Annotated in this window: 47 protein-coding genes and 1 other RNA gene (1 of these 48 running past the window's edge); 24 read left to right on the forward strand and 24 right to left on the reverse strand. The window is 34.3% G+C overall.

Annotation, left to right across the window (positions count from 1 at the left end):
* Positions 1-135: 135 nt before the first annotated feature.
* Positions 136-954, reverse strand: a complete 819-nt coding sequence (murI, locus tag ACGH80_RS05185) for a glutamate racemase (protein ID WP_174799361.1) — start codon at positions 952-954, stop codon at positions 136-138.
* A gap of 213 nt (positions 955-1,167) precedes the next feature.
* On the opposite strand from murI, the gene metK reads away from it, so the two are divergent.
* From metK to ACGH80_RS05205, 4 genes are read left to right on the forward strand one after another with little or no spacing between them, the layout of a single operon-like run.
* Positions 1,168-2,319 (forward strand): methionine adenosyltransferase, encoded by a 1,152-nt coding sequence (gene metK / locus ACGH80_RS05190; RefSeq protein WP_065590413.1) that lies wholly within the window; start codon positions 1,168-1,170, stop codon positions 2,317-2,319.
* Positions 2,303-2,806: a SprT family zinc-dependent metalloprotease gene (locus tag ACGH80_RS05195; RefSeq protein WP_034913345.1), complete on the forward strand. Its 504-nt coding sequence runs from the start codon at positions 2,303-2,305 to the stop codon at positions 2,804-2,806. The genes metK and ACGH80_RS05195 overlap by 17 nt, the downstream gene beginning before the upstream one ends.
* A 14-nt stretch (positions 2,807-2,820) precedes the next feature.
* A complete protein-coding gene (locus ACGH80_RS05200; RefSeq protein WP_174799360.1) occupies positions 2,821-3,438 on the forward strand; it encodes a hypothetical protein in 618 nt (205 codons plus the stop codon).
* Positions 3,432-4,286, forward strand: coding sequence for a 23S rRNA (adenine(2030)-N(6))-methyltransferase RlmJ (locus ACGH80_RS05205; RefSeq protein ID WP_174799359.1), 855 nt, complete (start codon positions 3,432-3,434; stop codon positions 4,284-4,286). The genes ACGH80_RS05200 and ACGH80_RS05205 overlap by 7 nt, the downstream gene beginning before the upstream one ends.
* 68 nt (positions 4,287-4,354) lie before the next feature.
* Here the strand turns inward: ACGH80_RS05205 and ACGH80_RS05210 are convergent, their stop codons facing one another.
* The 6 genes from ACGH80_RS05210 to parE all read right to left on the reverse strand — a co-directional run bounded on the left by ACGH80_RS05210 (position 4,355) and on the right by parE (position 14,031).
* Positions 4,355-5,665 (reverse strand): NCS2 family permease, encoded by a 1,311-nt coding sequence (locus tag ACGH80_RS05210; RefSeq protein ID WP_297225981.1) that lies wholly within the window; start codon positions 5,663-5,665, stop codon positions 4,355-4,357.
* A gap of 199 nt (positions 5,666-5,864) precedes the next feature.
* Positions 5,865-7,439 carry a TerC family protein gene (locus ACGH80_RS05215; RefSeq protein WP_034913350.1) on the reverse strand — a complete coding sequence of 525 codons (1,575 nt, stop codon included), beginning with the start codon at positions 7,437-7,439 and terminating at the stop codon, positions 5,865-5,867.
* Between the two features lie 142 nt (positions 7,440-7,581).
* Positions 7,582-9,024, reverse strand: coding sequence for a TrkH family potassium uptake protein (locus tag ACGH80_RS05220; RefSeq protein WP_065561201.1), 1,443 nt, complete (start codon positions 9,022-9,024; stop codon positions 7,582-7,584).
* 14 nt (positions 9,025-9,038) lie between these two features.
* Positions 9,039-9,884, reverse strand: coding sequence for a co-chaperone DjlA (gene djlA / locus ACGH80_RS05225; protein ID WP_297225984.1), 846 nt, complete (start codon positions 9,882-9,884; stop codon positions 9,039-9,041).
* Position 9,885: 1 nt separating this feature from the next.
* Positions 9,886-12,114, reverse strand: a complete 2,229-nt coding sequence (gene parC / locus ACGH80_RS05230; RefSeq protein WP_411630641.1) for a DNA topoisomerase IV subunit A — start codon at positions 12,112-12,114, stop codon at positions 9,886-9,888.
* Between the two features lie 27 nt (positions 12,115-12,141).
* Positions 12,142-14,031: a DNA topoisomerase 4 subunit B gene (parE, locus tag ACGH80_RS05235; protein ID WP_411630642.1), complete on the reverse strand. Its 1,890-nt coding sequence runs from the start codon at positions 14,029-14,031 to the stop codon at positions 12,142-12,144.
* Positions 14,032-14,572: 541 nt separating this feature from the next.
* Here parE and ACGH80_RS05240 point away from each other — a divergent pair.
* From ACGH80_RS05240 to ACGH80_RS05280, 9 genes are all read left to right on the forward strand, one after another.
* Positions 14,573-16,123, forward strand: coding sequence for a hypothetical protein (locus tag ACGH80_RS05240; protein WP_411630643.1), 1,551 nt, complete (start codon positions 14,573-14,575; stop codon positions 16,121-16,123).
* A 230-nt stretch (positions 16,124-16,353) separates the two neighbouring features.
* Positions 16,354-18,807, forward strand: coding sequence for a DMSO/selenate family reductase complex A subunit (locus tag ACGH80_RS05245; protein WP_411630644.1), 2,454 nt, complete (start codon positions 16,354-16,356; stop codon positions 18,805-18,807).
* A gap of 21 nt (positions 18,808-18,828) precedes the next feature.
* On the forward strand, positions 18,829-19,443 hold the full coding sequence (locus tag ACGH80_RS05250) for a DMSO/selenate family reductase complex B subunit (RefSeq protein WP_411630645.1): 615 nt from the start codon (positions 18,829-18,831) through the stop codon (positions 19,441-19,443).
* Positions 19,440-20,285, forward strand: a complete 846-nt coding sequence (locus ACGH80_RS05255) for a dimethyl sulfoxide reductase anchor subunit family protein (RefSeq protein WP_174799354.1) — start codon at positions 19,440-19,442, stop codon at positions 20,283-20,285. Before ACGH80_RS05250 ends, ACGH80_RS05255 begins: the two co-directional genes overlap by 4 nt.
* A gap of 301 nt (positions 20,286-20,586) precedes the next feature.
* On the forward strand, positions 20,587-20,961 hold the full coding sequence (gene rpsL, locus ACGH80_RS05260) for a 30S ribosomal protein S12 (protein ID WP_034883792.1): 375 nt from the start codon (positions 20,587-20,589) through the stop codon (positions 20,959-20,961).
* A 99-nt stretch (positions 20,962-21,060) separates the two neighbouring features.
* Positions 21,061-21,531 (forward strand): 30S ribosomal protein S7, encoded by a 471-nt coding sequence (gene rpsG / locus ACGH80_RS05265; protein WP_034915550.1) that lies wholly within the window; start codon positions 21,061-21,063, stop codon positions 21,529-21,531.
* A gap of 113 nt (positions 21,532-21,644) precedes the next feature.
* Entirely contained in the window at positions 21,645-23,747 is a 2,103-nt protein-coding gene (gene fusA, locus ACGH80_RS05270; protein ID WP_065590403.1) for an elongation factor G, read from the forward strand.
* Positions 23,748-23,815: 68 nt separating this feature from the next.
* Complete coding sequence (tuf, locus tag ACGH80_RS05275) at positions 23,816-25,000, forward strand: elongation factor Tu (protein ID WP_411630646.1); 1,185 nt, start codon at positions 23,816-23,818, stop codon at positions 24,998-25,000.
* A gap of 460 nt (positions 25,001-25,460) precedes the next feature.
* Entirely contained in the window at positions 25,461-26,423 is a 963-nt protein-coding gene (locus ACGH80_RS05280) for an aldo/keto reductase (RefSeq protein ID WP_411630647.1), read from the forward strand.
* Positions 26,424-27,369: 946 nt separating this feature from the next.
* On the opposite strand, the gene ACGH80_RS05285 is transcribed toward ACGH80_RS05280, so the two are convergent.
* The 9 genes from ACGH80_RS05285 to ACGH80_RS05325 all read right to left on the reverse strand — a co-directional run bounded on the left by ACGH80_RS05285 (position 27,370) and on the right by ACGH80_RS05325 (position 34,694).
* Positions 27,370-28,965: a hypothetical protein gene (locus ACGH80_RS05285; RefSeq protein ID WP_411630648.1), complete on the reverse strand. Its 1,596-nt coding sequence runs from the start codon at positions 28,963-28,965 to the stop codon at positions 27,370-27,372.
* Entirely contained in the window at positions 28,958-29,179 is a 222-nt protein-coding gene (locus ACGH80_RS05290; RefSeq protein ID WP_411630649.1) for an ABC-three component system middle component 7, read from the reverse strand. Before ACGH80_RS05290 ends, ACGH80_RS05285 begins: the two co-directional genes overlap by 8 nt.
* The gene (locus ACGH80_RS05295) at positions 29,179-29,952 is read right to left on the reverse strand and encodes an ABC-three component system protein (RefSeq protein ID WP_411630650.1); all 774 of its coding nucleotides are present in this window, start codon (positions 29,950-29,952) and stop codon (positions 29,179-29,181) included. Before ACGH80_RS05295 ends, ACGH80_RS05290 begins: the two co-directional genes overlap by 1 nt.
* 209 nt (positions 29,953-30,161) lie before the next feature.
* Positions 30,162-31,808 carry a DUF927 domain-containing protein gene (locus tag ACGH80_RS05300; protein WP_411630651.1) on the reverse strand — a complete coding sequence of 549 codons (1,647 nt, stop codon included), beginning with the start codon at positions 31,806-31,808 and terminating at the stop codon, positions 30,162-30,164.
* Positions 31,809-31,989: 181 nt separating this feature from the next.
* Positions 31,990-32,391, reverse strand: coding sequence for a hypothetical protein (locus tag ACGH80_RS05305; RefSeq protein ID WP_411630652.1), 402 nt, complete (start codon positions 32,389-32,391; stop codon positions 31,990-31,992).
* A 507-nt stretch (positions 32,392-32,898) separates the two neighbouring features.
* Positions 32,899-33,099 carry a helix-turn-helix transcriptional regulator gene (locus tag ACGH80_RS05310; RefSeq protein WP_086320814.1) on the reverse strand — a complete coding sequence of 67 codons (201 nt, stop codon included), beginning with the start codon at positions 33,097-33,099 and terminating at the stop codon, positions 32,899-32,901.
* On the reverse strand, positions 33,092-33,403 hold the full coding sequence (locus tag ACGH80_RS05315) for a hypothetical protein (RefSeq protein ID WP_086320813.1): 312 nt from the start codon (positions 33,401-33,403) through the stop codon (positions 33,092-33,094). Before ACGH80_RS05315 ends, ACGH80_RS05310 begins: the two co-directional genes overlap by 8 nt.
* Before the next feature lie 311 nt (positions 33,404-33,714).
* On the reverse strand, positions 33,715-34,173 hold the full coding sequence (locus ACGH80_RS05320) for a RadC family protein (RefSeq protein ID WP_306244850.1): 459 nt from the start codon (positions 34,171-34,173) through the stop codon (positions 33,715-33,717).
* The gene (locus ACGH80_RS05325; protein ID WP_411630653.1) at positions 34,170-34,694 is read right to left on the reverse strand and encodes a hypothetical protein; all 525 of its coding nucleotides are present in this window, start codon (positions 34,692-34,694) and stop codon (positions 34,170-34,172) included. Before ACGH80_RS05325 ends, ACGH80_RS05320 begins: the two co-directional genes overlap by 4 nt.
* Before the next feature lie 250 nt (positions 34,695-34,944).
* Between ACGH80_RS05325 and ACGH80_RS05330 the strand changes: the two genes are divergently transcribed.
* Entirely contained in the window at positions 34,945-35,340 is a 396-nt protein-coding gene (locus tag ACGH80_RS05330; RefSeq protein ID WP_086320810.1) for a hypothetical protein, read from the forward strand.
* A gap of 14 nt (positions 35,341-35,354) precedes the next feature.
* Here ACGH80_RS05330 and ACGH80_RS05335 read toward each other — a convergent pair whose 3' ends face one another.
* A complete protein-coding gene (locus tag ACGH80_RS05335; RefSeq protein ID WP_034915655.1) occupies positions 35,355-35,738 on the reverse strand; it encodes a helix-turn-helix domain-containing protein in 384 nt (127 codons plus the stop codon).
* Between the two features lie 173 nt (positions 35,739-35,911).
* Here ACGH80_RS05335 and ACGH80_RS05340 point away from each other — a divergent pair, with 173 nt between their 5' ends.
* The 5 genes from ACGH80_RS05340 (at position 35,912) to ACGH80_RS05360 (ending at position 38,949) form a co-directional block, all read left to right on the forward strand.
* Positions 35,912-36,634: an outer membrane protein gene (locus tag ACGH80_RS05340; protein ID WP_411630654.1), complete on the forward strand. Its 723-nt coding sequence runs from the start codon at positions 35,912-35,914 to the stop codon at positions 36,632-36,634.
* Between the two features lie 184 nt (positions 36,635-36,818).
* A complete protein-coding gene (locus ACGH80_RS05345) occupies positions 36,819-37,175 on the forward strand; it encodes a hypothetical protein (RefSeq protein ID WP_411630655.1) in 357 nt (118 codons plus the stop codon).
* A gap of 24 nt (positions 37,176-37,199) precedes the next feature.
* Positions 37,200-37,520: a hypothetical protein gene (locus tag ACGH80_RS05350; protein WP_411630656.1), complete on the forward strand. Its 321-nt coding sequence runs from the start codon at positions 37,200-37,202 to the stop codon at positions 37,518-37,520.
* Positions 37,521-37,593: 73 nt separating this feature from the next.
* Positions 37,594-38,262: a hypothetical protein gene (locus ACGH80_RS05355; RefSeq protein WP_065581680.1), complete on the forward strand. Its 669-nt coding sequence runs from the start codon at positions 37,594-37,596 to the stop codon at positions 38,260-38,262.
* 426 nt (positions 38,263-38,688) lie between these two features.
* Positions 38,689-38,949, forward strand: a complete 261-nt coding sequence (locus tag ACGH80_RS05360) for a hypothetical protein (RefSeq protein ID WP_411630657.1) — start codon at positions 38,689-38,691, stop codon at positions 38,947-38,949.
* Between the two features lie 101 nt (positions 38,950-39,050).
* On the opposite strand, the gene ACGH80_RS05365 is transcribed toward ACGH80_RS05360, so the two are convergent.
* The 3 genes from ACGH80_RS05365 to ACGH80_RS05375 all read right to left on the reverse strand — a co-directional run bounded on the left by ACGH80_RS05365 (position 39,051) and on the right by ACGH80_RS05375 (position 41,284).
* The gene (locus tag ACGH80_RS05365) at positions 39,051-40,280 is read right to left on the reverse strand and encodes an integrase domain-containing protein (protein ID WP_411630658.1); all 1,230 of its coding nucleotides are present in this window, start codon (positions 40,278-40,280) and stop codon (positions 39,051-39,053) included.
* Positions 40,281-40,455: 175 nt separating this feature from the next.
* Positions 40,456-40,820: a transfer-messenger RNA gene (gene ssrA, locus ACGH80_RS05370) on the reverse strand.
* A 287-nt stretch (positions 40,821-41,107) separates the two neighbouring features.
* The gene (locus ACGH80_RS05375) at positions 41,108-41,284 is read right to left on the reverse strand and encodes an NAD(P)-dependent oxidoreductase (RefSeq protein ID WP_411630675.1); all 177 of its coding nucleotides are present in this window, start codon (positions 41,282-41,284) and stop codon (positions 41,108-41,110) included.
* A gap of 396 nt (positions 41,285-41,680) precedes the next feature.
* Here ACGH80_RS05375 and ACGH80_RS05380 point away from each other — a divergent pair, with 396 nt between their 5' ends.
* Positions 41,681-42,766 (forward strand): 3-deoxy-7-phosphoheptulonate synthase, encoded by a 1,086-nt coding sequence (locus tag ACGH80_RS05380; RefSeq protein WP_296318186.1) that lies wholly within the window; start codon positions 41,681-41,683, stop codon positions 42,764-42,766.
* Positions 42,767-42,821: 55 nt separating this feature from the next.
* Here ACGH80_RS05380 and purL read toward each other — a convergent pair whose 3' ends face one another.
* Positions 42,822-46,724 (reverse strand): phosphoribosylformylglycinamidine synthase, encoded by a 3,903-nt coding sequence (gene purL / locus ACGH80_RS05385; RefSeq protein ID WP_411630659.1) that lies wholly within the window; start codon positions 46,722-46,724, stop codon positions 42,822-42,824.
* Between the two features lie 624 nt (positions 46,725-47,348).
* Between purL and ACGH80_RS05390 the strand changes: the two genes are divergently transcribed.
* The gene (locus ACGH80_RS05390) at positions 47,349-50,345 is read left to right on the forward strand and encodes a DUF2339 domain-containing protein (RefSeq protein WP_411630660.1); all 2,997 of its coding nucleotides are present in this window, start codon (positions 47,349-47,351) and stop codon (positions 50,343-50,345) included.
* Positions 50,346-50,474: 129 nt separating this feature from the next.
* Positions 50,475-51,845: a DUF3999 family protein gene (locus ACGH80_RS05395; protein ID WP_174799349.1), complete on the forward strand. Its 1,371-nt coding sequence runs from the start codon at positions 50,475-50,477 to the stop codon at positions 51,843-51,845.
* Positions 51,846-52,044: 199 nt separating this feature from the next.
* On the opposite strand, the gene glnS is transcribed toward ACGH80_RS05395, so the two are convergent.
* From glnS to ACGH80_RS05410, 3 genes are all read right to left on the reverse strand, one after another.
* Entirely contained in the window at positions 52,045-53,721 is a 1,677-nt protein-coding gene (gene glnS / locus ACGH80_RS05400) for a glutamine--tRNA ligase (protein ID WP_296318183.1), read from the reverse strand.
* 262 nt (positions 53,722-53,983) lie between these two features.
* Positions 53,984-55,327 carry an ATP-binding protein gene (locus ACGH80_RS05405; RefSeq protein WP_174799347.1) on the reverse strand — a complete coding sequence of 448 codons (1,344 nt, stop codon included), beginning with the start codon at positions 55,325-55,327 and terminating at the stop codon, positions 53,984-53,986.
* Positions 55,324-56,052 (reverse strand): winged helix-turn-helix domain-containing protein, encoded by a 729-nt coding sequence (locus ACGH80_RS05410; RefSeq protein ID WP_034914270.1) that lies wholly within the window; start codon positions 56,050-56,052, stop codon positions 55,324-55,326. Before ACGH80_RS05410 ends, ACGH80_RS05405 begins: the two co-directional genes overlap by 4 nt.
* A gap of 110 nt (positions 56,053-56,162) precedes the next feature.
* Between ACGH80_RS05410 and ACGH80_RS05415 the strand changes: the two genes are divergently transcribed.
* Together ACGH80_RS05415 and ACGH80_RS05420 are read left to right on the forward strand one after the other, a co-directional pair.
* The gene (locus ACGH80_RS05415; protein WP_202983973.1) at positions 56,163-56,939 is read left to right on the forward strand and encodes an MtnX-like HAD-IB family phosphatase; all 777 of its coding nucleotides are present in this window, start codon (positions 56,163-56,165) and stop codon (positions 56,937-56,939) included.
* Positions 56,940-56,949: 10 nt separating this feature from the next.
* Positions 56,950-57,671 carry the 5' portion of an alpha/beta hydrolase gene (locus ACGH80_RS05420; RefSeq protein WP_034914274.1) on the forward strand. Its footprint extends 112 nt past the window's final position, so the window shows 722 of its 834 coding nt (coding positions 1-722); it begins with the start codon at positions 56,950-56,952; its stop codon lies beyond the right edge, outside the window.

Consider the following 57,671-nt stretch of genomic DNA (forward strand, 5'->3'; position numbering starts at 1 on the left):
TTTGATCTCACTTAATCACTAACTTTCCGTCTGCTTGTCGCTGACTGCGTGTCAGTGGGTGCGCATTATAGGGGCTTCTTTTTTTTTAGCAAGCAAAAAAGATAAAATAGCCATCTGGTCGCGCAAGTTTTAATCTCACTTAACTTTAATGTTTTGATATTTATTAAGATTGTAATCAGATAATTTTTTAATCAAATTTTCTACAGGCTGAGTATAAACTGTGCTTAATACAATATTTTCGGACGCAGAAGAAATTATTTGATCCAGATTATATTTATCATTTAGTAAATTACAGACTCTTGTCGCAATCGCATAACCTGAATCTATTAGGCTCGCCTGAGGAAAAAGCGTCTGTAATTCTGTCTTAATAAAAGGATAATGCGTACAACCTAGTATTATTGTATCAGGGATTGTTTGTAACCCAAGCCAAGGTTGCATTAGTTCTTTTAACTGTTTCATATCTACATTAATGCCTTGTAATTTATTTTCGGCTATAAGTGCTAATTCCGATAAACCTAACATTTTAACAGTACAATGCGAAGCAAATTGCTGTATTAAATCGGTTATATAAGTTCTTTCAACTGTTGCCTTTGTTGCTAATAATCCTATACATTTATTTTTAGTAAGTAAGCTAGCTGGTTTAATCGCTGGTACAACACCAATAATAGGGAAAGAAAATTTAGCGCGCAAACTAGGTAAACAGATAGTACTAGCTGTATTACAAGCAATAACTGCTAAATCAATTGGATAAAATTTAGTAACAGCCTCAATGACAGAGTTCACTCTATTAATTAAAAACTCTGATGATTTATCACCATAAGGGAACATCTCATTATCGAATACATAGATATAGTGTGCATTAGGTATTTTATTGTAAATTTCATTATAAACAGATAAACCACCAATACCTGAATCAAATATTAACACTGAAGGAGATTGTTTTACGATATTCATTTTAGCTATAGGATATTAAATAATAAATTAGAAACGCATCATATCGTAAATTGATTAAAAATTAATGCAAGTATTTTACCCAAGCTAATGTTGCATTTAGTTCCATAAATTATAAACTAGACGTCTAGACGGTAAAACTGCTAAAATAAATACTTACTAAAGCTAAATATTATATTTCGAATATTGTGCAAGAATAAGTTAAGGGGGTATTCTATGTCAGAGTTTCTATTTACTTCAGAATCTGTTTCAGAAGGTCATCCAGATAAAATTGCCGATCAGATATCTGATGCTGTACTTGATGCAATTTTAAAACAAGATCCGAAAGCGCGTGTTGCTTGCGAAACATATGTAAAAACCGGTATGGCCTTAGTTGGTGGTGAAATCACTACTTCAGCTTGGGTAGACATCGAAGAATTAACTCGAAAAACAATTAATGATATTGGATATACCAGTTCAGAAATGGGATTTGACGCAAATTCATGTGCTGTGCTTAATGCTATTGGTAAACAATCTCCGGATATCAATCAAGGAGTTGATCGAAACGATCCTCTAGAGCAAGGTGCTGGTGACCAAGGTATTATGTTTGGTTATGCTACAAATGAAATGCCAAATCTAATGCCTGCTGCTATAAGCTACGCTCATGACTTAATGCGCCGCCAAGCAGAAGTTAGAAAAAATGGTACACTTCCTTGGTTAAGACCTGATGCAAAAAGCCAAGTAACATTAATTTACCAAGACGGTCAGATAAAAGGTGTTGATACAATCGTTCTATCAACTCAGCATTCAGAAGGTATTGAGCAAAAAGCATTACATGAAGCCGTCATGGAAGAAATCATTAAACCAACATTGCCAGCCGAATGGTTAACACCTAGAACAAAATACTTTATTAATCCAACTGGACGTTTTGTTATTGGTGGCCCTATGGGAGACTGTGGATTAACTGGACGCAAAATCATTGTCGATACGTACGGTGGAGCAGCTCATCATGGTGGAGGTGCCTTTTCTGGAAAAGATCCTTCAAAAGTTGACCGCTCAGCAGCTTATGCCGCACGCTATGTTGCAAAGAATATTGTTGCTGCAGGACTTGCTGACAGATGTGAATTACAAATATCTTATGCAATTGGTATTGCCAATCCTACATCAATCTATGTCAATACTTTCGGCACAGAAAAAATCCATCACGATAAAATTGTATCGCTTATTAAAGAATTCTTTGATTTAAGACCTTATGGATTGATCCAAATGCTTGAGCTAATTCAACCGATCTATCAACAAACTGCAAGTTACGGTCATTTTGGTCGAGATATATTCCCTTGGGAAAAAACTGATAAAGCGGCACTACTACGTGATGCAGCAGGACTATAAACGCATACCAATTTATTTACATAATCAAACTATGGCTTGTTTAAGAACTCACTTAATGCAAGCCAATCAACGTCTACATTCCCAATATAAAGAGCCTAAGATCATTTATAAACCCAAAGGCAGTATTGCTGGTAGTGCCTTTTTAACACGTTGGGAAATTCAACTTAATTCGATTATGTTGCTAGATAATGGTACTCAATTTATTGAGGAAGTTGTGCCTCACGAATTAGCACATCTCATTGTCTTTAAAGAGTTTGGCAAAGTAAAACCACATGGTAAAGAATGGCAATATATTATGTCAGAAATATTAGGAAAAATCCCTGCAACAACTCACCGTTTTCCTATTCAACGCAATACTTATTTATACTACTGCAGTTGTCAACAACATCAATTAACCTCAATAAGACACAACAAAATTCAAAATAATAAAACTAGTTATTTATGTCGTAAATGCGGTACTATACTCAAACTTAAAAGTGCCATTTAGTACTAAGATATTATATGTGTAAGTTAGATTTTCATTTTTACAAAAGTTCGTTATTAATTATCACTCTTGGCATTATCCTTTATATTACGGGAAATTGGTTTATACCTTTATGCAATGGAATGACGGTTGTAGTGATTGAACATATTCAATCTCTCTTCTTATTATTTATGTGCTGTTATACCTATTATTATGCAAAACGAGTATCTGAACATTCTGAGCTTTATAGATTTTGGATTTGGACAATTTTCTGGTGGTTTATGATTTTTGGTCGAGGAATTAGTTGGGGAAGAGACTTTTTCCCTGAGGTACCTCGTTTCTATTATAAAATCATTGCGAGTATATTAATAGCGCTCCCAATACTAAGTATATTTTTACTCACGATTCGCCGAGAAATTGCTCGTCGCTACAAATACGAAAAAATACCATTTTGGCATATATTCTTTGCTTTTTTATTCTTAGGTATAGCTGATATTGCAGAACATCGCCGTATTGGACATGAATTTCTAGTTATAACAAAAGAGCGAAAAGATCTCATTGAAGAATTAATGGAAATTCCTTGTCTTCTTTGTTTATCCTTAATAACCTTTTATATGCAAAAAAATGAAAAAAAGAGAGTAGATTCCCTATGCTAAGCTACCGCCACAGTTACCATGCAGGAAATCATGCAGATGTATTAAAACATATTGTTTTAACGTTATGTATTGAATCATTAAAGGAAAAAGAAAAGCCTTTTTTATATTTAGATACACACTCGGGGGCAGGACGATATCTATTAAGAAGTGAGCATGCAGAAAAAACGGGTGAATATTTATCAGGAATTAATTTACTATGGCAACAATCTAATATTCCTGAATTGCTTAATACATACATATCGGTACTAAGACGCTATAATCCTTTTGAGGAAATAAAATATTATCCTGGTTCACCATTAATTGCGAAGCAATTATTACGTGAACAAGACAAGCTCAACCTTACAGAGTTACACCCAACTGATTACCCTTTATTAAAACAAGAATTTAGTAAAGATAAACGAACAAAAGTTTTACGTGAAGATGGATTTTCCCAATTAAAATCAAAGTTACCTCCACTATCTCGTCGTGGAATAATATTGATTGATCCTTCTTATGAAATTAAAGACGATTATCAAAAAATCCCTACAGCATTATTTGAAGCATATAAACGTTTTGCAACAGGTGTTTACTTAATTTGGTATCCTGTGGTATCTCGTACACAAACTCAAAAAATGATTGATAATATTGTTAACTTAGGCATAAAACGAATTTCACAATTTGAGCTGGCAATAAAGCCTGATAATAACCAAAAAGGCATGACAGCATCAGGGATGATAGTAATTAACCCACCATGGAAATTACACGAACAAATGCATACAATTTTGCCATGGCTAAAAACAACACTAGACGTTGGAAAAACAGGAAATTTCATCATTAGAGAGCTAAATGGAGTTGATCCTTTATATTAACCATAAGTATCCAATGCGTTAATTTCTTGAAAAATTTCCCCATCGTAAGTAACGATGGGGAGTCATTTTTAATGATGATCAATAAAAATAAATTTTAAAGCAAATAGTAAAGCAAAAATTATTACACAAAGATTTAATTGTTTAAATTTGCCAGTAAAGGTTTTTAACACTACATAAGAGATAAAACCTAGTGCAACCCCTTCAGTAATTGCAAAGGCAAATGGCATCATAATTGCTGTAATAAAAGCTGGTGTTGCCTCTGTTAAGTCAGACCAGTTAACTTTAACTAAGCTTGAAACCATTAAGATCCCAACAAAGATAAGTGCGCCTGATGTTGCATAGGTAGGTACTAAATGTGCCAGTGGCGAGAAAAAGGCTACCAATAAGAATAATAGTCCAACTACTACTGCGGTTAATCCTGTTCGACCACCCACAGAGATACCTGCGGAACTTTCAATATAGGTTAACACTGATGATGTACCAAATAATCCACCTAAAGAGGAGCTAAAACTATCAATTAACAGCGCTTGACGCATTTTGGGGAATCGACCTTTTTCGTCACTAATGCCTGCTTTATCTGTTAGTGCTAAAATAGTGCCTGATGAGTCGAATAAGCTGACAATCATTATTGAAAATATTACACCCATAATACCAATATTTAGCGAACCTGCCAGATCAACATGGCCAACAACACTAGTTACACTAGGTGGCATAGACACAATGCCTTGGTAACTGATATTTGGATCAAGCCATAGTGCAAGTAGTGTTACTACTAAAATCGAAATTAATACAGCAGCATGAAAGTTGCGTGCCGCTAAAATAACAATAATGAAAAAACCTAGTGATCCTAATAGGACTTTAAGCGATAAGATATTCCCCATAGTTAATAGTGTGGAAGGAGAAGCGACTACAATGCCCATATTTTGAAATCCCATAAAAGCAATAAATAGTCCAATACCTGCACTAATACCTACACGCAGACATTGTGGAATATGTTCAATTAACCAGTGACGAACTTTAAATAGTGATAACGCAAAAAAGATTAAAGAACCCCAAAATATCGCTCCCATACCAATTTGCCAAGAATAGCCCATTGCCCCACATATGCCATAGGCAAAAAAGACGTTAAGCCCCATGGCAGGTGCTAATGCAATTGGTAAATTGGCAAATAGCCCCATTAAAATGGTAGCAAAGGCTGTTACGATACAAGTTAGAACAAAAACAGCAGAAGTATCCATACCTGTTGCTGATAAGATGGAAGGATTCACGAAGATGATATAAACCATTGTTAAAAAGGTAGTACAACCAGCGATAATTTCAGTACCGATAGTTGTTTTTTTCTCTTTCAATTGAAAGGTTTTTTCGAATATTGACTTCATAAGTTTAGGCCTAATTTAGATTGATAAGTAAGAGTAAAAGTTTATAAACAGTTTTACCTATTTTTTACTAAAGGGGAAAAATAAAAAAGATGAGGAGTATTTACTCCGCACCTTCAAATAAACAAAAATTTTTCAGCGTCAATTATTGCTAGTTATTTATTTTGGTCAAGCGTTATTCTAGTTATTTCTCTTTGCTGTATTATAATGCTACAGAATCAGGTTTATTTAACGTGATTTTTACTTTAAGAATTCTATGACTTTCTATTTCAGCTACTTCAAATAAATAATCGCCAATTTGCAAGGTTTCACCAACATTGAGTAAATGTTGAGCTTTTTCCATTAATAGCCCCGCTAGGGTATGATATTCACGTTTATCATCGATCGGTATTGGTACAAAACGGACTAGCTCTTCAACTGGAATATAACCATTAGCAATCCAGCTATTATCATCTAGACATTGAATATCATGTTTAGCATCAATTTCCTCTTCTTCTGTTGGAAAATCACCAGCAATGGTTTCGATAATATCTGTTACCGAGACAACCCCTTGCATTGAACCAAATTCATCAACCACAAAAGCAAAATGAGTTTTGGCCTTTTTAAATTGTTCTAATGCAACCAGTAACGATACGGTTTCTGGAAAGATTAAAGGTTGTTTGATTAGTGAGTGTATATCAATCGGTGCTTTGCTTTGTAGTACATCTTTTAAAAGGTCATTAACTTGGATAATGCCTAAAGGCTCATCAATTGAGTCATTATCAGTGACAACTAAACGAGAATGAGGATTATCAAAGATTTCTTTTATTATAACATCACGATCGTCATTAATATTGACCATATCAACATCAAGTCGAGATGTCATAATGCTACTGACCGAACGCTGTGCAAGTCCAAGTACTCGTTCAACCATGCTGAGTTCTTGATGATTAAACACTGATACTTTTTTATTAGCATCAGATACGATATCAATATTATGAGTATCGGGATCTTCCTCAGCATCACCTTTTAGTAGATGTAAAATAGCTTCGGCAGTACGTTCTCGTAGCGGTTTTTTATTTAATGCTTTACGGCGATTTAGTATGGCTAATTGATTAAAAAATTCAATCATGATTGAGAAACCGATCGCCGCATATAAGTAACCTTTTGGAATAATAAAATCAAAACCTTCGGCAACAAGACTAAATCCTATCATTAATAAGAAGCTCAAGCATAGGATCACAATGGTTGGATGGGCATTGACAAAATTAGCCAATGGTTTGCTTGCAACCATCATAATGCCTATTGCTATACAAACGGCAATAATCATCACTGGGATATGTTCAACCATTCCAACAGCTGTAATAACTGAATCAAGCGAGAACACTGCATCAAGTACAACTATTTGAGCAACGACAGTCCAGAAGTGGGATGTCTTTTTAGGTTTACCATCCTCATTTGATGTGCCTTCAAGGCGTTCATTGAGCTCCATGGTAGCTTTAAATAGCAAGAATATACCACCAATTAGCATAATTAGTTGTCGGGCATTAAAACTGATCTCGGATATCGAAAATAGCGGTGTAGTGAGTGTGACTAACCAACCCGTAAACATTAATAATAAAATTCGAGTGATTAATGCAAAAGCAAGACCGGTAACGCGGGCTTTATCTCGTTGTTGGGGTGGAAGTTTCTCGGCAAGAATGGCTATAAAAACAATGTTATCAATACCAAGGACGATTTCAAGTACAACCAGAGTGGATAAGCCAATCCAGATTGTAGGATCCATGATCCATTCCATATGTCAGGTGATTACCTCTAATAAATACAGCACATGCTGCGTTGTAATTCTGTCTGTAATTGAGCAAATAATCAATAAAATATTTATAAAAATTGCATATCCTGTTAAAAACTTTCAGGTAACTATGTGTTTCAGTATAAATTTAGCTTTTCCAAAATGTTGGTGTGAATAAAACTAGTAAGGTAAATATTTCTAATCGCCCAAATAACATGTCAACCACCATTACCCATTTTACTATATCACTGACACTAGCAAAATTATCACTTACACTACCAAGACCAACCCCTAAATTGTTAAGTGATGATGCTACTATGTAAAAAGAGTCAGTGGCATCAATGCCTGTTGCCATAATAATAAATAAGCTAACTAAAAAGACCAACGTATATGCAGAAAAGAATCCCCAAATTGCTTCGATTATGCGTTCAGAAACCACGCGATTATTTAATTTTAAAGTATAAATAGCGTTAGGATGAATAAGGCGCTTTAGTTCACGTGAGCCTTGCATAAACAAAATTAACACACGAACCACTTTTAAACCGCCACCCGTTGATCCCGCACAACCACCAATAAATGAAGCGCACAATAAAAAGATTGGTAATGATGATGGCCATGTGTTGATATCATCGACACTAAAGCCTGCTGTTGATGATATGGATACCACTTGTAAGATAATTTTATCAATGCTCAGGCGGTGTGGTTTATAGAAATAAATAACAATTGTGCAGATAGCAACTAGTATCAGTAGAATAAATATAAATGTTCTGAACTCTTGATCACGCCAGTACTCTTTAATCGAAAAGCCACTTAGTGCGGCAAAATGGAGCGCAAAATTACAACCAGATAAAATCAAAAAGAGGGTGACGATGTAATTGATTACTGGACTGTTAAAATAGGCTAAATTATCATCATGGGTTGAAAACCCTCCCATTGATATCGTGGAAAAACTATGTGACACAGCATCAAATACATTCATACCAGCCAGCCAGAGACAAATAGCACAAAGCGTTGTTAGCAAAATATAAATTGACCAAAGTGTTTTAGCTGTTTCAGCAATACGTGGACGCATTTTACTGTCTTTTTGCGGACCTGGAATTTCGGCACGATAAAGTTGCATTCCCCCTACCCCCAGTAATGGTAAGATAGCAACAGCTAGCACGATAATCCCCATCCCTCCAAGCCATTGCAATAATTGGCGATAGAAAAGTAAAGCTTTAGGTAGATGATCTAACTTAACAATTGTGGTGGCACCTGTTGTGGTTAAGCTTGAAAATGATTCAAAAAATGCAGTATTTAAATTTAAATTAATATGTGTATCAAAAATAAAAGGAAAAGCGCCAATTGATCCTAGAACAACCCAAAATAGTACGACGATAAAAAAGCCTTCACGTGTGCTCAGCTCGTGGCGATGATTACGATTAGGAAACCATAGTGCAATTCCTAAAATTAAGGCAACAAAAAAAGAGCGAACAAAAATTGCACCAGCCCCATCGCGATAGATTAATGCAACAAGTGCTGGTAATAACATGAATATCGATAATAGGGATACTAATAAACCGATAATTCGTAAAATTGATCGCCAATGCATCATGATGATAGTCTCTACTTAAATCCACGTGATGCTTTGATAAGATCATAGGCCGCTTGAATCTCTTGTGCACGTTTTTTGGCGGCTTCAAGCATCTCTTTCGGTAAGCCTTTCGATACTAACTTATCAGGATGATGCTCATTCATTAATTTACGATAAGCTCTTTTTATTTCTGAGATTTCAGCTGTAGCTGCAACACCTAAAATTTTGTAAGCATTTTGTAGGTCGGATTGTGGTGAGCGACCTTGATAATTTCCATAATTATTACTGCGTTGGTATTGGTCTCGTTGTCCGTGTTGGTTACTATAGCCATTTTGACGGAAGTGATAACTTCCCATCATCATTTGGATATATATTGCCATTTGTTGACGTGGAATATTAAATTCTTCAGCCACAATAAATAAAATTTGTTGTTCTTTTTCGTCTAAAACGCCATCAACTAATGCAGCTTGGATCAATTGCTCACAAAAAATATTTAACACATTACGTCGAAAACGATATTGTGCGTATAGCTCAGCCAAACGAGATCTTAGTGGGTAGTTACTTGCTTTACCATTATTAAATGAATCTTGTGCTAGTTTTCGGCCGTTTCGGTCAAGTTGTAATCTATCCATAAATTGACTGGCAAGATTAATATCATCTTGTGTGACGACCCCTTTAGCTTTACTTAAGTGACCTAGAACTTCAAAAACAACGGTTAAATAAAGTGTTGGATTTGCTTGTGTTCTTTGTTCGGTCAATTTATTACAAAACGTACGGTAAAGCATTGGCCCAACAAAAAGCCCAAGAATAAATCCCCATCCTGTTTTTAATACAGTGCTCAAAACAAAGCCTGCAATTATTGCCCAGATAAAAGACATATTATTCGTTCACCTCTATTTTATCTATCTTTTGTAAACCTCTCGGTAATGGTGTACCTTTTCGTGCTCGCTCTGCCTTAAATTTTTGTAAATCAGCAGGATATAATGTAAGTTTGCGTTTACCAACATATAACGTTATTGAAGTGTCTTGTGTAATTAATAGAGTATAAGCAAGGCAGTCATCAGCACCTGAAAGTGATACAATTTTATTTCCTTTACCTTTAGCAAGTTCAGGTAAATCTTTTACAGGAAATATGAGCATTCGTCCTGCTTTGGTAATTGATAGTAGTAAACTATCTTCAGATGTGATTTCAATTGGTGGCAATATTTTAGATTCTTTAGGCAAATTAATAATTGCTTTACCATTACGATTGCGAGCAACCAAATCACTAAATTGACCAATAAATCCATAACCAGCACTTGAAGCAAATAATAATTTTTGGTTATCATTTTGAGACATGAGCACATGTTCAACTGTTGCACCAGCGGGTAGTGCTAATTTACCAGTTAATGGTTCGCCTTGACTTCGTGCTGATGGTAACGTGTTTGGTTCTATAGCATAACTACGTCCCGTTGAATCGATGAAAATAACAGGTTGATTACTTTTGCCTTTGGCGGCAGCTTTAAAACTATCACCAGATTTATAACTTAAACCAGCAGGATCAATGTCATGACCTTTTGCTGTTCTTACCCAACCCATTTCAGATAAAACGACAGTAACAGGTTCAGATGGTGTTAACTCTTGTTCACTAATAGCTTTAGCTTCACTACGTTCAACAATTGGAGAACGACGGTCATCGCCATATTTTTCAGCATCCTCTTTTAGCTCTTTTTTAATTAAATTACTCAATTTTTTAGGCGAAGCTAACAAAGCTTGCAGATGATCACGCTCTTTTGTAAGCTCACTTTGTTCGCCTTTAATGCGCATCTCTTCAAGTTTGGCTAAGTGGCGAAGTTTTAACTCTAAAATCGCTTCGGCTTGAATTTCAGTTAAGGCAAAACGATTAATTAATTCTTGTTTAGGTTCATCTTCGTGACGAATAATTTCGATAACTTCATCAATATTTAAAAAAGCAATTAATAAGCCATCGAGAATATGGAGTCGTTTTAATATTTTATCTAAACGGTAATTTAAACGTCGAGTGACGGTATTTTTTCGATACTCTAACCATTCAGTAAGAATTTCAACTAAGCCTTTTACTGATGGGCGATTATCAAGCCCAATCATATTCATATTAACCCGATAACTTTTTTCGAGATCGGTTGTGGCAAATAGATGATTCATCACTTGCTCTAAATCTACTCGATTTGAACGTGGCACAATGACCAGACGAGTTGGATTTTCGTGATCAGACTCATCACGTAAATCTTCAATTAAAGGTAGTTTTTTGGCTCGCATCTGAGAGGCTATTTGTTCTAAGATTTTAGCACCCGAAACTTGATGAGGCAGATCTGTAATTACAATATCACATTCTTCTTTCTTCCAGACAGCACGCATACGGATTGAACCACGACCCGTTTTATAGATTTTCGCTATGTCTTCTGGTGAAGTAATAATTTCAGCTTCTGTTGGGAAATCGGGGCCTTGTATGTGAACCATTACTTCGTTGAGCGTCGCATTGGGGTTATCAGCAAGCATAATTGCCGCATTCGCCACTTCACGAAGGTTATGAGGCGGTATATCAGTTGCCATGCCAACCGCGATACCTGTTGTACCATTTAATAAAATGTTGGGTAATCTAGCCGGTAACATTTTAGGTTCTTGTAAAGTACCATCAAAGTTAGGCGTATAATCAACCGTTCCTTGTCCTAGTTCACTTAATAGTAGTTCGGCATATTTTGACAAACGTGATTCTGTGTAGCGCATAGCAGCGAATGATTTAGGATCATCAGGTGCCCCCCAGTTACCTTGCCCATCAACTAATGGATAGCGATATGAAAATGGTTGTGCCATGAGCACCATCGCTTCATAACAGGCACTATCACCATGAGGATGATATTTACCAAGCACATCCCCGACGGTACGTGCAGATTTTTTAAATTTGGCTTGTGCGTTAAGTCCTAATTCAGACATAGCATAAACAATGCGTCGTTGCACTGGTTTTAAGCCATCTCCAATAAATGGCAATGCACGATCCATAATGACGTACATTGAGTAGTTTAAATAGGCGCTTTCGGTAAAAGTGCGTAACGACTGGATTTCTACTCCGTCATGAGTTATCTCACTCATTATTGTTCCTCTAAATCATTCAGTTTATTAGACATCAAGTTCAACTTGATCGCCTTTTTCTTGTAACCATTCGCGACGATCTTCTGAGCGTTTTTTAGCAAGTAGCATATCCATTAATGCCATCGTTTGCTCAGCATCATCAAGCGAAAGCTGTACTAAACGACGCGTATTGGGATCCATTGTTGTTTCGCGTAGTTGTAGTGGATTCATTTCACCTAGACCTTTAAAGCGTTGCACATTGGGTTTGCCTTTTTTACGTTTAAGCTGTTCTAAAATGCCTTCTTTTTCTTCTTCATCTAGGGCGTAATGAACTTCTTTTCCTAAATCGATACGATAAAGCGGCGGCATAGCAACAAAGACATGCCCATGTTCAACCATGGTACGAAAGTGCCGAACAAATAAAGCACAAAGTAATGTTGCAATATGTAGTCCATCTGAGTCGGCATCGGCTAAAATACAGATTTTACCATAACGTAATTGGCTTAAATCATCGCTATCTGGATCGATACCGATAGCAACAGAAATATCATGGATTTCTTGTGAGCCGAGTACTTCATCGGACGAGACTTCCCATGTATTTAAGATTTTGCCTTTAAGAGGCATAATGGCCTGATATTCACGATCTCGCGCTTGTTTAGCCGAACCTCCCGCAGAATCGCCTTCCACTAAAAACAGTTCAGTACGACTTAAGTCTTGTGATGAGCAATCGGCCAATTTGCCTGGTAATGCTGGACCACTGGTTAATTTCTTTCGAATGACTTTTTTGGACGCTTTTAAGCGTTTTTGTGCACTTGAAATTACCATTTCAGCTAGTAATTCGGCTATTTGTACATTTTGATTCAACCAAAGACTAAACGCATCTTTCACAATAACCGAAACAAATGCCGCACTTTGGCGCGATGATAAACGTTCTTTAGTTTGACCCGCAAACTGAGGCTCTTGCATTTTGACTGAAATAACATAGGCACAGCGTTCCCATATATCATCGGCGGTTAATTTTAGTCCTCGTGGTAACAAATTGCGAAACTCACAAAACTCACGCATTGCGTCTAATAATCCTTGACGTAAACCATTAACATGGGTACCGCCTTGTACGGTTGGGATTAAGTTAACGTAACTTTCAGTTAATAGTTCTCCGCCTTCGGGCATCCAAAGCAGTGCCCATTCTACGGCTTCTGTTTCGCCAGTATGATTACCTGTAAAAGGCGTTTCAGGTAAAAGAGAGTAACCGCTGACAGATTCCATTAGATAATCTTTTAGGCCATCTTCATAACACCAACGTTGTTCGGTATTATTGATGTCATCTTTAAAAATAATTTCAAGACCAGGACAAAGCACCGCTTTAGCTTTTAGTAGATGTGATAAGCGTGGGACAGAAAATCTAGGCGAATCAAAATATTTTTCGTCAGGCCAAAAATGAACTTTGGTACCTGTATTACGACGACCACAAGTGCCCGTAATATGCAGATCTTCAACTTTATTACCGTTTTCAAAAGCTATTTCGTACACTTGTCCATCACGATGAACTGTAACTTCAACACGTTTTGATAATGCATTGACTACCGAAATACCTACACCGTGTAAACCACCTGAAAATTGGTAATTTTTGTTCGAGAACTTTCCGCCAGCATGTAAACGACAAAGCAATAATTCAATCGCGGGTACACCTTCTTCAGGGTGAATATCAACCGGCATTCCTCGCCCATCGTCGATAACTTCTAGTGAATTATCTTGAAAAAGAGTAACCTTAACTTTACGAGCATGACCTGCGATAGCTTCATCAACACTGTTATCAATGACTTCTTGCCCTAAATGGTTTGGTCGGCTTGTGTCAGTGTACATTCCAGGTCGATGACGAACTGGATCAAGGCCTTTTAATACTTCAATATCAACGGCATTATAAGTAGATTGTGACATAGTTTTTCTATTTATTCGAATAAATGACTGCTATTATACCAATCTTTGTTTAATAAGACCAAGGCCAATGGTGAAGGCGTTTGATTTGCAATGCTAAACTATATTTATCATAATAAATTAATCATAATGATTAAGGTGGACAACTTATTGAGAGTGAATCATTGGCGCTGTCCTTTAATTGAATTTTATACCTAAATCTCTATGTACAAATAAATTCATAATGTATTGTTGATCGTAAATTACGGTTGATAATTTAATACCTAGAACAAGTGTTGTATTTATTTTTCGTTTTATATTGTCAATATAGTTTATAACAAAATCAACACCTTTAACAAATCTTAACGAATCTTAACAAAAGTTAATATTTTTTATCTTTAAATGACACTATTTCTTGTTTAAAATTAAACCAATATCCTCTTAATGGGTGATATTTTGTGCATTAATACTACAGAAACACCATTAATTAATGGTCAATAATAACTCAAATATTTAATTCTTTAAAATAATCGTAAATTCACAAAATAGAATAGGTAATGGTATAATGTCATTTAATCATACTTTTCAACAACCAAAAAATTTGATTTCTCTGAGATCGTTACTTTTTAATTGTAAGGTACAGCTATTTTATACTCCATGTAAACACCTTCTTTCACTTATAAAATTTTTCTCTTCACGTTTAACTCTATTTACTTGTATTTATCTTCTTTTACCTGCAAATAGTGCAATCGCTTTATCAGCAACGACCAATAAAGTAATACAGGGTAGTGCACCATATTTAACGTTTGATGGTGGAGCAACCAAGGTAAAAAGCGTTGAAGGGTTGTTAGGCATAAAACTGCCGAATAGTAGCTATATACCACCAGGTATAAATAGCGCTCTTTACCCAAATGCAACGGTAGATACCTCAAATGCAAATAACCCAATAGAAATGCCAAATATAACCAACACTTTCGCCGATATTCAAACCATAGTGCCTATTTCAAATTATCCTAAAGTTTCGTTAACTAATTTGGTTAATGCTTATGGTCGAGATGATGACGGGGATGGTAGCATCAGTGCATCAGGTCAATTAACGATTAAATGGCAAGACAAAAATGGTAAAGACATTACTAATGAGGTTAAAAAACAACCAAATAAGCCATTAAATATTTGTAATGCACCTTATAAACTAACATTAACCGCAACTGATACTAGGTTACAGACAACGTATGGTATACCAGGAGAAAGTGAATTCTCTGGGGCTAGCCACTCATATTACATCAAACCCAATATCAATAAACCTTTGGTGTGTTATGCTCAACCTAATTTAAACTATGGTACGAACCAATACGCTGGTCCAGAGGAACAATGGGATCAAAATTATGGATTTAAAGTACAAGACCTTGGCAATGCATCAAAGAATTTCCCTACAACTGGAGCAAATAATTTATATTTTAAATTAATGCTTGAAGGTATGACAGCAAGACAAATGATTGCTATTAATGGTAATAAAGTAAATCCAGTATCAGGTAGGGGGATAACGCTATCATTGTCAGCTGAAAATAATGCATTAGAGGGTAATATTGTTCGGATAACTTTAAAAGGACCAACACAGAATTCGATGAATAAGACATTTCACCCAGCAAGATTTGAACTTTATAGTGATACAGCAAAAAAAAACTTGATATATCAATTTAAAATAGAGCGTTGGTTTATCGTAAAATCAGGGGATACAGGTCAAAATTACAATAATGCGCTTTCGTTTTGTAAAAATCTTTCTTCACCACAAACGTATTTTGTCCCTGAAGTACAAGATTATACAAACGCAAATGGTTTTGGTTGGAACTTTGGGGTACCAGGACAAGGCAATACGTATCAACGCAGAATTAGTTATTGGAATTCTTCTAATAAATGGGTTGGAGGATTGTTTAATGAATGGGGAATTATTTATGATTATCGTGATGCAGGTTGGGATTTTGGCGACTATTGGGTAATTAATGAATCTCAGGGTAAAAGATATAATGTTTTCGCTACATTTGGTGATGTAGATTTTCAATTCAATCGCCCTTCTAGTGACAGGGTTGCTTGTTTTACTTGGATGAGTGACTTTTAGAAAACACTGGATTATTTACACTTTATGGTTAGAATAACCCGTTAAAAAACTCATAAAGCGTTTTCCCCGAAATCGCTTTATGGGGTTTAATCTTATATAATTCTAACAGCTATCTATTTAATCATCGCTTCATTCGATTCTTATTAATTTAAACAGTTTTCGTTTTTAGTTTGTTTATTTCTTTTTTAGTATTATTATCAACAAATCCCATATTTATATCAGGGAATAATGTGAGTAAACTACAGAATAAAATAACCCGACGTAATTTTTTACAAAAATCATTAACTATAGCAGGTGTATCTGTACTAACGAATAATATACAATTGCCTTTTGTCTATGCAGAGCCAAACACCAATGCTAGAAGTAAGATAATCCCTACTAATTCCACAGATGAAGAAAAGATTGTTTACAGTGCTTGTTTAGTAAACTGTGGTAGCCGTTGTCCTTTACAAGTTCATGTCAAAAACGATATTATTACTAAAATATCATCAGAAGATGGGATTAATGATTCCGTTTTTGGCTTGCATCAAATTCGCCCTTGTCTTCGTGGTAGATCTGTTCGTTGGCGAACTTATGATCCTGAACGTTTAAAGTATCCTATGCTGCGCATTGGTAAACGTGGTGAGGGTAAATTTAAACGTATTTCATGGGATCAAGCCATTAGTCTACTAGCCAATAAACTTAAATATACCATTAATCAGTATGGCAATGAGGCAATTTATTACCAATATGGTTCAGGTACAACAGGAGCTAATCTTTCTGGGCGTAATGCATGTAAGCGTTTTTTAAGTACAATTGGTGGTTTTTTAAATTATCATGGCGATTATTCGAGTGGGCAGATTTCAGCTATTCGCCCTTATATTTTTGGTAATGCTAAGGATTCTTTACTTGATCAGATAAAGCATTCTGATTTAGTTGTGATGTTTGGACATAACATTGCCGAGACCCGAATGTCGGGTGGAGGGCAAGTTACAGAGCTTTTTCATGCATTAGAACAAAGTAATGCCCGGGTGATTATAATTGATCCCCGTCGCAGCGAAAGTGTGGTGGCGTATAATGCTGAGTGGATCCCGATAATTCCCGGTACCGATGCTGCGTTAGTTGCTGCTATTGGCTATGCTTTACTTGAAGAAGATCGTATTGATGATGCAATGCTCAATCAATATTGTGTTGGTTGGAACACTGAGTCATTGCCTGACAGTGCACCGCCTTTTAGTGATTTTAAATCTTATATTCTCGGATTGGGTAACGATAGAACGCCTAAAACACCAGAATGGGCAGCTAAAAAGACAGGTATTCCTGCGGAACAAATTCGTAAGCTAGCACTGGATATTGTTAACGCTAAAGCTGCATGGATTTCTCAAGGTTATGGTGTACAGCGCTGGCAAAATGGCGAACATACCGCACGTGCGATTATGATGCTACCTATTATTACAGGACAATTTGGTAAACCTGGTACCAATATTGGGACGTGGGGTGGGAGTGTTATTTATCCTATACCTAGTTTTAACCTTCCAAATCCTGTTAAAACCAGTATTCCTTTCTTTCTATGGACGAAGGCAATTGAAGATGGGCCAAGTATGACAGCTAGAAATTCTTATCTCAAAGGTAAGGAGAAGTTGGATGTAGGTATTAAATTTATCTGGAATTATGCTGGTAATGTAATTGGCAATCAACATTCAGATCTAAATCGTACTCACCAAATTTTACAAGATGAATCTAAATGTGAATTTATTCTTGTTTGGGATACGCATATGACTGCATCAGCCAAATATGCTGATTTATTGCTGCCTGATGTTTCATCAGTTGAAAATAATGATTTGATTAATAACTCTTATTCATCTGGTGCGTATAGTTATTTAATTCGTATGCAACGTACAATTAATCCGCTTTGGGAAAACCGTGCAGCTTATGATGTATTAACCGATCTTTCTGAAAAGCTAGGCGTAAAAGATAAATTTACTGAAGGTCGTTCTCAAGATGAATGGATAGAATATTGTTATGAGCAATTGCGAAAAAATGAACCTAATTTACCTCCTTTTGCTGATACCGATGGTATGGGAGTAATTGAGCGTAGGCTTGCCGATAGTGATAAACAAATTGGTTTAAAAGCTTTTAGAGATGATCCTATTAAAAACCCATTAAACACGCCGTCGGGAAAAATAGAAATCTATTCAGAGGCATTAGCTAATATTGCCAACAAATGGGAGCTTGATGCCGAAGATGTTCTGTACCCAATTCCAGCATATTTGCCTGCTATCGAAGGGAGCGAAGATAAACTAAAACGTAAAAAATACCCGTTGCAACTTATTGGATTTCATACTAAAGGGCAATGCCATTCCTCTTATAGTAATTTGCCGCAATTGCGTGAAGCTGTTGCTAACAGCCTTTGGATTAATCCATTCGATGCCGAGCAAAGGCAGATTAAGCATGGGCAATTGGTCGAGGTTTATAACGATCGTGGTCGTTTGTATATTCCTGTTAAAGTTACGCCACGTATATTACCAGGAGTGATTGCGATTCCGCAAGGAATGTGGGCAAAAACCAATTCTATAGGGATTGATATTGGCGGATGCATTAATCGCTTAACATCATTGCGCCCAACAGTACTTGCAAAATCGAATCCGCAGCATACCAATCTGGTTGAAGTTAAACCATTATCGGTTGCAGGATTAACATTGTAAATTAAAGAGTGGATAATAAAAATGCAATATGGATTTTATATTGATTCTTCAAAATGTACCGGTTGCAAAACCTGCCAACTCAGTTGTAAAGACGAGAAAGACAATGCTTTAGGTGTTCATTTTCGCCGTGTTTATGAATATGGTGGAGGTACTTGGCAGTTGGTTGATGGTATGTGGCAAAACGATACCTTTGCCTATTATTTATCTATCTCGTGTAATCATTGTGAAGAACCAACTTGTGTACAAGGTTGCCCAACAGGTGCGATGCATAAACGAAAGCAAGATGGTTTAGTGGTTGTTAATCAAGATGTTTGTATTGGTTGTCGATATTGCGAAATGCGTTGTCCTTATGGAGCACCGCAATTTGATCATCAAAAAAAGGTCATGTCAAAATGTGATGGCTGTTATGAACGTGTAGCCGAAGGTTTAAAACCAGTATGCGTTGAATCTTGCCCTCAGCGTGCGTTAGATTTTGACGAAATTGAAAAACTATGTCACCGTTATGGTGATGAATGCAATATTGCACCACTACCAAGTTCACAGCTGACTAAACCTAATATTGTGATAAAACCACATGCACATGCTAAAGCATCTGGTGATACCTTAGGTAAAGTACTTAATCCTGAGGAGGTATGAGTTATATGCATGAATTACCATTGGTATTTTTTACGGTACTCGGTCAATTATCTGCTGGGATGGTGCTGATTGGTGGCATCTCATCTTTAAGCCATTATTCATACAGTTTAATTAAGATAAATAAAATGAATATGGCGGCTCTGATTGTAATGGCTGTTGCAATGCTTATTGCTTCGCTACATTTAGGTCATCCTTTTCGGGCTCTTAATGTTATTTGGGGTATTGGTCGTTCGCCGATGAGCAATGAAATTTTTTCCTTTGGTCTCTTGTTTGGAATAACATTAGTATGTGTATTACTAACTTATTTTTCTTATCATAATGATGGTAAAAAATGGCTATTGGTCAACTCACTTTGTCAACGTATATATCAAATCCCCAATTTTTCTAAAATATTATCTTTATTGTTGATCTTTTTTAGTTTAATTTTTGTTTGGATGATTGCTCTTACTTATATGCTACCAACGGTTAAAACCTGGAATACCTATTACACAGCCATTCAGATGTATACCTCTATGCTAGTGTTAGGAGGAATTGTTGCAATAGTTTTTGGGATATATCGAATTGGCATAATTTCTTTCTTTATTGGAGTAATATCGATTCTGTTATTAAAAATTCCTTATATTAATTTAATAACCTCAGTATCACCTGAACTTACCCCAAAACAATATATTTGGATGTTAATTCAATGCCTATTATTAGTACTCGCACTTGTTTTAGTTTTTGTAAATATTTATCGATCTAAGCAATCAACAATAATTTACTCTGTTGCTTTTATTATTGTTTTATTTGCCGAGTTATGTGGGAGAATTGCGTTTTATAATTTATGGACTATTCAAATGTAAAATTAATAACATTTTAATGTTTTTAATAACAATAAAAACATACTATACAATAGGGACTGTTGATTTTTTTACAAAAAATAAACAGATATACTAGTGTCTTTCTATAAAAATAACGACTATCTTCTATAAATAATTAATACCAAGATCAAGCACTTATTGATAGCAAAAACTTGACATTATCTCCCCTGGGGTCTAGAATCTTGCGACCCAAAACTTATACACATAGGTTTTGGTCTACAGTTATTAATTACGTATCTAAAAAGCAATTTTAAATTTATTTTAATTAATCAGGAGCTTATTAATGGCAACAATTAATCAGCTGGTACGCAAACCAAGAGCACTAAAGGAAGCAAAAAGCAACGTTCCTGCCCTTGAAGCATGCCCGCAAAAACGCGGTGTTTGTACTCGTGTTTACACAACTACACCGAAAAAACCAAACTCAGCATTACGTAAAGTATGTCGTGTACGTTTAACCAACGGTTTTGAAGTTACTTCTTATATCGGTGGTGAAGGTCATAACCTACAAGAACATAGTGTAATTTTAATCCGTGGTGGTCGTGTTAAAGACTTACCAGGTGTTCGTTACCACACTGTTCGCGGTGCATTAGACTGCGCAGGTGTTAAAGATCGTAAACAAAGCCGTTCTAAATACGGTGTTAAACGACCTAAAGCTTAATGGAACTCCGTTAAGTAAGGCCAAACTATATAATTCCATTTAACTCATTTGAGTTTTGGGTAAACCTGAAAATTTATAACATATAAACGGAGTATTCCAATGCCACGTCGTCATGTTGTCGGTCAAAGAAAAATTCTTCCTGATCCGAAGTTCGGTTCAGAGTTACTGGCGAAATTTGTAAATATTTTAATGATAGATGGTAAAAAATCTATCGCAGAATCAATCGTATATTCAGCTCTTGATAAATTAGCTGAGCGTAGTGGAAAAGACCACTTAGCAGCTTTTGAAGTTGCATTAGATAACGTAAGACCAACTGTAGAAGTTAAGTCACGTCGCGTTGGTGGTTCTACATACCAAGTTCCTGTTGAAGTGCGTCCAGTTCGTCGTAATGCACTTGCAATGCGTTGGATTGTAGATGCTGCACGTAAACGTGGCGACAAATCAATGGCTTTACGCCTAGCGAATGAACTTATGGATGCTTTTGAAAACAAAGGTACCGCTGTGAAAAAACGCGAAGATGTTCATCGTATGGCTGAAGCTAATAGAGCGTTTGCACACTATCGTTGGTAATATTCGCACTTATAATTGTATAAGTGACTTGAATTTGGACTGATAGCCCTTATCTGCTATCGGTCACCAAAATGATGTTTTATTAAGCAAACGATTCTAAACAGAGGATTAATATGGCTCGTACAACCCCTATAGCACGCTACCGTAACATCGGTATCAGTGCACATATTGACGCAGGTAAAACAACAACGACTGAACGTATTTTGTTTTATACTGGCGTTAGTCACAAAATTGGTGAAGTTCATGATGGTGCAGCTACCATGGACTGGATGGAACAAGAACAAGAACGTGGTATTACTATCACATCTGCAGCAACAACAGCTTTCTGGTCTGGCATGGGTCAACAGTTTGAACCACACCGTATCAACATCATCGACACCCCTGGACACGTTGACTTTACAATCGAAGTTGAACGTTCTATGCGTGTTCTTGATGGTGCAGTAATGGTTTACTGTGCGGTTGGTGGTGTGCAACCTCAATCAGAAACTGTATGGCGTCAAGCAAACAAATATAAAGTTCCACGTATTGCATTTGTCAACAAAATGGACCGTATGGGAGCTAACTTCTTACGTGTTGTTGATCAAATCAAAACTCGTTTAGCAGCGGTTCCAGTCCCTTTAGTTTTACCAATCGGTGCTGAAGAAGGATTTACTGGTGTTGTTGATTTACTTAAACGTAAAGCAATTAACTGGAATGATGCTGATCAAGGTGTAACATTTACTTATGAAGATGTGCCAGCTGACATGGTTGACCAGGTTGAAGAATGGCGTTCTTTCTTAATAGAAACTGCAGCTGAAGCAAGTGAAGAGTTGATGGAAAAATACCTTGGTGGTGAAGAGTTAACTGAGCAAGAAGTGAAAGCCGCATTGCGTGAGCGCGTACTTGCCAACGAAATCATCTTAGTAACTTGTGGTAGTGCCTTTAAAAACAAAGGTGTGCAATTCATGCTTGATGCTGTTATTGAATACTTACCAGCGCCAACTGATGTACCAGCAATCAAAGGTGAATTACCAAATGGTGAAGCTGCTGAACGTCACTCAAGTGATGATGAACCATTCTCATCATTAGCGTTCAAAATTGCAACAGACCCATTTGTTGGTAACTTAACATTCTTCCGTGTTTACTCTGGTGTTGTTAACTCTGGTGATACTGTTCTTAACTCTGTAAAAGATAAGAAAGAACGTTTTGGTCGTATCGTTCAGATGCATGCTAACAAACGTGAAGAAATTAAAGAAGTTCGCGCAGGCGATATTGCTGCTGCAATTGGTCTTAAAGATGTCACAACAGGGGATACTCTTTGTGCTGAAAGTGCACCAATTATTCTTGAAAGAATGGAATTCCCTGAGCCGGTAATTTCGGTTGCTGTTGAACCAAAAACTAAAGCTGACCAAGAAAAAATGGGCCTTGCTTTAGGTCGACTAGCACAAGAAGACCCTTCATTCCGTGTTCACACTGATGAAGAATCTGGTCAAACTATTATTTCTGGTATGGGTGAACTTCACTTAGAAATCATCGTTGACCGTATGAAACGTGAATTTAAAGTGGAAGCAAATGTTGGTAAACCACAAGTTGCTTACCGTGAGACAATTCGCAATGAAGTAGAACAAGAAGGTAAATTTGTTCGTCAGTCTGGTGGTCGTGGTCAATACGGTCATGTATGGTTAAAAATCAAACCATTGGAAGCTGGTGGCGAAGGCTACAAATTCAACAACGAAATCGTTGGTGGTGTGGTTCCTAAAGAATACATCCCTGCGGTTGATAAAGGCTGTCAAGAACAAATGAAAAACGGTGTTCTTGCTGGTTACCCAATTGTTGATGTTGAAGTCACTATCTTTGATGGTTCTTACCATGATGTTGACTCATCAGAAATGGCATTTAAAATTGCTGGTTCAATGGCATTTAAAGATGGCTTCATGAAAGCTAAACCTGTGCTTTTAGAACCAATTATGAAAGTCGAAGTTGAAACTCCAGAAGATTATATGGGTGATGTTATCGGTGACTTAAACCGTCGTCGTGGTATGATCGAAGGAATGGAAGATACTGCAACAGGTAAAACTGTTAAAGCACAAGTTCCACTTTCAGAAATGTTTGGTTATGCAACAGACCTTCGTTCACAAACTCAAGGTCGTGCTTCTTACTCAATGGAGTTCTTGAAGTACAATGAAGCACCAACAAATATTGCAACCGCAATTATTGAAGCTCGTAAAGCGAAATAATTTTATCTAAATAAAGTAACGCTCCCCTTAATAATTTAAGGGAAGCGATTTAATAAAGGAACATTAAGATGTCTAAAGAAAAATTTGAACGTACAAAACCCCACGTTAACGTTGGTACAATCGGCCACGTTGACCACGGTAAAACAACTTTAACTGCTGCAATTACTTCTGTACTTGCTAAAAAATACGGCGGTCAAGCTCGTGCATTCGATCAAATCGATAACGCACCAGAAGAAAAAGCACGTGGTATCACCATCAACACTTCACACGTTGAATACGATACACCAACTCGTCACTATGCACACGTAGACTGCCCAGGCCATGCTGACTATGTTAAAAACATGATCACTGGTGCGGCACAAATGGATGGTGCTATCTTAGTAGTGGCAGCAACAGATGGTCCTATGCCACAAACTCGTGAACACATCCTTTTAGGTCGTCAAGTAGGTGTTCCTTACATCATCGTATTCTTAAATAAATGTGATATGGTTGATGACGAAGAATTATTAGAATTAGTTGAAATGGAAGTACGTGAACTTCTATCTCAATATGATTTCCCAGGTGATGATACTCCAGTAATTCGTGGTTCTGCGCTTAAAGCGTTAGAAGGCGATGCAGCATGGGAAGACAAAATTGTTGAATTAGCAGAAGCATTAGATAGCTATATTCCAGAGCCAGAGCGTGATATCGACAAACCATTCCTATTACCAATTGAAGACGTATTCTCAATTTCAGGACGTGGTACAGTAGTAACTGGTCGTGTTGAACGCGGTGTAATCAAAGTTGGTGAAGAAGTTGAAATTGTTGGTATCAAGCCAACCACTAAAACAACTTGTACTGGTGTTGAAATGTTCCGTAAATTACTTGACGAAGGTCGTGCAGGTGAAAACGTTGGTGTATTACTACGTGGTACAAAACGTGAAGAAATCGAACGTGGTCAAGTACTTGCAAAACCAGGTTCAATCACTCCACATACTGATTTTGAATCAGAAGTGTATATTTTAAGCAAAGATGAAGGTGGTCGTCACACTCCATTCTTCAAAGGTTACCGTCCACAGTTCTACTTCCGTACAACTGACGTAACTGGTACTATCGAATTACCAGAAGGTGTAGAGATGGTAATGCCCGGAGATAACATCAAAATGACAGTATCATTAATTCACCCAATCGCAATGGCAGACGGCTTACGTTTTGCGATTCGTGAAGGTGGTCGTACTGTTGGTGCGGGTGTTGTTGCTAAAGTTATTAAGTAATCAAACTTACCGTAATAAAGAGCAACTATTGATGCTCTTTATAATCAGTAAAAAAGGTGCATTTAGGTGTGCCTTTTTTATTTTTTAATCAATAATTTCATATATACTTAAAGTTAACTAACCGCAGTAACCTTATATTTTCTACAGCATTATAAAACGTCAAGCCTCGAACATATTTCCGTTAAAAGAAAGCCTTTAGCCAATTATTCTAAATGTCTATTAATACTTTTACTAATTTATCTAGCATGTTTTTAGTACATCATTGATATTAAAAATAAATTTCACTATTTACAGTTATACATAAGGTTGTTATTAGTGAATTTAATTCATGATACTATCAATTAGAAACTTATTTATTTCAATAAATATAAGGGTTAGAATAATTTATCGAAAATATATTATTCGCTTATTGTTAGAAGGATAAAGTTTATTCAAATTAATTTTTACAAGGGAGGATTTTATGGAATATTTACAACTTGGCAACTCTGAGATTAAAGTGTCTCGTCTTTGTTTAGGATGTATGAGTTTTGGTGATCCTGCCAGTAAAATGCATGCATGGACACTTAATCCCGATCAAAGCGAAACAATTATTAAACATGCACTAGATTTAGGAATTAATTTTATTGACACTGCCAACACCTATTCTGCAGGTACAAGCGAAGAATATTTAGGACGGGCAATCAAAAAAAATATCGCTCGCGACAAAGTCATATTGGCAACAAAAGTCTATTTTAACGAAGGACACCTATCAAAAACCGCAATTGAAAGGGAAATAGACGGATCGCTTAAACGACTTGGCACTGACTATATCGATTTATACATTATCCACCGCTTTGACTACACAACACCAATTGAAGAAACAATGGAAGCTTTACACAATCTTATCAAGGCAGGAAAAGTCAGAGCTTTAGGAGCTTCGGCTATGTATGGATACCAATTTTATAACATGCAACTTGTGGCAAAGCAAAATGGTTGGACGCCTTTTATTTCTATGCAAAATCACTACAATTTACTATATCGTGAAGACGAACGTGAGCTTATTCCTATCTGCCAACAATTTAATGTCTCTTTAACACCCTATAGCCCTTTAGCCGCAGGCAGACTTGCTCGTTTAGAGTGGCAAGCCGACACCTTACGCAGCCAAACCGACCAAGTCGCCAAGTCTAAATATGACAGCACGCAAAAAGCCGATACCAGCATTGTACAAAAGGTTAATGAACTTGCCGAAAAATATGGGGTAACCATGACACAAATAGCACTAGCGTGGCAATTTGCTAAAGGAGTGACAGCACCAATTATTGGAGCGACTAAAACTAAATATCTTGATGATGCAGTTGGAGCTATTAAGGTTTCGTTATCGGAAGATGATATTGCTTATTTAGAAGAGCCGTATATACCGCATCGTATTGTTGGGGCGATTTGATTTGTGAAATAAGATGATTACGAAGAAGTTAGCAAACTTTTTAGCCATTTGATGAAATAAATAGCAGTATGATTTGGGGGGGAATTTGTGCCTCCCTAATGTAGTAGTTAAGTTTTCTGACACAGCTAATTAGTTTTATTCCAACAATAAAAGAGGATATACCCATTCTCTTTTTAACGTATCAAGCAAGCATTTAAAAATAACCCCAATCAAAGCCCAAAAAATAACATAGATAGCCATTGTTTAGAATTCGTCTTGTTTTTTGATAAACCCGTACTTTGTTATTTCTGACTGGCAGAGTAAAAGTAACCTTTTTTAGAATTTAGATCCTCTTTTTAAGTAATTCAGTCTTTTTTTCATTTTTTTATTTTGATGATCTTGACAAAACCCACAAATAAGTTTGTGTATTTGCCTATTTTGAACAACTCTAATGAGTAAAAATAAGGTACATATAAAATAGACAAACAAAAATTGAGACAAATGGAAGCACAGTTAGCCAAAAGCATAAAAATATTATAAGCTGGCGTCAGTTGAATTTTATATTTAGTGTTTTGATTAATAATAACATTATTATTTTATTAAATTGAAATATAACTAAACATATAACTATGATAAGTAACTTCAATATCATATGTTCTAATTCTACAGCATTCTTCTTTCGAGTTTTTGACAGGGATTATGTTTATCTAGAAAATCTATCATTTCACGAGCATTAAGTGTTAAGCCTGGCTTGTAACCAATTTTGTCACTAAAAAATGATCTAAAAGATGTATTTGTTGTAATCATATTATCATAAAGTTTACTTTTAGATTTACAGAGGCTAGTCCATGGTAACGAAAAACGATAATGTGCAAGCACCATATTTATTATTTTTCTTCAGAATTTTGAGTAGAACGCTAATAATGCTCTATAAAATAATCTGAACACGTAGCATACACACAAACTTTTAAGTCTTCTTTTTCCAATCGACTTTAAATGCAATATTATCTTTATCTAATTTCAAAAACATTGAATCATAAACTATTTGTTGTATTTCTTTTTTATACTTTTTGACTTCATCAATCGAAATAAATATCTGCTTTTCAAATGAACAATAAGTACCTATTAAGTTTTCAACCGCAGAAATGCCTAAATTTTTAAATAATAAACTATCATGAATAAGGCACGGTAGAAGTGTATTATCTAGAAAAGCTAAGTCCAATGATATTAAATTAGAAAATCCTTTACCAGTTCCTCTATCATCACCACAATCAAATATATATTTTTTATTGTTAATGAGTAATTTTGGTTCTATTGGGTTGTTTGGATATATGTTTTTTATAAAAATAGCCAATGATTTATTAATTATTATTTGAATTCTAGAAATTGACTCTACTAAGATTGTATTAATATTTGTATTAATATAATCAATTTCTTTTTTTAAATTATCACTTAATTCAAAATATTTATTTTGAATCTTTAGAGTTTTTTGTTCCTGATCTGACTCTAGAAGAATATCCAACAAAACACTATTTTTATTATCTAACTCAATATTTTTTTTGAGTTTAGAGTCAATACTATCTATTTGGCTATTTATAAAATCTAAATCCTCTGACAATTTCGCTTTATCAATCTTCAATTGTTCATTTAATATCGTCGCTATACCGTTATGAAATTTATCAATATTATTTAACTTATCAATATTAATTGAAGGGATTAATTCAATTATGGCGGCTAATGCGCTAGTATCTTTCCCTTTTTTTAACATATTACTTTCTATTCTATGTAAGCTTACTTTTGTTTTCTGTAATAATTTTAATAGCTTTTCTTTTTCTACCATCAAATTATAATTGTCATCATTTAAAATTTTATATATATCAGTTATATTTAAACTCAATGTCTCTTTCAAATTACTTATTTTAGAATTTAAGTCTTCAATAGTAATTTTATTTTTTTCGAATTGTTTTTTTGTTATTTTTTTAACGGAACCTGAATTGAATGTTCCATTAATATCCATTCTATTTTTTTCTTTAATTTTTTTATTACTTTCTAACAGCTCTATTTTTTTGTACTCATCAAAAAATTTGAGTAATCTTTTCTTGATTAGTGACCAAGATTCTTTTGGAACAATATGTAATGGCTCTTTCTCATTATAGTTATTTCTTTGATAAATACGGAAAAATGCACTCACACACTCACGAAAACTTAGTTCAAGTTTATCCAAACCGTACATCACTTGTAAGAAATTTCTATACTTTTCAAGTTGCCAAATTTCATTTTCCTCTAGACATAATACATTATCAGGCTTATTAGTATTTCTGATAAATGAGTAAATTTTGTCGAACTCAAATGTTATTTTTACATCAAAATGACCTATATTTTTTATAACATCGTCACACTTTTCTGGAAAATCATCCCCAGCAAATGCAAAATCGATAAGCATTAAAACTGAAGATTTTCCTATTGAATTATGTGCATCATCGGCACCAATAAGCGTATTTAATCCTTCTTTAAATAGTAAAGAAGTTTGAGTTAATCTCTCGCATTCAATTGACTTAAGCAATTATAATTACCTCATTATCTAAATCTAACTTGATTTTTCCTAAAACAAATAGAACATCTAATGCTTGAATAAAATCAGGTATATCAATTAAATATTTATTCGTAATATTATATAACTCAATAGGACTCATATTATTTTCAATAAAAGGTAATATTTTTGTAGCTTTAAACAAACTACTTTCAGATACTTTTATTGCTTTATTTGGTAATATCATTATGAAAATATCTCACAGTTTTGTATAAAAAAAGATACTAAAATTTCAGCTTTGGGCGTTTTATCTATATTAGTCTTCATTTCAAACCATTTACACATATTTTCATAAATTTCATCTTGATTTAGCTCTTTCATTTTTAATGCAAGATAGTAACTCTTTACTTGTTGAAAAATAAAATCAGTTCTGGCTTTATTTTCTAGTTCTAAAATTTTGAATGATTCCTTTATAGGCGTGTAATACATTTTTATATATGCTTCTGTTTTAATTCTATTTGGTACACAAAATGTATCGTTTGTTTTATTTGATAGAGACAAAGCATCTAAACTAAGTTCTGTATTCTGCATATCATCTGTGTTTAGTGCACTTATTTTTTCAGCGATAATAGAAATATCTTGATGTAAACTTTGATTATTCCATATACTTTCAACTTCCTTTATTTTAAGAATTTCTTTTTTTATGGCTACGAGTTGACGATAATCATCCACTGTTTTATTTGTATCATATTTTTTATGGCAAATCTTACATAATGTTATAAAGTTATCTTCACTATCAATCTCTTGTGTTATTTTTTCTTCATTTAATAACAGCTGTTTTTCTTGCTCAGTAGGATTAAGTGGGTAAATATGAGCAACATCAAAAACCCGAATATTCGATTTATTAGTCTTTTTCACTATCAATGGACAATTGCATAGAGGGCAGCGACTTTGAACCTCTGAAAGCAAATACATTTTTGAAGTATCATTAACATTTCCTCTATCTGTTTTTCTTGTCAATTAACTCACCTTAATTAAATACAACAGGCATGAAAACGATTTTAGTAATTATAACCATCAGGCTATTCAACATTTTACGAATGATAGGCTTATGGTAATTAATAATTATGGATAAGTCTAATAATTTTAATGATATAACTATAAAATTGCTCTAGAACAATCTCTTGCTAATAAAAATATCAGCAAAAGATTGTTTAATCTATTATTAATTAAATTTTAATACAATACCGCCTCTCAATCGTTTTACTAGCCTTATACCCCTTAAGTTTATGGCGAATCTGCCTTGTATACTTTAGTTTTCCGCATGGTTCCTCTTGTGTTAATAACATGCCTTTGTCCACCAAATATCTCAGGAAATCTTTGGTATCTTGTTCACCACATATTTGTTGTAAATACTTCTTGGTAATAGCTAAAACGGATTGATTATTAACTTTACATTGAACAACATCAAACGATTTGATATCTTTTTCAGTATACTTGCCACTATTTTCAAGCAAATCAACATAATCGTGTTGTTTAAGATTATTTAAAACGTCTTGATAACGTTGTTCATGTTCAGGGATACATTGTGAATAGCGATAGCATTTAGTTATACCATTCAATATATCCTTCCGTTCAAATGGTAACACCTTATATTTAGTAGCAAGACAACCTGCTGCATATACGAGAGCAAATTTATCGGCAATTCTCACTTCAATACCATTATTTAAATCAACTTTGATATTTTTCTTGAAATAAGTAATTCGTTTAGCAATAAAATCAATAACATTAGCTTTATCTTTATTAAGTGCTTTTATTAAGCTATTTAAGAAATCATACTTAGGACTACCGAAGTAACACTTGCAAGCGGACTCTAAATGCTGTACAAATTCAGAGGTTGAATTGAACCCATCAGGTAAACTATCTAAAATACCATATTGTTCATTAATTTCCGCAGGTATATCAATAACACGCACTTTTTCACCATTAAGCTTTTCAGATCCCCCTTCAACAGCATATTGCTGTAAACTCTTCTCACCATTGCTCAATAAAAATGATCTCCATTCAGCAGTTCTTTCTTGATAACGTTTTGACTTAACTTTTCCTTTTCCATTGGCAAAAACATAAATTGCTTTTTGAAGTCGACTTGCTCTCTGTTTTGCTGTATCGGCAATAGTTTGAGCATCATCTAAAATTAATAAAGAATCATTAGATCTTTCAGCAAGTTCTTCCATGCCAGTTTCAGTCACATTCCATTTTTCATTGTTTAAATAGCGACCAATAACCGATGCGGCTACGTATGTCATAATACTTTTACCTAAAGAACTACGTCCATAAATATGGAACCCTCCGTTTTCAATAGTAGTTAACGAACAAATTATTCCTGTAAAAGGTAAGCATATAGAAAGCATCAACAAAGGACTATAGTGAGCATACTTAGCTACATGTTGTTGCCATTCTTCTAAGGAACCTTGTTGATCATTGTTGGTAAATGAAAAAGAAGTACTTGGATGTAATAAAGGTCCATATAGCTCCTTTTTTTGACCGATGACTTTATCTCTTTTATCAAGATAACAATTACCAACAAACCCTGGTCGATAGGTTAACAAGATCTTATTTTTAGTAATCGAACTTAACCTTTCAGATACTTCTTTCCAAAAATCAAGAGTATTATCACGAGGATCACTAAAAATAAATCCATGCGCAATACAATCACATTTAAGTTTTCGTGGTTCACATGCGAGCTCCGCTTCGATTAATCTTCGAATAGGTTTGTTTGGATTATCAGTTGAATGTTCAATATAGATATATGATCTATTTGATTGTTCGTAACTTTCAGTTCTTCCTAAAAGTTTTATATAATTTTTTTTAAACATATTAATGTTCCTTAAAAGGATTGGTTAATTAAAACAATCACCCAATCACCCAATAAAATTGTAAAAAGAGAAATTGTTATCAAATAGCTATCCAAGTTAAGTAGTGTTGTAAGCCAACAATGCTAGAACTACTTATTAGGATGCGATAACTACACTAAATAATGTAATAACTAGGATTCAACTAGCTTTTTCTATTTAAATTTTTAGTAAAATTAGGTAAACGAATACCATATTTAAATATCAAGTTATTAAAACCAAAACGATCAAATTTCACTAAAGCAATCACCTTTTGTTCACCTTTTAATGATATTTTCCTTGTGTAACGTTTACCTTCATACACATAAGAAGTCACCATTTGAGGCATAAACTTAAACAAATAACTAATCTGCTTAATAGGATCATTTAGTTTTTGAACTAAGATTGGACGTTTTCGTACACCTTTTCTTATTGAATGTTTGTTGATATTACGAGCAACAGTGCGCAAACATTCAATTGTTTTAGTGTCGTCAGGCGTAATTAGATGGATATGAGGTAACCAAGCATTGATATCCTGATGATAATCAAGTTCAAAACAACCAATCATTTGAGAATTGATACCTACATTTCGAATACGATGGTAGAAATTATTTTTATATTTCTTAAGATTAAACCTCTTTAAATTCTCATTATTTAAGTAATTATAATCAATGATAGTAATCATGTTGTAAGTTTTACCATTTATATATTTAAGCATGAATGATAATATGCTTAATCGAATAGCCCGTTTACATTCATGACAAATAGGACTAATACATCGTGTATCTGGGTAACAATTGATTAATTTACTTAATAATTTATACCTTATTCCAGAATAAGGTAGTGATTTTTTGCGGAGAAATTTTAGTTCATTCTCTTTATTCTCAATAGTTGAGCGAATAGACTCGAAATTCGAGTCTTGATTTTTTTTCATAATTTATATATTCTATAAAAGTGCATAAATAGGCTTTATTCCTATTCACATCATTGATATTAGTAGTTGTATTTTTGTTGCGGCAACAACAAAATATACAGATAAAGCTACTGAGATTAATGTATTAAATTTGAAATTGGCTTAGCTTAGCTTGACTTTACAACGGGTAAGCCAATCTTCAATTTCTTCCAACTTAAATGCAATTCGCCTTTTACCTAGTTTATAAACATGAAATTCCCCCTTATCGGCTAATGACATTAAAGTATTTCTACAAAGTTGTGTCATTTCTTGTAATTCCGACATAGTAATAAGTCTACTAATGTTAGATTCATCATTAATCATTTTTTTCTAATTCCTCCTTTTGTTTATTGATACGAGTAGATCCTAAGCGGGCCCAATTTTTTAGTGATTCATTTTTGACAAAAACAAAATTGTCATCGAAATCTAAAAAACCTAGCCATCCATATTTAGTCATTTCGAAGAATAATTTCTTTTCAAAATTGTCAGGGAGCTGATTTAGATCTGCAGCTTTTTTTATGCTACTTCGTGTGATTCTAAATCGGCTTATTTCTTTATCATTATCTTTATTGTAATCATCTCTAGATGCTAAAAGAGTTTTTACAACTAATTTAATAGTTTTTTTCATTTATTAATGACCTTATGTTGTTGGCACTTGATTGCAGATTATATTGCATTTACACAAAAAATCAAATTATTTTTATAAATGGGTTGTTATTTATGTCCATGTAGTAATTTATTTTGTTTTTATGGTTTGCTGAAAAGTATGAACTTATAATGAACTAAAATAATCTTTTATATCGTTTTTAACGAAAAGAAATAAAATATAGAGTGAGATATTGCAAGTTTTAAACATATACTAAATGGAATTTGTAATTAAATGTATCGAGAATATAAATCCAATTTGACAATTAAATACAACTAAATAGCATCATAGTATTAATAGTATCCATTTTTTTTCAATGAAAGAAAATTATGTTTAGCAACAATAAAATGATCTAAAACTGTAACATCTATTAGGGATAAAACTTGTTCTATTTTTTTTGTTAGTCGAATGTCTTGTTGGCTTGGTTTGCATTCACCACTAGGGTGGTTATGAACTAAAATAACTGATATAGCATTATACATAAGTGTTTGCTTTGCTATTTCTCTAGGATATACACTCGTTTCATTTATTGTCCCTCTAAATAGTTCTTCAAATGTAATAACTTGATTTTGCTGATTTAAATATAAAACACCAAACATTTCGTATTCATATAAACCAAAGTTTAAAATAAAATAATCTTTTACATCATTAGGACAACATAGTTTTTTGCCCGTGTGTATATATTTGGCAATAATAGCTTTAGCTTGATTAATAATATCTAGGTCATGTTCATTAATAGTTACTATCGTCATATTACACGCTCAAAAAAATAGATATCATCTAAACCTAGCTGATAGCGATTTTGTGTATTATTAATTGAAAATGAACTTAGACGTGCTTTATTAAAGCTTGAACTATCCAGAAAATGGATGAAATGCTTATCAATATGGCTAACAACACTCCAATGATATTGAGTACCGATGATAACTGAGGTTGATTGACCATCTTTTTTGTTAAGAAATTGATTTATTTCCTTAAATAATTGAGTTTTTTTTATGTGAAATTTAGAACGATAAGGCATACTTATTTGTATTGGATAATGTTGCCGATAATAGCCTTTTGCTAAAACAGACTCAATTAAACTATCCATTTCAACATTACTCATTCCCGTATCAACTAAATCAATAAGATTATGTTGATGATGAAACTCATTAACCAACTTAAGATACAATAATTTACGTTTTATTTTACCTTTATAAAGGTAGGAAATCATATTCACTAAACTGTAAATACCACAAAAATTATCTAAGTCCCCTTGTTTGGATAGTTTCATCTATTATTAATTTACTATTCATTTTGTTATGTTTTTATAAAGTTAATTATAACAAAAAAGTAACAAAAAGTAAATTTTATTTAATTAAATCAGGGGTTTAATTAAATTGTTTGATTGTTTTTTTAAGTTGTAATTTATTTAACCAGTCCATTATTTAATATTCTTATAAATTTAACTTAGCAAAACTAAAACAATATTTTGTGTTTACATAATTATGATATAACCAATTCAAGCCCAAAAAGGAGTGTATATGAAATTGCAATTTAAACATAAAAAGTCTAACTGTAATAAACTATCTAATCATCTTTCTGATCTTTTTAATAAGCTAATTAATAATAACCCACAAGCTTGTGAAACCAATGAAATAGCACAAGGTTTTGGTGAATTTGGTTTAAGTATTACTAATCCTATTCCTGTGAATAGCATACAGGGAATTGAAGATTACTTATCTCATCTACGTTTAAATAATGGTGCAAAAATAAGTTGGAAAAGGATAGGAAGTACAGGTGCTGATAATATTAGTAATGTTATTGATATATATGAAATCATGACCTATAAAGGTGAAACAATTACTGATTTATATATATCACCCTATCATTTAAAAACGTCTAACAAAGCTCCAAAGGGTTTTAAAATCTTAAAATAAAAACTTATTTTTTATTACATTGTATCAATCAAAATGATAATTGCCCGTTTTTGTTCAACTGATAACATATCCCAACGTTGTAATAAACGGGCTTTTAGGTCATTTTGTGTAGAATAATATCCCGTTTTGTTTTCACTTACTTTATTGGAACTATTAAAGATATAACTTTGTTCTTCATCAATAAGAAACCAACTTATTGGTGTATTTAATTTATGTGCAATTTTAGTTAAATGATCCAGATTAATTTTATTAATCCCTCTTTCGTAGCGAGATAATTGCTGAGTTGATAACTCTACTCGTTCAGATAACTCAGCTATAGTTAAATTGTTTTCTTTTCTACAGTGTTGTATGCGCTTTCCTACTTTTTTATCTATATCAGATACAGGTACTTTTGCCATTAAATGTCTTTGCTCATAACTAAAATTTAAATTGGTATTTATTGTCGAGATGTTAGTCTTTTTATTGAATATCCCTTATTGATACAAAAATAAATAAATACATCCATTATTGATGGTTTTATATTTTTAATTTATACTTTTAAAAGTCAATTTAGGCAAAATAAGGAATAAAAATGAAGAAATCGTTTATTACAATAGCTTTTTTAACAAGTATAAGTAGCTTTTCTTATGCAGAAACATCAGGCCTTTACATTAATGGCCAAATAGGTGCAAGTTGGCTAAAAGCAAAAAGTATAGAGCATCACTTTAATGAGGACGATATAAATTCTAGTCATTTGAGATTTGGATCTCAAAATAAGACAGTTCTTAGTGGTGGTGTAGGAATTGGATATAACTTTAAACCTCAATTTAGTATCCCTATTCGCACTGAATTGATGTTTACTAAACGTGGTAATTTAAATAAAAATACCAATTTGCGAAATGTGTCATATATCGATGACGATGGAGATGCGCAAACTGCTAATTACTATTTACGCATAAAAACACGTATGAATACATTAATGTTAAATACCTATTATGATATTGATACAGGAACTGATTTCACACCTTATGCATCACTAGGTGTTGGTACTGCATTTTTGAAATATGAACGAACAGGACTGGTAAAAGGCGGAGACAACGAGGATGCCGATACTGATTCCAAAAGCAAAACTCGCTTTGCCTACTCTGCAGGTATTGGGGCTTCTTATAAAATAACGGACAATTGGTCTACAGATTTACAGGCTCGATATACTTACGGAGGAAAAGTAAGTGTATCAACTAATGATAATAGCTCAAATTCATCATTAAAACTTAGCACAACTGATTTAACAATTGGTGTTCGTTATTCATTTTAGCAAAGAAAAGGGCAATATAGCCCTTTTATAGAAAAAACATTATGTATTTCTTATTTTTTAGTGAATTTTGTAGGAGTAACGATATATACAATTCAGCCCTTGATAAAGGATACATTATCGTGGCATTAATTTTAACCTAGAGTTCACTTTTTTGGACGCAGTATGTAGTAAAAAAGAACAAAAAATGACCAGAAATGGATTGATTATATTAAAAATGTTATTTGATTCAGGAGAAATGATGAAAAAATATTTATTTACGTTATTAGGCTGTTTTTTATTAACTGGTTGTGGAGATGAAATGCCACCAAAATGTGATAGTAAGGATGCAGAAAATATATTAAAAGAAATTTACACAAGAGAAGGTTTTAAAAAGCCGACTATTGTTAATCAAAAAACACTCCGTACTGATAATGATAATAAACAGTATCTATGTCAGGCATATTTACAAGAAGCAACTTTAATGAAGTCAGGCTCGTTTAAATATTCTATTACTTGGCAAGATAAACAACAAAAAATATTTTATGTCCAATTAATCGATTAATAAAGTTTTATAAGGAATTGTCAAATGTCCATTCTACAAAAAATAAAATCACAACAAGACAAAAGTAAAGAAGCTCATAAAAAATTCATACAAGGAGAATATGGATTGACCAAAACTTTTTGGCTATATTGGTTTCTTCCTGTTGCTTTTATAACTATTGCAGATTCCATTTTTCCCACAAGTAAAAATGGATTAATAACAAATTTAATGATAATTTTTTGGTCAGGTATTACCTTGTTTGCAATTCACAATGTAAAAGTAACAGATAAAAAATTGTGGAAAAATATTTCGTTGGGTTTTGTTGCTTTCATTACAATAACTAGAATTTTTATTTTAATTTCATAATAATACACTTTGAAAAGTCCCTCTAAAAATAAAATTTGGGGGTGCTTTTATTCGTTAACGACGAGAACACATCATGAAAAAACGCACTCTGTTTTTAGTTATTTTTTTATTCTCTTTTATAAATATTGCAGTTGCATCGCAACAAAAAATTCAATTATACAAAGAGTTGAATTATGGCATGAGTAAAAATGACGTATTAAATAAATATCAACTTGAATCAAATCCTCAAAATAATTCTGAATTATATGGTTATAACCAAAAATTTTTAGATTTCGAATGGGACATGTTATTAACTTTTGATAGTGATGAAAAATTGGAATCAGTATACTTAGAAACAAAATTCGATGAGAATGCTAATAAATTTACTTCACTAATGTCGGCATTAGGAAAAAACTTTTCAGCTGTTTATATAGCAAATGATGACAAAAATATTGACCTTTTTTATATTGTTAAGACTAAAGGTAATATTGTATGCCAAAAAATAGTTGAAGATTTTATGATGGAAAGTTTCGATAGCTCATCTTCATTGAATATTATTAACATTAACAACGAATCACTACAACAAACGCTTAAAACGGCTAATTCATATATTGATTTACTACAAAAAAGTCCATTAAATACTCGTCAAGCAGAAATAATCATACAGTCTTACGAGGATGGAAGTTTTACTCTAGCGGTCGATTTTAGTGCTCCTAAAATGTTGATACAAAAAATGCAAAATAAAACCTATGAACAGTTTTAGTAAAAACTGACTAATAAACTATTAAAATACTCAATTAATAATGAGCGTTGTTTTAATTCTGCTTATTATTCCAATCCCATGTTTTGCTACAATTCAACAAAAACCTATAACATTGGAAAGTGAATCTAGTTATCTGTTCTGGGAAATATTAGCTACCGCTTTAGCGATAGCTATTTATGGTTCCTTCAAGAGTAACAGACGTGAGATAACCGTTTTTACAAACTACACTGACATTGTATTTGTTTTCGCTTCTATTTTTATACTGCTTATTGTGTTTATTATCATGCGTTGGGTAAATTCTTCTCTCAACATAAGTTATTGGGTTTTTAGCATAATCTTTATTACTTTTTTAATTGCAATAATTAAAGTTACCTTTTATACAACAACGGTAACATACTAAATTTTTTATTGGAACTGTATACAAAAATGTTTATTCCATTTGTATTTGTTGTATTCATAATTATTGCATTTATTTTATCGTCGGTATTAAGCAGAAACAAATATGAAAGAAAGACAAGCTATTCCAAACGACAAACCGGCACAATAATAGTAGGGTTTGGATTTAGTCTTTTGGCTGCCGCTTGGGTATTACATGATGAAGAATTTGTTTCTATTAAAAATTATTTATCAGGAAAAACTAGAAACATAAGTTTATTAACTAGCTTTAACCTAAAAATAATTCAGTAGCGTGTATTGAAACAATACACTATGATTCACTCAAATCGTGTATTCTTTTAGTCCTAATAGCTAAACTAGTAATCATAATAGAACAAAATTGAACAACATCGCTAAACTACCATACTTAATGGTTTATAACTTGATTTTGACTGCTCGACAAAATTTCCCCACCATTGCATCATTTCAATTCTTTGTTCAAGGTAAACGGCTCGATTATAAGCTCGGCGAACCTCATTTTTATCAACATGAGCAAGAGCCGCTTCTATTACATCAGGAGGAAAACCATTCTCATTAAGTGCTGTAGATGCAATAGAACGAAATCCATGAGCAACTAATCGACCAGCAAAACCTATCCGTTTAATTACAGCATTAACAGTCTGACTGTTCATTGGTTTATTATGAGGTGATTTCATACTAGGGAAAACATATTCGCGATGCCCACTAATGGGTTTCATGATTTGCAAGATATCAATTGCTTGAGAGGATAAAGGAATTATATGTTCTCGCCCCATTTTCATTCTTTCAGCTGGTATAATCCAACAATTATTGTTGAGATCAATTTCACACCATTTTGTTCCTGTTGCTTCCGTTGGTCTCGTCATTGTATAAAGTTGCCAAAATAATAAGCACCAAGTCTGCTTTTCTATATTTGCGGTACTCAATGCACTTAACAATTCAGGCAATTGTTCAGGTCGTAGTGCTGGCATATTTTTTACAACAGGATTAGCAAATGCTGCTGTGATTTTGGATGCTGGATTAGCATCTATCAAACCAACATTAACCGCATAATACATAACCTCATTAATTCGTTGGCATATTCGTCGAATAGATTCTAGCTTTCCTTGTTGTTTAATTGGTTCAAGAGCATTTATAAAGTCTCTTGCTTTAATTTCAGTGATAGCAATACTACCTATATAAGGTAGTACATGTAATTCTAAAGAACGCCAAATATCTTTTAATGTATCAGCTTTTAAATTAGATGAAGATTTTAATTTAAACCAATCAGTGGCAACCTTTTCAAAAGTATTGTTCTGTTCATCTCTAAGTAGTTTTAGTTGATCTTTTTTATATTGTTGAGGATCTATTCCTTTGGCAAGAAGTTGTCTTGCTTCATCTCTTTTTAGCCTAGCATCAGCTAAACTAATCTCAGGGTATGATCCAAAACTCACAAGAGTTCTTACTTTAGATGTGGGATGGTAATAATTAAAACGCCAAATCTTTGTACCTATTGACTTAACGAGTAAATACAAACCATTCCCATCAGATAAAGTGTAATCTTTTTCTAACGGCTTGGCTGTTCTGATTTTAGTATCTGTGAGTGGTGTAGTTATACGTGGCATAGTTATATATTTATAGTTATACGTTGATGTTGTGTTTTTAGCGTATAACTAATTATATAACTAAAACTATTGATTGTCACTGAATTAACATAATACTTATTGACATAAAAACACTATAAAACATTTGGATTATAGTGAATTAATGATGGTTGGTGAATTTTAATGAACAGTATGGTGGTGGAGCTGGCGGGAGTTGAACCCGCGTCCGAAATCTCTACATCCTCGGTACTACATGCGTAGTTTGTTTTTGAATTTCATCTACCCGCTGCGAACAAACACGCTACTGATAGACTAGCTTGATTAGGTTTAATGCTTCCACCCCAAGCAAGGCTTCCACACGATCTCGTTTGGGTTTGACTCCTCTTTATCCCCGTCCTACGAGCGGAGGCTAGGGAGAGAAGGCTCTATACAGGTTATTAAGCTGCTAGTGCGTAGTTTTCGTCGTTTGCGACTATTTTTTTGCGGTTTATTTACGAGGCCTACCGCACCTCGGCATGCACCTTGGGTTTCGCAAATCCCGTCGAATCCAGAATCAGCCCCAATTGTGAATTGTAACTAAAAACAATATTAGGGCATTATAGGTGAATTTAAAATGGAATACAAGTTAGTCAGCTTCAAGGTTGGTCTAGCTATCAGCAAATTTTTCATCTTTTAATGCTGCACATTATCAACAGCATATTTTTGCCTTCACATATCGCATTTCAGCCGTTGTAGAGCCGACTTGAGGTGATAATAAAACATTTTAAATGTTTGTCGTAAAAGGGGAATTGATAGGTAGTAGCTCAACTTCAAACGCATCAAGTCCTGTGGCTTTGCTCGTTTTATTTTTAGTACTTCAAGCGGTGCTTGTTGATCAACAATTTTTCACAGGCATCATTAATAAGTATTGCCGAAGGCTTCATTAAAGCTAATTTTTCTTTTGTGAATAGTTGAATAGTTTTTTGGGTTAATGGGAGAATGGTAACAACAAAATTGGCTTGTTCTAATACATCGCCTAAAAATATATAATCATGCGGCTAAGTTAGCCGGTAAAGTAGCAGAGCGTAAATATTTTTCAGCTATGTCACTTAATATCAAAGTAATCATTAAATATTCCAATAAATATACATAGCCCAAATAACGCCTTATCATCAGCAGAATATTATGCGTTGACAACATAAAATAGCCATCAAAAAACAGCCATAAAATGTAAACATTTTATTACAACATTTACTTGAATTGTCATCACACTTACTTTTTAAACCAAATTCATAATTAACTAACAATCATAAAAAAATTATAATTGAATAAATAATAAAAATTTCATTTACTATTGTGTAATTTTGTGTTTACATAATAACCGTATATGTAATTATTATTTTACATTTAAAAATATAAATGATTTTAACAAGGAAAATAAAATGTTAAAAGATGCTTTAAATAATGTTCGAATCCGAGACGAACATATGTTAATCACACCAGAAGAAATCAAACAGCTTTACCCTCTTTCTCATGATTTAGAAAACCAAATTGCCTTATCACGCCAAACTGTTGTGGATATTTTAGAGCGACGTGATCACCGCTTGCTTATTGTATGTGGTCCTTGCTCTATTCATGATCCTGTTGCAGCAATTGAGTATGCGCATAAATTAAAAAGACTATCGGACGAAGTTAAGGATCACTTATTTATTGTCATGCGTGTTTATTTTGAAAAACCAAGAACCACTGTTGGTTGGAAAGGTATGATTAACGATCCTCACATGGATAGCTCATTTGATATTGAGCATGGACTAAAAAAAGCCCGTAAATTACTGCTTGATATTACTCAAATTGGCTTGCCTATTGCAACTGAAGCACTAGATCCCAACACACCACAATACATTGGCGATTTAATTAGTTGGTCTGCAATCGGGGCAAGAACTACTGAATCACAAACGCATCGAGAAATGGCATCTGGCCTATCAATGCCTGTTGGTTTTAAAAATGGAACTGATGGCAGTTTAGATGTTGCAATTAATGCGATGAAATCAGCCTCTATGCCTCATCGTTTTGTAGGAATTAACCAAAAAGGACAAGTAACGGTTTTACAAACAACAGGCAATCCACACGGCCATGTTATTTTGCGTGGCGGTAAAACACCAAATTATGATGCTGAAAATGTTGCATTGTGCGAAACACAAATGAAAAAGGCAGGATTGTTACCTAACTTAATGGTTGACTGTAGCCATGCAAATTCAAATAAAGATTATCGAAATCAACCTATTGTTGCTAATTCCATTATCGAGCAAATAGAAAAAGGCAATAATTCGATTATTGGTGTAATGATTGAAAGTAACTTATTTGAAGGAAATCAGCCTTCCGAGCAACCACCAGAAAACTTTAAATATGGCGTATCTGTGACTGACGCATGTATTAACTGGGAAGAAACAGACGCACTATTACGAAAAATGGATTACATTTTAGCGCAGCCACTTATCGAAAGACAAAAGCACTCAGTTACTACTTAAACTACTCAATAAATAAACATATCGCCGACACCATTATCGGCGATCTTTGTTTTATTTAACCTAATTGCTTACGAGCATTACGGAATATTCTCATCCAAGGGCTATCTTCACCCCAGTTATCAGGATGCCATGAATTAGTTACCGTTCTAAATACCCGTTCTGGATGTGGCATCATAATAGTTGCCCGTCCATCTTGAGATGTCACTGCAGTAATACCGTTTGGCGAACCATTTGGATTAGCAGGGTATTGCTGCGTTACTTTGCCAAAATGGTCAATATAACGTACGGCAACTAATCCGGATGCTTCTAAACGGCTTAAATGAACATCATCACCAACTTCAACACGTCCTTCCCCGTGTGAAACAGCAATTGGCATATGCGAACCAGCCATATCAGTAAATAGCAACGACGGGCTTGATTGAATTTGCACTAAACTAAAACGAGCTTCAAAACGTTCTGACAAATTACGAACAAAACGAGGCCACAAATCCGCTCCCGGAATTAGATCCTTAAGATTCGACATCATCTGACAACCGTTACAAACCCCTAACGATAAAGTATCTTTGCGATGGAAGAATTGTTCAAATTCATCACGCACTTTTTCATTAAATAAAATAGATTTAGCCCAACCTTCACCTGCTCCTAAAACATCACCGTAAGAGAAACCACCACAAGCAACCAGTGTACTAAATTGACTAAGTGTAATTCGACCAGAAAGTAAATCTGTCATATGTACATCGATTGCTTCAAAGCCAGCTCTATCAAATGCTGCCGCCATTTCAACGTGTGAATTAACGCCTTGCTCACGTAAAATAGCGACTTTTGGTCTTATTCCTTTAGCAATATAAGGTGCTGCAATATCGGCTTGCAGATCAAAAGTTAAGTGCACATTTAATCCTGGATCATCTTCATTTTGTTTAGCTTGATGTTCTTGATCTGCACATTGAGGATTATCACGTAAACGTTGCATTTGCCATGTCGTTTGCGCCCACCATGTTCTCAAGGTTAAGCGTGATTCACTGTATACCGTAGCCGAGTTATCACGTACAATAATTTGTTGACCAGTTTTAGCACTACCAAGAACATGAACTGCATGAGATAAGCCAAACTTCTTAAAGCAAACCATCACATCATCTAAACGATTATTAGCTACTTGAATAACCGCACCTAATTCTTCATTAAATAACGAAGCAATCACATCATGGCCTAACGAGGCAATATCTACATCAACACCACAATGTCCAGCAAAAGCCATTTCAGCCAATGTCACAAACAGTCCACCATCAGAACGATCATGATAAGCAAGCAAAGCATTTTGGCTTACTAAAGCCTGAATCGCATTATAAAAAGCAAGCAGTTCTTTAGGATCATGGACATCTGCGGTTTTTTGCCCTAAATGACGATACACTTGCGCAAGTGCAGTTGCCCCTAACGCTTGGTGGCCTTTAGATAAATCAACCAGTAACAACGTATTATCCTGATCGGTACGCAATTGAGGTGTTACGGTTTTACGCACATCTTCAACACGCGCAAATGCCGAAATCACCAACGACAACGGCGAAGTCATGGTCTTTTGCTCACCCTCTTGTTGCCAAGTGGTTTTCATCGACATTGAATCTTTACCAACTGGAATGGCTAGCCCTAAAGCAGGGCATAACTCTTCACCAACTGCCTTAACGGCTTGGTAAAGACCTGCATCTTCACCCGGATGTCCTGCTGCTGCCATCCAGTTAGCCGAAAGCTTAATCCGTTTGATATCACCAATATTGGTTGCGGCAATATTCGTAATTGCCTCACCAACTGCAAGCCTTGCTGATGCGGCAAAATTAAGTAACGCAACGGGCGCACGCTCGCCGATTGACATAGCCTCACCATAATAACTATCCAAACTTGCAGTAGTCACAGCACAATCAGCAACCGGCACTTGCCAAGGACCGATCATTTGATCACGAGCAACCATACCCGTCACTGAACGATCGCCAATGGTAATTAAAAAGGTCTTTTCGGCAACGGTTGGCAAATGTAGAACACGTTTGACCGCATCATATAAATTAATTTCAGACGTTGAGAAATTATCACCATGTGCTTGGTGAGTTTTAACATCACGTTGCATTTTAGGCGTTTTACCAAGTAGCACATCTAATGGCAAATCGATGGGATGATTATTAAAATGCTCATCATGCAAGATAACCGCCTTATTGACGGTTGCCTGACCAATCACCGCATAAGGTGCACGCTCACGCTGACAAAGTTCAGCAAATAATGCCAATTTATCGGGATGAATCGCAAGCACATAGCGCTCTTGCGATTCATTACACCAAACTTCTAGTGGTGACATACCTGGTTCATCGCTAAGTATTTTACGAAGCTCAAACTGACCGCCACACCCACCATCGCTAACAAGTTCAGGCATTGCATTAGACAAACCTCCAGCACCAACATCATGAATAAATAAGATAGGATTATCTTCACCAAGCTGCCAACAGCGATCGATAACTTCCTGACAACGGCGCTCCATTTCAGGATTATCACGCTGAACAGAAGCAAAATCCAAATCAGCATCGGACTGACCCGACGCCATAGACGAAGCCGCACCACCACCTAAGCCAATATTCATAGCAGGGCCACCTAACACAATCAGTTTAGAGCCCGCTGGAAACTCACCTTTTTGGATATGTTCACGGCGAATATTACCCATACCACCAGCTAACATAATCGGTTTATGATAACCTCGAAGCTCCTCGCCATTATGGCTGTTAACCTTTTCTTCATAAGTACGGAAATACCCTAACAAAGCCGGACGACCAAATTCATTATTAAACGCCGCACCACCTAAAGGGCCATCCATCATAATATCAAAGGCGCTCACAATGCGATCAGGCTTACCAAAATTTTGCTCCCAAGGTTGTTCAAAATTAGGAATACGTAAATTAGAAACTGAAAACCCTACTAAACCGGCTTTAGGTTTAGCACCTCGACCAGTTGCCCCTTCATCACGAATCTCACCTCCACTGCCCGTTGCCGCACCCGGCCAAGGTGATATAGCTGTTGGATGATTATGTGTTTCAACTTTCATTAAAATATCTGCATATTCTTGATGATAGCAGTAGGTTTTATTCTCATTATCCGCAAAAAAGCGCCCAACGATTGAACCATCCATCACTGCGGCATTATCTTTATAAGCGGACGAAACATAATCAGGAGTGTGTTCAAAAGTATTTTTGATCATCTTAAACAGTGATTTAGGCTGCTTTACCCCATCAATAACCCAATCGGCATTAAAAATCTTGTGACGACAATGCTCAGAATTGGCTTGTGCAAACATATAAAGCTCAATATCAGTAGGATTACGATTTAGTTTTTTAAAGTTCTCAACTAAATAATCAATCTCATCAGATGCTAACGCCAAACCTAATTTAAGATTAGCCTCATCTAATGCCGCACGCCCCTGACCTAATAAATCAATGGTTGTAACTGGTGCAGGTGATTCAACATGAAATAACTGCTCGGCTTGATCAGCATGGCTAAAGACCGCTTCCATCATGCGATCATGAATTAATGCTATAAAATCGTTTTTTTGCCAATCGGTTAATTCTGAACTTACTTGCACATAATAAGCAATCCCCCTCTCGATACGGCGAATCTGTGATAAACCGCAATTATGTACAATATCAGTTGCTTTTGATGACCAAGGCGAAATCGTTCCCACTCTTGGCGCCACTAAAAAGAGTTGCTTACTAGCCGTTTGTTTAACATTGATTTGTGCATTTTTTGGACCGTATTGTAATAATTTATCTAACGTTAACTGTTGTTCAGCCGTCAACTCGCCAACCAAATCAACAAAATGCAGATATTGGGCTTCAATATCGATAACAGGAATAGATTTTTCACAACAAGTAGATAATATTTTATTAATACGAAATGCAGATAAGGCCGAGCAACCAGCTAAAATTTTCATGAAAATTACTCTTTTTAAGCTAAAAATAGAGAAGAAATAAGACAATATTATAAAAGAAAGCGCACGATGTGGCTATATTAAATACAGTTAATCAAGAGATAGATAAAAAGTCTGTTTTTCAACCAAAAGAAATAACTAAAAAAGAAAAACAAAATCAATATGATAGAAAATTATTTTTTACCAAGAATTGGATCTATTTTGGTAAGTGAAATAAATTAAGTGTAAGGATTAGGATATTTTGATACAGGAATAAGATAGGTATATTGACCTTGCTGTGTTATGGAAAAGCTTTTTACTCTAAAATCATTCAGGTAAAGCATTGATTTTATTAAATTTTTATTTAAGCGTTTTTAGTGAAATCAAGCATTTATAAGATATTTAGTACTAAAGCTTTTATATTTCATTTAACTGTTAAATTTTAGCAAAGAAATTTCAATTAACTAAAATTTTAAATAAAAAAAACAAATTATTATCAAGTTACTCTAATGATAGTTTATTCAAACATATTGATTTATTGATTAATTACTGATTTACTGTTCATCAGCAAAATACTAACTTATTATTTTAATTAACTATAAAAACAAATAAGTAATCATGAAATAAAAAATATAAGGAAAAATTAGAATGGAATTTCTTTTTTATTTCTTCTTCTTCGCAGTAGTAATAATTATAGTGGCATTTATTAATCTTTTTAGTTTGAAAGATCAAATTGTCCGGTTAAGAATTCAGTTAACAGAGGTACAAGAGGTCCTTTTATCACTCAAAGAACAACTTTATCAACAAAATAGTTCGGCTGAGTTAGAAGAAAATTCAGATGAAAAAGAGGATATTGAGCTCGATAATACTAATTCGCAATTTGAATATTCAAATAGCAATACTACTGAAGAAACAGCGGATATTGCTGTTCAAATAGAGCCTCCAACCGAAATTTCTTTACCTTGTGCAGCTAATAATAACCATTTAAACGATGGACTTTTGCAACTTAATGAGCAAAATGAACCCGCCCTGTTACAAGAAAATATGCAACTTGATTCAGTAACAGTAGAACAACCCGATTCTCAATATCAAGAATTCAGTCAGGAAGAAGAGTTACCAACATTAGCTAGCGAATCTCTGGCGATAGAAACTCCAGAACAAGAAAAAATCAATCTTGATGAAGCTGCATTACAAACAGCAGATCCATTTAACCCACAATACAGACCAGTTACAAATACTGGACCCAATCCGTTATTTATTTTTTTTAATTGGTTAATTAAAGGCAATGTAATTGCCAAAATTGCTATTGTGATCTTATTTTTAGGTCTAACCTATCTATTTAAATACAGTATTGAACATGATTATATTTCACCTGAGATCAGAATCTTAGGAACCTTAGTATTAGGTTTTGTTTTGTTAGGAATCGGTTGGAAATTAAGACATAAACGAGAAATCTACGCCTTAATATTACAAGGCGGTGCCTTTGCTATTTTATATCTGACCATATTTGCCGCCTATAGGTTATACGAACTTGTACCTATGTTAATTACGTTTGCTATTTTGTTAATTATTTGCTCAACAAGCATTTTATTTTCCATTTTGCAAAGAGCTATGAGTCTAGCAATTATAGCCTGTATCGGCGGTTATGTGACACCGATTTTACTATCCAATGGTTCAGGCAATCATATTGCTTTATTTAGTTATTATTTGATGATTTCCAGTGCTATTTTAGTTGTTAGCATCTGGCAGTCTTGGCGAATACTTAATTTATTAGGATTTTTATTCACCTTTGTAATATCTCTACTATGGGGAATGAGTAATTTCCGCCCTGGGTTTTACATTGAATGCCAAATATTTATCATCGCCAATATGTTAATTTATGGTATTTTAGCTGTTTTATTCTCGGTTCGAAGTTTTAATAAAGAACATAATCAAAATGCTATTGATTTAATTTTACTATTTGGCACACCGTTATCCGGTTTTGCATTACAATATTCTATTACCAATCAGTGGGAATTTGGACCTGCATTTTCATCATTGGCATTTGGTCTGTTTTATATTATTGGCTCTTATTTCATTCTGCGCTTGTTGAAATCTTCAGCAAAAAAAATCTCGCTTTATGGCTTGGCCATTGGTCTATCATTTAGTACGTTGGCTATTCCACTTGCCTTTAGTGCCAATTGGACTGCCACAATTTGGTTATTTGAAGGAACAGCATTAAGTTGGATTATGCTTTCGCAAAAACATTATCGTACTGCTTTATTAGGTGTCGCAATTACATTATTTGGTATTGTTTCAGCTTGTATATCTTTCGAATATGAACAATTAAATCCGAGCTCGCTTACACTACTACTTGGTATTATAAGTGCCATTTTGCTAGTGAATGCCTGTTTATGGCATTGCTATGGTTGTAGAATTAATACAAATAATTTACTTAAAACGATGTTTATCGCTGTTGCTGTTATATTTTGGGTAATATGGATTTTATCAAGTATTTATTTACATATTGACAATACAACACCAAAAGTATTACCAATTTTATTATGCTTCACTTTTTCTTCATGGCTATGGTATATCGTTGGGAAAAAAATCAATTGGCATCAGCTCTGTTATTCTGGGTTAACCTTATGGCTAATGATATTACTAGCTTTATTTAAAAGCTATGCCGAATCCTACTATTTATTAAACTCTGGCATTTGGAGCGTGGTTTGGATCATAGCCTTTGTTAGTGCTTACTATTATTTACATATTGGAAAGGCACTTATCACAAACAGTATTGTAAATCGTAGTTTTAAAATAAATAAACAAAATACTTATCGTTTATTTGATATGTTACACATCAGTTTATTTTGGATGATTTTATACTGGATAACACGAGAATCTACTCATTTACTTAATCAATTACCATGGGGATACGAAGTAATAAAATGGAGTGTAACTGCAACTATTGCTAGCAGCATTATTCTACTATTTTATATACTGATTAAACGCCAAATTATGACCACAATATCATTAATTAAATCTTATTGGATGATAGGTTTATTACCTGTTGTTATCTATTTAGGATTTTATTTAATAGTTGGGCTTGGTATGAGTGGTCAAATCATTTATTGGAATTATGTTCCTATCATTAATCCACTTGAAGAAAGTGCAATCTTTGCTTTAATGATGTTTAGCGTTTGGTTAAAACTTGCAATAAACCATTTACAACTAAATAGCAGGATAATGAATCTTGCAAGCTTTAAAATACCATTACCTAATATGGTTCTAGTGCCTTTAATTGTGTTAACCTTTTTCTGGGGAAACAGTATCGTTTTACGCTGCTTAAGCCAAATGTTTGACATATCTTGGACAGCTAATTCTTTATGGCACAATAATATTGTCCAAATGACTGCATCATTACTTTGGATGTTAACTGCAGTAATATTGGTGACTATTGGACACCGTTATTCACTTCGGAAAATATGGTATAGCGGTGAATTTATTCAAGTGATCGTTATTATTAAATTAATATTTGTAGATATCCGTGAGCTTGATGGATTACTTCGTGCATTTGCCTTTATTGGTGTTGCGTTATTAATGCTGTTAATTGGGTATTTAGCACCATTACCGCCTAAGTTAAAAAATGGTGATACTGATGAATAAATACACTATAAAAAATAGGTTTAAGTTTAACAATGACGTTTTCAGAAATCATTCTGATAATATCATTCAGTTTAATATAACAATAAATAAAAATTCGTGAATGTCATTGATTATTATGGATAAAAAATTATGAAAAAATTTCTATTGAGTTCGCTGTTATTAATAAGTGGATTTAGCCAAGCGATAGACAAAACTAACCAGTATGCCTATGGTGCCATGATTGATATCTCCAACGATACTAGCATGTATAGCAGAATAGAACTGACTCATGATGTTTATACACAAACATTATCAAGTTCATTAGATGATATTCGCATTTTTAACCAAAAAGGTCAGCCTGTACCTTATGCATTAGTCAATGTTTATCAGCAAAGTGATAATAATCAAACTTTTCCAGTGGCTATTTACGCGTTAAATGAAAACAAAGATGAAGATCAAAGCAAAATGGCGATTGAACAGTATAATATCAATATCAACAATAAAGATGTTCAAATCTATCTCGATAAAGCAAATAGCCAAGGTGACTATACCGCAAGGTATTTATTGCAAATTCCCGAAAATGTTAAGTTAGAACAAGCCATAAGTCGTTTATCCATTGATTTTGATGTAGCTGAAAATCAAAATTGGCAAGCAATTGCTAAATTGCTTTATAGCCAAGATTTAAGTAATTGGCAAACTGCACTCAATAATGTTCCAATGATGTCTTTGACTGATAACAATAGTAATCAGTCACTTAGAGTAAATACAATTGATATACCAACAAACACTAATTACAAAGCACGCTATTGGATTTTATTATTAAAGTCAGATCAATCCACAGTTCCTAACGTCAAAAAAATTGAATTTACTTCAAGAAAAGAAACACCAAAATTAGCTCTTTTCCCAATTAACTTCGAACTAACATCATCAGATGGTCAAGAAGCAACTTATCAGTTACCATCACCTCAACCAGTTAGAGAGTTATCAATTAAGCTACAAAACCCACGTATGGTTTTACCTACTAGCATCTATTATAAAACCGATGACAAAGATAAAACATGGCATAAACTTGATGACTATATTATTCGAAACATAGATAGCAATGATCATAGCCAACATATCAGTGCTGGATTAATTATTAAACAAGTAAAAATTAAAGCCATCAACGCAAGCTTTGATGAAGCACCACAACTAACAGCTTACCGCAATCGCATGAGTGTTGTTTTTAATAGCGCCAATAATGGTCCCTTCATTTTAGCTTGGGGATCAGCAAAAGCAACGTCTGCATCGTTAAGTGAAAAAGCATTACTTTCAGATTCAATATCTGTAGTTGATGTGCCACAAGCCTTTGTTGGTGAAAATATTAAACTAGCAGGTAAAAAAGTATTATCCCAAGCAAATAATGATCCGACAAGAGATTCAATTTTACCTAAATGGTTAATTTGGGTTAGCTTAGTTATTGGCGCTATCATATTAATTATTATTGCATTAAAATTACTTAACGAAGTTAAAAAGTCATAAAAATGAAAGCTAAAATATAAAAATGACTAGAAATAAGCACTTAATAGAAATTTACTCCATTGAGTGCACCACACATCTAAATACTGATAATTTTTAATTAGATAAGATGATAGAGACAATAAAAGGCTTTGATTTTGGCTTAAGTCATTGTGGTAACAAACATTCGCCGACTTAAGCCGGCGAATTGTAGCATATTAAATTACGCTTCGTTCCAGCTATCTCTTAACCCTACGGTTCGGTTAAACACTAGCTTATCTTCAGTTGCAAACTTGCTATCTAAACAAAAATAACCTTCTCGTTCAAATTGATAAGCTTTCCCCGCCTGAGCTTTTTGTAAACTAGGTTCAACAAGACCTTGCTTAATCACTAACGAAGTAGGATTAATGGTTGATAAAAATTCCTCTGCTGCACCTGGGTTTGGCGTATTAAATAGACGATCATACAGGCGAATTTCGGCTGGTTTTGCAAATTTAGCTGAAACCCAATGAATTACACCTTTGACTTTACGACCATCTTCAGGATTTTTATTTAAGGTTGCTGGATCATAACTACAATAAATCGTTTGAATATTACCTTCGGCATCTTTTTCAACTCGATTTGCTCGAATCACATAGGCATTACGCAATCGCACTTCTTTACCTAATACTAAACGTTTGTAATTTTTGTTGGCTTCTTCTCGAAAATCCGCACGATCAATATAGATTTCACGAGTGAAAGTGACTTCTCGATGACCCAGCTCAGGACGATTTGGATGATTTGGCATACTAAGCACTTCATCAATAGTATCCGAGAAGTTTTCAATGACAACTTTAACTGGATCAAGCACCGCCATAGCACGAGGCGCATTTTCGTTAAGATCTTCGCGAATACAAAACTCAAGGGTACTCATTTCTACGGTATTTTCTTGTTTTGTCACACCAATTCGACGGCAAAATTCACGGATCGAAGCTGGTGTATAACCACGACGACGTAAACCTGAAACAGTCGGCATACGCGGATCATCCCAACCATCAACAATTTTTTCTGAAACAAGTAAATTTAATTTACGTTTTGAAGTAATCGCATATTCAAGATTTAATCTTGAAAATTCATACTGATGAGGTCGTGCCTCGATTGTAATATTATCTAATACCCAGTCGTATAAACGGCGATTGTCTTGGAATTCAAGTGTACAAAGCGAATGGGTAATATTTTCGATCGCATCAGAAATACAGTGGGTGAAATCGTACATTGGATAAATACACCATTTATTACCTGTTTGGTGATGTTCTGCAAATTTAATACGATATAATACTGGATCTCGCATCACAATAAATGGTGATGCCATGTCAATTTTAGCACGCAGACATGCTTTTCCTTCGGCAAATTTGCCCTCTTTCATTTGGGTAAAAAGCGCTAAATTTTCATCGATGCTACGATCACGATAAGGGCTATTTTTACCCGGTTGAGTAAGTGTTCCTCGATATTCACGGATTTCATCAGCTGAAAGCTCGTCAACATAAGCAAGTCCTTTATTGATTAGCTCAATAGCATATTCATATAATTGGTCGAAATAGTCAGATGAGTAACAAATTTCACCATCCCATTCAAACCCTAACCAACGGACATCTTCTTTAATCGAGTCAACATACTCTATATCTTCTTTAGCTGGATTAGTATCGTCAAAACGTAAATTACATTTACCTTTATAATCTTGCGCAATACCGAAATTTAAACATATTGATTTAGCATGACCAATATGTAAATAACCATTAGGCTCTGGAGGAAAACGTGTGTGCGTAGTTTTATACTTTCCTGCTGCTAAATCAGCATCAATAATTTGGCGAATAAAATTAGATGGACGATTATCTGTTTCGCTCGGTAATGAACCGCTCATAAAAAAACCTCTGGTGATATATTTATTAATAACAAATTGAGAATATTTGCTATATTATTGCTTATTATGTAACGAATATAACAAATTTTTCTTATTTCTGAAATGGAAAACAGACGATTCCCATCGACAAAATTAGTCTTTGATTAAACCCTGCTATTTTTAACAAAAAAACATATCTTTTTAGCAAAAACACAAAAATAAAAAATTAAATAAAATAAAAGCTCTACCTGACGGTTTTCGCTAAAAATACAACTAATTATTTTTATTCATCACCCGATTTCAATGAAACCACAAATCTTGCTCCACCTAGTGGGCTAGTGACAACAAAGGCTTTACCATTATGAAATTCTGCCATTAGTTTTACATAAGCTAAACCGAGTCCATAACCTCCAGTTGATCGAGTTCGGCTCGTATCAAGTCTTGCAAAAGGCATAAAAATCTTTTCACGTGCATCAAAGGGAATGCCCACACCATCATCATCGATTTCAAGAATGACTCGATTTTCTTGTTTTGTGATATTCAAAACTGCTTTATGTGCTGCATACTTAAAAGCATTTAGTAACAAATTTTTAACTATGGTTTCAACTAAATTAGTATCAATCATTGCATATGCATCTTGGCTATTACAAGTTAGTTCAAATCCTTTTGGTTTAAATAATGTTAAGGATTGGCAAACTTTTTCACTCCACTGTTTTAATGATACCCTCGTGAAGTTTAATTCAACATTGCTTTGCTGCATTTTAAAGTAATTTAAACTAGCATTGATTAATGTCTCAAGTTCATTAATATCATCACTCATGCCTTTTTGTAGCAAAAATCTCTCTTTTTCATCGGTAGACTCTTCAAGCATACTAAGTTCAAATCGCATACGGGCAAGAGGTGTACGTAATTCATGAGCCATCGCATGAGAGATTGTTTGATTGGTACCAACTAGATGTTCAATATGCGTTCCCATATTATTTAAAACATTTGCTAGCGGCTTAAATAACCAACCTTTAACATTTTCGGTTCGGGCTTTTAAATTACCTTGCCCTAACTGCTCGGCAGTTTGTCTGATATTAACTAGATCCTTCCATACGGCACTAAAAGCCATATAAATTAAAATAAAAAAAACAATAGCACTAAACAAAGCCCAAATAACAAGAAAGATGGTCAAGGACATGGTATTGGATGCCAAAATATCCCGCATTACAATCGGGCCTAATTGAAGCAAATTGCCATCTTTTAAATCTATATAAACAATCTCATTATCACCATCATAAGAAAAACCAAGTTTTTTTAACTCATTAAGCACAGTATCAGGTAACGGTGTGTTAATTGGTAACACTTCGATAGGGTAGCCAAAATAAGGTTGCAATTCATTAACCACTTCTTGAAGGGGTCGATCTTTATGTTCTTTAATTTGCATACGAATCAGATTCACTGTACCTCGTTGAGATTCACGAAATACAACATGATCATCTGGCATATCGGTTAATGATGAAGGTAATGAATCAAAAACCAATAAAGCCCCATAAGCAATAATACTTTGCAATAAAAGTAAAATAACTAGATAAAATACAATACGGCGATTAAAAAATAGCGGCTTGGCTAATAATTGACTCAATGATTTTCTCCTTCTCGCATAAATAAGTAGCCTTTTCCTCGCACTGTTTTTATGCGAGACGGATTATCTGGATCATCGAGTAATTTACGACGAAGTCTTGAAACACGAGCATCAATAGAACGATCGCTACCATCAAAATCGATCCCTCTTACTTGAGAAAAAATATCATCTCGAGAAAGAATAGTTCCCGCATTATAAGCAAGCAACCATAGCAGATCGAATTCGGCTGTGGTTAAATCAATTTCTTGCTCGTGCAAGAGTACTTTTCGGTTTTCACCGTCTATGACTAGATTATCAAATATTAAAGTTTTATTATTCTGTGGTAAAACAAACTCTTTCGTATTGTCTTTGTCGGTTTCTATCTGTTTCCGTCGTAATAAAGCTCGTATTCGCGCTAGTAATAATCTGGGTTCAACTGGTTTTGCTAAATAATCATCCGCTCCCAATTCAAGCCCAACAATTTCATCAATATTATCTTCACTTGCTGTCATGATCAGTATAAAATTACTAAACCATGTACGAATATCTCGACAAATATCAAAACCTGTTTTTACAGGTAACATTACATCTAAAATAACTAGATCGGGATTAAGTTGTTGAATCTTTTCTTCTGCCCCTTCTCCACTATTATGCCATTCAACAAGATATCCTTGCCGAATTAGATAAACTTGAATTAAATTAGCTAAGCGCTGATCATCTTCAATGATTAATATACGTTCACTCATTATCTGTTCTCGATTACTGTAGCTTGTACCTAGAGATACCTCATTATACAGATAATTTTTTTCCCGTTACAAAATATATACAAAGAGGCTACAAAGTTTATAGCAACTCTATGAGAGAATTTACGCCAATATCTATAAATAGACTATTTTTTATCAAAATGAATACTTTTTCATCAATAGCGAACCATCTTTTTCATCCATCTTATCCACAAAATCACACGCCAATTGTTTTGTGTGATTTTGATGGTACGATTAGTGTTAAAGATGTCACCGATACTTTACTAAGCCACTTTGGTCAAAATGGTTGTGATGAGCTTGAAGAATTGTGGGTTAACGGTAAAATTGGCTCTCAAGAATGTATGAGTAAACAAATTGCATTAATGGATGCAAGCTTAGATGAACTCAATCAAGTTTTATCACAAATTGAAATAGACATGGATTTTAAAGCTTTTATTCATTATACCGAACAGAACAATATTCCCGTTCATGTGGTCAGCGACGGTTTAGATTATGCCATTGAGTTTATTTTAAAACGTCATGGTATTGAACATTTACCAATTTTTGCTAATAAATTAATGCATAATAACGCACGCAGCTGGCGCCTTGAGTTTCCTTACGCAAACAAGGACTGTATTAAGCAAAGTGGCAATTGCAAATGTAATCATGTAAAAAAACAACAGCACTTTTCGCAAATATTATATGTTGGTGACGGTACATCAGACTATTGCGTATCACATAATGTTGATTTCGTTTTTGCCAAAGACAAGTTAGTTAATTATTGTGAAAAAAATAAAATTGAACATTGTAAGATTACTAGTTTCGCAGATGTAACCTCGGCATTAAAACGGGCACAACATGCCGTTATCCCTGTCATGATGGTAAAATAAAGGAATATTAATGAGTACAATTCAAAATTTATCTTACTTTCTACCAGGTAACAAAAATGGCGTACTTTTGATTCATGGTTTAACTGGTACCCCTAATGAAATGCGCATTTTAGCTAATGGATTAAATAAAGCTGGATTTACTGTTTATGCAATCCAATTAGCTGGGCATTGTGGTACTGAAGAAGATCTGTGTAAAACAACATGGCAAGATTGGTATAAAAGCGTACAAGATGGCGCAGATTATTTAGCACAGCATGTAGATAATGTTTTTGTTGCTGGATTATCAATGGGTGCGCTACTTGCACTAAAACTTGCTGCCGATAGACCTGAACAAATTAAAGGTGTTGGCGTTTTAGCCCCCACATTTTGTTATGATGGTTGGAGTATGCCATTTTGGGCAAAAAAACTTTTCTTCTTATTAGTCTATTTTAAAAAATTGGGTATTTTTCAAAAAAAGGTTTTCATTGAAAAACCACCTTATGGGCTTAAAGATGAACGCATTCGCGCAGTAGTGTCCGAAAGCATGTTAAGTGGCGATGCGGCATCAGCAGGGCTTGCTGGTAACCCGTTTCCTGCACTTGCCGAAATGCAGTTATTGGCAAAAGAGATGCGCAAACAATTACCTAAAGTAATTTCGCCTTGTTTAATTATGCATTCAGGCAATGATGATATCGCCAATATAGAAACTAATGCCAAATTAGTTGAAAAATCAGTATCAGGCTCAACAAAATT

The organism is Gilliamella sp. BG1 (genome assembly GCF_046635625.1).
In the GTDB taxonomy this organism is placed as follows: domain Bacteria; phylum Pseudomonadota; class Gammaproteobacteria; order Enterobacterales; family Orbaceae; genus Gilliamella; species Gilliamella bombi.

Excerpts from the sequence above, each read along its gene's own strand:
- murI (WP_174799361.1), bottom strand. The coding sequence starts at position 954 with ATGAATATCGTAAAACAATCTCCTTCAGTGTTAATATTTGATTCAGGT.
- metK (WP_065590413.1), top strand. The coding sequence starts at position 1,168 with ATGTCAGAGTTTCTATTTACTTCAGAATCTGTTTCAGAAGGTCATCCA.
- ACGH80_RS05195 (WP_034913345.1), top strand. The coding sequence starts at position 2,303 with ATGCAGCAGGACTATAAACGCATACCAATTTATTTACATAATCAAACT.
- ACGH80_RS05200 (WP_174799360.1), top strand. The coding sequence starts at position 2,821 with ATGTGTAAGTTAGATTTTCATTTTTACAAAAGTTCGTTATTAATTATC.
- ACGH80_RS05205 (WP_174799359.1), top strand. The coding sequence starts at position 3,432 with ATGCTAAGCTACCGCCACAGTTACCATGCAGGAAATCATGCAGATGTA.
- ACGH80_RS05210 (WP_297225981.1), bottom strand. The coding sequence starts at position 5,665 with ATGAAGTCAATATTCGAAAAAACCTTTCAATTGAAAGAGAAAAAAACA.
- ACGH80_RS05215 (WP_034913350.1), bottom strand. The coding sequence starts at position 7,439 with ATGGAATGGATCATGGATCCTACAATCTGGATTGGCTTATCCACTCTG.
- ACGH80_RS05220 (WP_065561201.1), bottom strand. The coding sequence starts at position 9,024 with ATGCATTGGCGATCAATTTTACGAATTATCGGTTTATTAGTATCCCTA.
- djlA (WP_297225984.1), bottom strand. The coding sequence starts at position 9,884 with ATGTCTTTTATCTGGGCAATAATTGCAGGCTTTGTTTTGAGCACTGTA.
- parC (WP_411630641.1), bottom strand. The coding sequence starts at position 12,114 with ATGAGTGAGATAACTCATGACGGAGTAGAAATCCAGTCGTTACGCACT.
- parE (WP_411630642.1), bottom strand. The coding sequence starts at position 14,031 with ATGTCACAATCTACTTATAATGCCGTTGATATTGAAGTATTAAAAGGC.
- ACGH80_RS05240 (WP_411630643.1), top strand. The coding sequence starts at position 14,573 with ATGTCATTTAATCATACTTTTCAACAACCAAAAAATTTGATTTCTCTG.
- ACGH80_RS05250 (WP_411630645.1), top strand. The coding sequence starts at position 18,829 with ATGCAATATGGATTTTATATTGATTCTTCAAAATGTACCGGTTGCAAA.
- ACGH80_RS05255 (WP_174799354.1), top strand. The coding sequence starts at position 19,440 with ATGAGTTATATGCATGAATTACCATTGGTATTTTTTACGGTACTCGGT.
- rpsL (WP_034883792.1), top strand. The coding sequence starts at position 20,587 with ATGGCAACAATTAATCAGCTGGTACGCAAACCAAGAGCACTAAAGGAA.
- rpsG (WP_034915550.1), top strand. The coding sequence starts at position 21,061 with ATGCCACGTCGTCATGTTGTCGGTCAAAGAAAAATTCTTCCTGATCCG.
- fusA (WP_065590403.1), top strand. The coding sequence starts at position 21,645 with ATGGCTCGTACAACCCCTATAGCACGCTACCGTAACATCGGTATCAGT.
- tuf (WP_411630646.1), top strand. The coding sequence starts at position 23,816 with ATGTCTAAAGAAAAATTTGAACGTACAAAACCCCACGTTAACGTTGGT.
- ACGH80_RS05280 (WP_411630647.1), top strand. The coding sequence starts at position 25,461 with ATGGAATATTTACAACTTGGCAACTCTGAGATTAAAGTGTCTCGTCTT.
- ACGH80_RS05290 (WP_411630649.1), bottom strand. The coding sequence starts at position 29,179 with ATGATATTACCAAATAAAGCAATAAAAGTATCTGAAAGTAGTTTGTTT.
- ACGH80_RS05300 (WP_411630651.1), bottom strand. The coding sequence starts at position 31,808 with ATGTTTAAAAAAAATTATATAAAACTTTTAGGAAGAACTGAAAGTTAC.
- ACGH80_RS05305 (WP_411630652.1), bottom strand. The coding sequence starts at position 32,391 with ATGATTGGTTGTTTTGAACTTGATTATCATCAGGATATCAATGCTTGG.
- ACGH80_RS05310 (WP_086320814.1), bottom strand. The coding sequence starts at position 33,099 with ATGATTAATGATGAATCTAACATTAGTAGACTTATTACTATGTCGGAA.
- ACGH80_RS05315 (WP_086320813.1), bottom strand. The coding sequence starts at position 33,403 with ATGAAAAAAACTATTAAATTAGTTGTAAAAACTCTTTTAGCATCTAGA.
- ACGH80_RS05320 (WP_306244850.1), bottom strand. The coding sequence starts at position 34,173 with ATGACGATAGTAACTATTAATGAACATGACCTAGATATTATTAATCAA.
- ACGH80_RS05325 (WP_411630653.1), bottom strand. The coding sequence starts at position 34,694 with ATGAAACTATCCAAACAAGGGGACTTAGATAATTTTTGTGGTATTTAC.
- ACGH80_RS05330 (WP_086320810.1), top strand. The coding sequence starts at position 34,945 with ATGAAATTGCAATTTAAACATAAAAAGTCTAACTGTAATAAACTATCT.
- ACGH80_RS05335 (WP_034915655.1), bottom strand. The coding sequence starts at position 35,738 with ATGGCAAAAGTACCTGTATCTGATATAGATAAAAAAGTAGGAAAGCGC.
- ACGH80_RS05340 (WP_411630654.1), top strand. The coding sequence starts at position 35,912 with ATGAAGAAATCGTTTATTACAATAGCTTTTTTAACAAGTATAAGTAGC.
- ACGH80_RS05345 (WP_411630655.1), top strand. The coding sequence starts at position 36,819 with ATGACCAGAAATGGATTGATTATATTAAAAATGTTATTTGATTCAGGA.
- ACGH80_RS05350 (WP_411630656.1), top strand. The coding sequence starts at position 37,200 with ATGTCCATTCTACAAAAAATAAAATCACAACAAGACAAAAGTAAAGAA.
- ACGH80_RS05355 (WP_065581680.1), top strand. The coding sequence starts at position 37,594 with ATGAAAAAACGCACTCTGTTTTTAGTTATTTTTTTATTCTCTTTTATA.
- ACGH80_RS05360 (WP_411630657.1), top strand. The coding sequence starts at position 38,689 with ATGTTTATTCCATTTGTATTTGTTGTATTCATAATTATTGCATTTATT.
- ACGH80_RS05365 (WP_411630658.1), bottom strand. The coding sequence starts at position 40,280 with ATGCCACGTATAACTACACCACTCACAGATACTAAAATCAGAACAGCC.
- ACGH80_RS05380 (WP_296318186.1), top strand. The coding sequence starts at position 41,681 with ATGTTAAAAGATGCTTTAAATAATGTTCGAATCCGAGACGAACATATG.
- purL (WP_411630659.1), bottom strand. The coding sequence starts at position 46,724 with ATGAAAATTTTAGCTGGTTGCTCGGCCTTATCTGCATTTCGTATTAAT.
- ACGH80_RS05390 (WP_411630660.1), top strand. The coding sequence starts at position 47,349 with ATGGAATTTCTTTTTTATTTCTTCTTCTTCGCAGTAGTAATAATTATA.
- ACGH80_RS05395 (WP_174799349.1), top strand. The coding sequence starts at position 50,475 with ATGAAAAAATTTCTATTGAGTTCGCTGTTATTAATAAGTGGATTTAGC.
- glnS (WP_296318183.1), bottom strand. The coding sequence starts at position 53,721 with ATGAGCGGTTCATTACCGAGCGAAACAGATAATCGTCCATCTAATTTT.
- ACGH80_RS05410 (WP_034914270.1), bottom strand. The coding sequence starts at position 56,052 with ATGAGTGAACGTATATTAATCATTGAAGATGATCAGCGCTTAGCTAAT.
- ACGH80_RS05415 (WP_202983973.1), top strand. The coding sequence starts at position 56,163 with ATGAGAGAATTTACGCCAATATCTATAAATAGACTATTTTTTATCAAA.